Annotated in this window: 45 protein-coding genes and 2 tRNA genes (2 of these 47 running past the window's edge); 12 read left to right on the top strand and 35 right to left on the bottom strand. The window is 70.1% G+C overall.

Annotated features, from left to right (window positions below; translation table 11 throughout):
- From ACIQM4_RS16915 to ACIQM4_RS17005, 19 genes are all read right to left on the bottom strand, one after another.
- On the bottom strand, positions 1–566 hold the start of the coding sequence (locus ACIQM4_RS16915) for a glycosyltransferase family 2 protein (RefSeq protein WP_401591915.1). 1,069 nt of this gene lie to the left of the window's left edge; only the first 566 of its 1,635 coding nucleotides appear in the window; its start codon is at positions 564–566; the stop codon falls past the left edge of the window.
- A gap of 325 nt (positions 567–891) precedes the next feature.
- Complete coding sequence (gene obgE / locus ACIQM4_RS16920; protein WP_401591917.1) at positions 892–2,331, bottom strand: GTPase ObgE; 1,440 nt, start codon at positions 2,329–2,331, stop codon at positions 892–894.
- A 166-nt stretch (positions 2,332–2,497) separates the two neighbouring features.
- Positions 2,498–2,755, bottom strand: a complete 258-nt coding sequence (gene rpmA, locus ACIQM4_RS16925; RefSeq protein ID WP_401591919.1) for a 50S ribosomal protein L27 — start codon at positions 2,753–2,755, stop codon at positions 2,498–2,500.
- Between the two features lie 12 nt (positions 2,756–2,767).
- A complete protein-coding gene (gene rplU / locus ACIQM4_RS16930) occupies positions 2,768–3,088 on the bottom strand; it encodes a 50S ribosomal protein L21 (RefSeq protein WP_185026398.1) in 321 nt (106 codons plus the stop codon).
- Positions 3,089–3,259: 171 nt separating this feature from the next.
- The gene (locus tag ACIQM4_RS16935) at positions 3,260–4,360 is read right to left on the bottom strand and encodes an iron-containing alcohol dehydrogenase family protein (RefSeq protein WP_401591921.1); all 1,101 of its coding nucleotides are present in this window, start codon (positions 4,358–4,360) and stop codon (positions 3,260–3,262) included.
- Positions 4,348–5,085, bottom strand: a complete 738-nt coding sequence (locus ACIQM4_RS16940) for a sugar phosphate nucleotidyltransferase (RefSeq protein WP_401591923.1) — start codon at positions 5,083–5,085, stop codon at positions 4,348–4,350. The genes ACIQM4_RS16935 and ACIQM4_RS16940 overlap by 13 nt, the downstream gene beginning before the upstream one ends.
- Before the next feature lie 135 nt (positions 5,086–5,220).
- The gene (gene galU / locus ACIQM4_RS16945) at positions 5,221–6,129 is read right to left on the bottom strand and encodes a UTP--glucose-1-phosphate uridylyltransferase GalU (RefSeq protein WP_401591925.1); all 909 of its coding nucleotides are present in this window, start codon (positions 6,127–6,129) and stop codon (positions 5,221–5,223) included.
- 363 nt (positions 6,130–6,492) lie between these two features.
- Entirely contained in the window at positions 6,493–11,355 is a 4,863-nt protein-coding gene (locus ACIQM4_RS16950) for an Rne/Rng family ribonuclease (protein WP_401591927.1), read from the bottom strand.
- 229 nt (positions 11,356–11,584) lie between these two features.
- Complete coding sequence (locus ACIQM4_RS16955; protein WP_401591929.1) at positions 11,585–12,397, bottom strand: TIGR03936 family radical SAM-associated protein; 813 nt, start codon at positions 12,395–12,397, stop codon at positions 11,585–11,587.
- 353 nt (positions 12,398–12,750) lie between these two features.
- Complete coding sequence (locus tag ACIQM4_RS16960) at positions 12,751–14,676, bottom strand: TIGR03960 family B12-binding radical SAM protein (protein ID WP_401591931.1); 1,926 nt, start codon at positions 14,674–14,676, stop codon at positions 12,751–12,753.
- A 193-nt stretch (positions 14,677–14,869) separates the two neighbouring features.
- Positions 14,870–16,387, bottom strand: coding sequence for a CHAD domain-containing protein (locus ACIQM4_RS16965; protein ID WP_401591933.1), 1,518 nt, complete (start codon positions 16,385–16,387; stop codon positions 14,870–14,872).
- A gap of 60 nt (positions 16,388–16,447) precedes the next feature.
- Positions 16,448–17,650, bottom strand: a complete 1,203-nt coding sequence (gene rodA / locus ACIQM4_RS16970) for a rod shape-determining protein RodA (protein ID WP_401591935.1) — start codon at positions 17,648–17,650, stop codon at positions 16,448–16,450.
- Positions 17,651–17,652: 2 nt separating this feature from the next.
- Positions 17,653–19,872, bottom strand: coding sequence for a penicillin-binding protein 2 (mrdA, locus tag ACIQM4_RS16975; protein WP_401591937.1), 2,220 nt, complete (start codon positions 19,870–19,872; stop codon positions 17,653–17,655).
- Positions 19,869–20,531: a rod shape-determining protein MreD gene (gene mreD / locus ACIQM4_RS16980; protein ID WP_401591939.1), complete on the bottom strand. Its 663-nt coding sequence runs from the start codon at positions 20,529–20,531 to the stop codon at positions 19,869–19,871. The genes mrdA and mreD overlap by 4 nt, the downstream gene beginning before the upstream one ends.
- 12 nt (positions 20,532–20,543) lie before the next feature.
- Positions 20,544–21,656 (bottom strand): rod shape-determining protein MreC, encoded by a 1,113-nt coding sequence (gene mreC / locus ACIQM4_RS16985; protein ID WP_401591941.1) that lies wholly within the window; start codon positions 21,654–21,656, stop codon positions 20,544–20,546.
- 144 nt (positions 21,657–21,800) lie between these two features.
- Complete coding sequence (locus ACIQM4_RS16990) at positions 21,801–22,820, bottom strand: rod shape-determining protein (protein WP_189824232.1); 1,020 nt, start codon at positions 22,818–22,820, stop codon at positions 21,801–21,803.
- 328 nt (positions 22,821–23,148) lie between these two features.
- Entirely contained in the window at positions 23,149–23,562 is a 414-nt protein-coding gene (gene ndk / locus ACIQM4_RS16995) for a nucleoside-diphosphate kinase (protein WP_401591943.1), read from the bottom strand.
- A 134-nt stretch (positions 23,563–23,696) separates the two neighbouring features.
- Complete coding sequence (locus tag ACIQM4_RS17000; RefSeq protein ID WP_401591945.1) at positions 23,697–24,044, bottom strand: DUF4233 domain-containing protein; 348 nt, start codon at positions 24,042–24,044, stop codon at positions 23,697–23,699.
- 6 nt (positions 24,045–24,050) lie between these two features.
- A complete protein-coding gene (locus tag ACIQM4_RS17005) occupies positions 24,051–25,553 on the bottom strand; it encodes a bifunctional folylpolyglutamate synthase/dihydrofolate synthase (RefSeq protein WP_401591947.1) in 1,503 nt (500 codons plus the stop codon).
- Positions 25,554–25,703: 150 nt separating this feature from the next.
- Here ACIQM4_RS17005 and ACIQM4_RS17010 point away from each other — a divergent pair, with 150 nt between their 5' ends.
- A complete protein-coding gene (locus ACIQM4_RS17010) occupies positions 25,704–26,765 on the top strand; it encodes a rod shape-determining protein (protein WP_401591949.1) in 1,062 nt (353 codons plus the stop codon).
- An 83-nt stretch (positions 26,766–26,848) separates the two neighbouring features.
- Here ACIQM4_RS17010 and ACIQM4_RS17015 read toward each other — a convergent pair whose 3' ends face one another.
- Together ACIQM4_RS17015 and ACIQM4_RS17020 are read right to left on the bottom strand one after the other, a co-directional pair.
- The gene (locus tag ACIQM4_RS17015) at positions 26,849–28,003 is read right to left on the bottom strand and encodes a sensor histidine kinase (RefSeq protein ID WP_401591951.1); all 1,155 of its coding nucleotides are present in this window, start codon (positions 28,001–28,003) and stop codon (positions 26,849–26,851) included.
- Between the two features lie 184 nt (positions 28,004–28,187).
- Positions 28,188–30,809: a valine--tRNA ligase gene (locus ACIQM4_RS17020; RefSeq protein WP_401591953.1), complete on the bottom strand. Its 2,622-nt coding sequence runs from the start codon at positions 30,807–30,809 to the stop codon at positions 28,188–28,190.
- 137 nt (positions 30,810–30,946) lie between these two features.
- Between ACIQM4_RS17020 and ACIQM4_RS17025 the strand changes: the two genes are divergently transcribed.
- Complete coding sequence (locus ACIQM4_RS17025; protein ID WP_401591955.1) at positions 30,947–31,906, top strand: hypothetical protein; 960 nt, start codon at positions 30,947–30,949, stop codon at positions 31,904–31,906.
- Between the two features lie 99 nt (positions 31,907–32,005).
- On the opposite strand, the gene clpX is transcribed toward ACIQM4_RS17025, so the two are convergent.
- The 5 genes from clpX to ACIQM4_RS17050 form a co-directional block, all read right to left on the bottom strand.
- Positions 32,006–33,304 carry an ATP-dependent Clp protease ATP-binding subunit ClpX gene (gene clpX / locus ACIQM4_RS17030; RefSeq protein ID WP_401592349.1) on the bottom strand — a complete coding sequence of 433 codons (1,299 nt, stop codon included), beginning with the start codon at positions 33,302–33,304 and terminating at the stop codon, positions 32,006–32,008.
- A 170-nt stretch (positions 33,305–33,474) separates the two neighbouring features.
- The gene (locus tag ACIQM4_RS17035; protein WP_401592351.1) at positions 33,475–34,155 is read right to left on the bottom strand and encodes an ATP-dependent Clp protease proteolytic subunit; all 681 of its coding nucleotides are present in this window, start codon (positions 34,153–34,155) and stop codon (positions 33,475–33,477) included.
- A gap of 48 nt (positions 34,156–34,203) precedes the next feature.
- Positions 34,204–34,821, bottom strand: a complete 618-nt coding sequence (locus ACIQM4_RS17040) for an ATP-dependent Clp protease proteolytic subunit (protein ID WP_401591957.1) — start codon at positions 34,819–34,821, stop codon at positions 34,204–34,206.
- A gap of 312 nt (positions 34,822–35,133) precedes the next feature.
- Positions 35,134–36,537, bottom strand: a complete 1,404-nt coding sequence (tig, locus tag ACIQM4_RS17045) for a trigger factor (RefSeq protein ID WP_401591959.1) — start codon at positions 36,535–36,537, stop codon at positions 35,134–35,136.
- 192 nt (positions 36,538–36,729) lie between these two features.
- Positions 36,730–36,806 (bottom strand) — tRNA-Pro (locus ACIQM4_RS17050).
- Positions 36,807–36,962: 156 nt separating this feature from the next.
- Between ACIQM4_RS17050 and ACIQM4_RS17055 the strand changes: the two genes are divergently transcribed.
- A tRNA-Gly gene (locus tag ACIQM4_RS17055) sits at positions 36,963–37,033 on the top strand.
- Between the two features lie 234 nt (positions 37,034–37,267).
- On the opposite strand, the gene ACIQM4_RS17060 is transcribed toward ACIQM4_RS17055, so the two are convergent.
- Positions 37,268–37,462, bottom strand: a complete 195-nt coding sequence (locus tag ACIQM4_RS17060; RefSeq protein WP_401591961.1) for a hypothetical protein — start codon at positions 37,460–37,462, stop codon at positions 37,268–37,270.
- A gap of 318 nt (positions 37,463–37,780) precedes the next feature.
- Here ACIQM4_RS17060 and ACIQM4_RS17065 point away from each other — a divergent pair, with 318 nt between their 5' ends.
- Positions 37,781–38,899 carry an acyltransferase family protein gene (locus ACIQM4_RS17065; protein ID WP_401591963.1) on the top strand — a complete coding sequence of 373 codons (1,119 nt, stop codon included), beginning with the start codon at positions 37,781–37,783 and terminating at the stop codon, positions 38,897–38,899.
- Positions 38,900–39,204: 305 nt separating this feature from the next.
- Entirely contained in the window at positions 39,205–40,407 is a 1,203-nt protein-coding gene (locus tag ACIQM4_RS17070; protein ID WP_401591965.1) for a cation:proton antiporter, read from the top strand.
- A 72-nt stretch (positions 40,408–40,479) separates the two neighbouring features.
- Here ACIQM4_RS17070 and ACIQM4_RS17075 read toward each other — a convergent pair whose 3' ends face one another.
- The 3 genes from ACIQM4_RS17075 to ACIQM4_RS17085 form a co-directional block, all read right to left on the bottom strand.
- Complete coding sequence (locus tag ACIQM4_RS17075) at positions 40,480–41,610, bottom strand: PP2C family protein-serine/threonine phosphatase (RefSeq protein WP_401591967.1); 1,131 nt, start codon at positions 41,608–41,610, stop codon at positions 40,480–40,482.
- 124 nt (positions 41,611–41,734) lie between these two features.
- Positions 41,735–42,553 (bottom strand): Fpg/Nei family DNA glycosylase, encoded by an 819-nt coding sequence (locus tag ACIQM4_RS17080; RefSeq protein WP_401591969.1) that lies wholly within the window; start codon positions 42,551–42,553, stop codon positions 41,735–41,737.
- 578 nt (positions 42,554–43,131) lie between these two features.
- The gene (locus tag ACIQM4_RS17085; protein WP_401591971.1) at positions 43,132–43,617 is read right to left on the bottom strand and encodes a ribose-5-phosphate isomerase; all 486 of its coding nucleotides are present in this window, start codon (positions 43,615–43,617) and stop codon (positions 43,132–43,134) included.
- A 255-nt stretch (positions 43,618–43,872) separates the two neighbouring features.
- On the opposite strand from ACIQM4_RS17085, the gene ACIQM4_RS17090 reads away from it, so the two are divergent.
- The gene (locus tag ACIQM4_RS17090) at positions 43,873–45,366 is read left to right on the top strand and encodes an amino acid permease (protein WP_401591973.1); all 1,494 of its coding nucleotides are present in this window, start codon (positions 43,873–43,875) and stop codon (positions 45,364–45,366) included.
- On the opposite strand, the gene ACIQM4_RS17095 is transcribed toward ACIQM4_RS17090, so the two are convergent.
- Both ACIQM4_RS17095 and ACIQM4_RS17100 read right to left on the bottom strand, forming a co-directional pair.
- Positions 45,330–47,381 carry a protein kinase gene (locus ACIQM4_RS17095; RefSeq protein WP_401591975.1) on the bottom strand — a complete coding sequence of 684 codons (2,052 nt, stop codon included), beginning with the start codon at positions 47,379–47,381 and terminating at the stop codon, positions 45,330–45,332. The genes ACIQM4_RS17090 and ACIQM4_RS17095 overlap by 37 nt on opposite strands.
- 44 nt (positions 47,382–47,425) lie before the next feature.
- Positions 47,426–47,791, bottom strand: a complete 366-nt coding sequence (locus ACIQM4_RS17100; protein ID WP_401591977.1) for a hypothetical protein — start codon at positions 47,789–47,791, stop codon at positions 47,426–47,428.
- On the opposite strand from ACIQM4_RS17100, the gene ACIQM4_RS17105 reads away from it, so the two are divergent.
- Entirely contained in the window at positions 47,766–48,302 is a 537-nt protein-coding gene (locus ACIQM4_RS17105) for an LPXTG cell wall anchor domain-containing protein (RefSeq protein WP_401591979.1), read from the top strand. The genes ACIQM4_RS17100 and ACIQM4_RS17105 overlap by 26 nt on opposite strands.
- An 82-nt stretch (positions 48,303–48,384) precedes the next feature.
- On the opposite strand, the gene ACIQM4_RS17110 is transcribed toward ACIQM4_RS17105, so the two are convergent.
- A complete protein-coding gene (locus ACIQM4_RS17110) occupies positions 48,385–48,969 on the bottom strand; it encodes a biotin transporter BioY (RefSeq protein WP_401591981.1) in 585 nt (194 codons plus the stop codon).
- 294 nt (positions 48,970–49,263) lie between these two features.
- On the opposite strand from ACIQM4_RS17110, the gene ACIQM4_RS17115 reads away from it, so the two are divergent.
- The 3 genes from ACIQM4_RS17115 (at position 49,264) to ACIQM4_RS17125 (ending at position 53,004) form a co-directional block, all read left to right on the top strand.
- Positions 49,264–50,658, top strand: coding sequence for an amino acid permease (locus ACIQM4_RS17115; protein ID WP_401591983.1), 1,395 nt, complete (start codon positions 49,264–49,266; stop codon positions 50,656–50,658).
- Positions 50,659–50,786: 128 nt separating this feature from the next.
- Positions 50,787–52,199, top strand: a complete 1,413-nt coding sequence (locus tag ACIQM4_RS17120; RefSeq protein ID WP_401591984.1) for an amino acid permease — start codon at positions 50,787–50,789, stop codon at positions 52,197–52,199.
- Between the two features lie 157 nt (positions 52,200–52,356).
- Positions 52,357–53,004, top strand: coding sequence for a superoxide dismutase (locus ACIQM4_RS17125; RefSeq protein WP_401591986.1), 648 nt, complete (start codon positions 52,357–52,359; stop codon positions 53,002–53,004).
- 147 nt (positions 53,005–53,151) lie between these two features.
- Here ACIQM4_RS17125 and ACIQM4_RS17130 read toward each other — a convergent pair whose 3' ends face one another.
- On the bottom strand, positions 53,152–53,601 hold the full coding sequence (locus ACIQM4_RS17130) for a hypothetical protein (RefSeq protein ID WP_401591988.1): 450 nt from the start codon (positions 53,599–53,601) through the stop codon (positions 53,152–53,154).
- Positions 53,602–53,968: 367 nt separating this feature from the next.
- A complete protein-coding gene (locus tag ACIQM4_RS17135) occupies positions 53,969–54,598 on the bottom strand; it encodes a DsbA family protein (RefSeq protein ID WP_401591990.1) in 630 nt (209 codons plus the stop codon).
- Positions 54,599–54,786: 188 nt separating this feature from the next.
- Between ACIQM4_RS17135 and pepN the strand changes: the two genes are divergently transcribed.
- Positions 54,787–57,354, top strand: a complete 2,568-nt coding sequence (pepN, locus tag ACIQM4_RS17140; RefSeq protein WP_401591992.1) for an aminopeptidase N — start codon at positions 54,787–54,789, stop codon at positions 57,352–57,354.
- Between the two features lie 194 nt (positions 57,355–57,548).
- Positions 57,549–57,671 carry the beginning of a hypothetical protein gene (locus tag ACIQM4_RS17145; RefSeq protein ID WP_401591994.1) on the top strand. The gene runs 984 nt beyond the window's last position, so only the first 123 of its 1,107 coding nucleotides appear in the window; its start codon is at positions 57,549–57,551; the stop codon falls past the right edge of the window.

Consider the following 57,671-nt stretch of genomic DNA (forward strand, 5'->3'; position numbering starts at 1 on the left):
ACCGCTTCGTGTGCGAGCAGGAAGTCGCGGCGGTAGAGCTTGTTGACGGAGAGGGTGTCGAGGAGGAATTCGGGGTGGTCGGCGACGCCGTCCATGACGGTGCCGGGCAGGGTGGCTCCGGCTGTGGGGTCGTAGAGGGCGGGGGCCCACACGGTGTCGCGGTTCTCGGGCAGTTCCCGGCGCACGCACTGTCCGGCGACCACGTCGACGTCCTGGGAGGCGTCCAGCAGGGCGTCCACGGCGCCTGCCGGGTAGATGTCGTCGCTGTCGAGGAACATGACGTAGGGGCGGGTGGCGGCGGCGATGCCGTCGTTGCGGGGGGTGCCGCAGCCGCCGCTGTTCTCTGTGCGGTGCAGGGGTTTCACCAGGGGGTGCCGGGCGGCGAGTGCGTCCACTGTTTCGCGGGTGCGGTCGGTGGAGGCGTCGTTGACGACGATCACCTCGCCGACTGCGCCGCCCTGTGCGAGCACGGACTCGACGGCCGTGGTGATGTGGGCCGCGTCGTTGTAGACGATGACGACGACGCTGACCGCACCGTCCGCGTGGTGCGTTGTGCGGGTTTCCACCGTGCCACTCCCCTGCTTCTCTTCGATGTGCTCCCCATCCTGGACCGTCTGTTGCGGAACCGGAAAAGGGGGCCCCTCAGGGCCCCCTTTTCGTGGAGCTACAACGTGCCCGGGAAGCTTCCATGTTCCGGGAAAGATGCAATGTTTCCGGGAAAATGCCGTGTGCCCGGGAAGATGCGATGTTCCCGAAGATCTGCCGTGCGCCCGGAAAGACGCAATGTTCCCGAGAAGATCCCATGTGCCCGGGAAACCTCCATGGGCCCGGCAAGCCCCGGTGTCCGGGCCACGCCCAGGTGGTCCGGGGCGCTCAGGTGGTCCGGGAGCGTCAGAAGGGCTTGAAGTCTTCGTATTCCTTCTGCGAGTTGTCGCGCTCGGCCTCACGGTCCTTGCGGCGGGTGGCCGCGGGGCGCGGTTCGTCCAGGCGGTGGTCCTCGCCTCGGCGGCCCAGCATCTCGGCGCCGGCCATGACGGTCGGCTCCCAGTCGAAGACGACGGAGTTCTCGTCGGTGCCGATGGCGACGGCGTCGCCCGCGCGGGCGCCGGCCTTCATGAGTTCGGTCTCGACGCCGAGGCGGGAGAGCCGGTCGGCGAGGTATCCGACGGCTTCGTCGTTGTTGAAGTCGGTCTGGTGCACCCAGCGCTCGGGCTTCTCGCCGCGCACCCGGTAGACGTTCTCTTCCTCGTCCTTGACGACCTTGAAGCCGCTGTCGTCGACGGCCTTGGGCCGGATGACGATGCGGGTCGCCTCTTCCTTCGGCTTGCGGGCGCGGGCCTTGGAGATGACCTCGGCGAGCGCGAAGGAGAGTTCCTTCAGGCCGGTGCGGGCCACGGCGGAGGCTTCGTAGACCTGGTAGCCGCGGGCTTCGAGGTCCGGGCGGATCATGTCCGCGAGGTCCTGGCCGTCCGGGATGTCGATCTTGTTGAGGACGACGATGCGGGGCCGGTCCTCCAGCCCGCCGTACAGCCTGAGCTCCTCCTCGATGATGTCGAGGTCGGAGATCGGGTCGCGGTCGGACTCCAGGGTCGCCGTGTCGAGCACGTGGACGAGGACCGAGCAGCGCTCGACGTGGCGCAGGAACTCCAGGCCGAGGCCACGGCCCTGGCTGGCGCCGGGGATGAGGCCGGGGACGTCGGCGATGGTGTAGACGGTGGAGCCCGCGGTGACGACGCCGAGGTTGGGGACCAGGGTCGTGAACGGGTAGTCCGCGATCTTCGGCTTGGCCGCGGAGAGCACCGAGATCAGCGAGGACTTGCCGGCGCTCGGGTAGCCGACCAGGGCCACGTCGGCGACGGTCTTGAGCTCCAGGACGATCTCGGCGGACTTGCCGGGCTCGCCGAGCAGCGCGAAGCCGGGGGCCTTGCGGCGGGCCGAGGACAGGGCCGCGTTGCCGAGGCCGCCGCGGCCGCCCTCACCCGCGATGTAGGTGGTGCCGTGGCCGACGAGGTCGGCGAGGACGTTGCCGTCCCTGTCCAGGACGACGGTGCCGTCGGGAACGGGCAGGACGAGGTCCTGGCCGTCCTTGCCGGAGCGGTTGTCGCCGGCGCCGGGCTGGCCGTTGGTGGCCTTGCGGTGCGGGCTGTGGTGGTAGTCGAGCAGGGTGGTCACGGCTTGGTCGACGACAAGGATGATGTCGCCGCCGCGTCCGCCGTTGCCGCCGTCCGGGCCGCCGAGCGGCTTGAACTTCTCACGGTGTACGGAGGCGCAGCCGTGGCCTCCGTTACCCGCGGCGACATGCAGTTCGACGCGGTCCACGAAGGTGGTCATGGGTGTCCTCCAGTACAGGTAATGCGGAATGTCTACATACGTAACACGCCGAGGGCGGACACGCTTCCCCGTAGCCCGGGAAAGAGCGTCCGCCCTCGGAACGTGCTGTGTATCGCTCGGGACGGCCGTCTCAGGGAGGCGGTGTCCGCAAAGAAAGCTGGCTTGTTCAGCCGGCGATCGGAACGATGTTCACGACCTTGCGGCCACGGTGCGTGCCGAACTCGACCGCACCGGCGGCGAGGGCGAACAGCGTGTCGTCGCCGCCACGGCCGACGCCGTTGCCGGGGTGGAAGTGGGTGCCGCGCTGGCGGACCAGGATCTCACCGGCGTTGACGGCCTGACCGCCGAAGCGCTTCACGCCGAGCCGCTGGGCATTGGAGTCGCGACCGTTCCGAGTGGACGATGCGCCCTTCTTGTGTGCCATGTCTCAGTCCCTTTACTTCGCAGCCGTGGGGATACCGGTGACCTTGATCGCCGTGTACTGCTGGCGGTGACCCTGGCGACGGCGGTAGCCGGTCTTGTTCTTGTAGCGGAGAATGTCGATCTTCTCGCCCTTGTGGTGGTCCACGACCTCGGCCGTGACCTTGATCCCGGCCAGGACCCACGGGTCGCTGGTGACGGAGTCGCCGTCGACAACGAGCAGAGTCGAAAGCTCGACCGTGTCGCCAACCTTGGCAGTGGAAATCTTGTCAACCTCAACGATGTCGTCGACAGCAACCTTGTGCTGGCGACCACCGCTGCGCACGATGGCGTACACGCGGATCTCACTCTCACTCGAAGACGGGACCCCTGATGCCAGCCGCTTCCGGCGCGAACAGGACGAGCGGCCTCTCCCGACGCACCGAGGTGTTCCGGGAGGGGGTTGCTCAGGGGTTTGGCGCACAAAAAGACGCCGACGGTCAAAGTTACGGGACCCTGACCGGTCGGGTCAAACCGGCTGTCGCCCGCCGTCCGGCCTCCCGGACGACTCGCCGACCGCCTTCACCAGGGATGCGTACGCGTCCCTGATGCCGTCCTCCGAGAGGTCCAGGTGTTCCAGGACGGTGAAGCGTCCCGGCCGGGTCTGCGGCGCGTACCGCACGGCCTGCACGAACTCCTCGACGGTGAAGCCGATGTCGCCCGGCAGCACCGGCAACGCGTGTCTGCGCAGGACGTCCGCGAACAGTCCTGCCTCCTCGTGTGCGCCGCGCAGGTACATCGCGAAGACCGCGCCGATGCCGACCTGTTCGCCGTGCAGCGCGGCGCGCTCCGGGAACAGCAGGTCGAAGGCATGGCTGATCTCGTGGCAGGCGCCCGAGGAGGGCCGGGTGTCGCCGCTGATCGACATGGAGATGCCGGACAGGACGAGTGCTTCGGCGAGCACGGTGAGGAACGCGTCCTGGGTGACGTCGCCGGGGTGGCGCAGCACCGCCTCGCCGGCCTGCCGGGCCATGGCGGCGGCCAGACCGTCGACCCGTTCGCCGTTGACCCGGTGGGACAGTTCCCAGTCGGCGACGGCGGAGATGTTGGAGAGCGCATCGCCGATCCCGGAGCGTACGAAACGGGGCGGCGCGTCGCGGATGACATCGAGGTCGATGAGCATCGCGATGGGTGTGGGTACGCCGTAGGAGCCCCGGCCGTTGTCGTTGTCCAGGATGGACACCGGGGAGCACAGGCCGTCGTGCGACAGGTTCGTCGCGACGGCGACCATGGGCAGGCCGATCCGGGCGGCGGCGTACTTGGCGACGTCGATGATTTTCCCGCCGCCGAGTCCGACCACCGCGTCGTACCGTTTGCGGCCCTTCATCTCGTCGGCGAGCCGGACCGCCGCGTCGATGGTGCCGTCGGTGACGGGGTACCAGTCGGCGTCGGGCAGGACGGGCGCCAGCTTCTCCTGGAGCACCCGCCCCGAGCCGCCGCTGATGGCGACGGCGAGCTTGCCCGAGCCGGAGATCCGCTGGTCCGCCAGGAGGCCGGCGAGGTCGTCCAGGGCGCCCCTGGAGATGTCGACGGCGACCGGTGAGGGGATCAGCCGGGTCAGTACAGGCACGCGATCTCCCTGCCCTTGGCGAGGTCGTCGTGGTTGTCGATCTCGACCCACTTGAGGTCGCCGATCGGGGCGACGTCGATGCGCACGCCGCGGTGGACGAGCTCCTGGTAGCCGTCCTCGTAGTAGAGGTCGGGGTCCCGCTCGAAGGTGGCCTTCAGGGCGTCGGCGAGGGCCTCGGCGGCCTCCGGCTCGATGAGGGTGACGCCGATGTACTCGCCGGTGGCGGTCGCCGGGTCCATCAGCTTGGTGATCTTCTGTACGGCGCCGCTGTCGTCCGTGATGACCTTCATCTCCTCGTCGGCCAGGTTCTTGACCGTGTCGAGGGCGAGGATGATCTGCTGTCCCTTGCCGCGGGCGGCGAGGAGGGTCTCCTCGACGGAGACCGGGTGCACGGTGTCGCCGTTGGCGAGGATCACGCCATCCTTGAGGACGTCGCGGGCGCACCACAGGGAGTAGGCGTTGTTCCACTCCTCGGCCTTGTCGTTGTCGATGAGCGTGATCTTCACGCCGTACTTCGACTCCAGTTCGGCCTGGCGCGCGTAGACGGCTTCCTTGCGGTAGCCGACGACGATCGCGACGTCGGTCAGTCCGACCTTCGCGAAGTTCCCCAGGGTCAGGTCCAGGACGGTGGTCTCGCCGTCGACGGGAACGAGCGCCTTGGGCAGCGTGTCGGTGTAGGGACGCAGTCGCCGTCCGGCGCCTGCCGCCAGTACCAGGCCGATCATGGGGTTCTCCTTCGTGCGGGTGAAACAGCGGGTGTACGGGTGGGTGGAACGGGGGCCGTACGGAGTACGACGGAGGGGGCAGGGCGCGTACGGGCCGGGGCCGCGGGTCGGGGCCGCGGGTCGGGGCCGCGAGGCCTACATCTCGTCCGCGACGTACCCCCGCAGCCAGGTCTTGAAGTCCGGGCCGAGGTCCGCGCGCTCGGCGGCGAGGCGGACGATGGCCTTCAGGTAGTCGCCGCGGTCACCGGTGTCGTAACGGCGGCCCTTGAAGACGACGCCGTGCACGGGGCCGCCGACCTTTTCGTCCGCTGCCATCGTCTGGAGGGCGTCGGTGAGCTGGATCTCGTTTCCCCGGCCGGGCTCGGTCTCACGCAGGACACCGAAGACGGCCGGGTCCAGGACGTAACGGCCGATGACGGCGAGGTTGCTGGGGGCGTCCTGGGTGGCGGGCTTCTCGACCAGGGCGCTGATCCTGACGACGTCGCCGTCGGAGGTGGCCTCGACGGCGGCGCAGCCGTACAGGTGGATCTGCTCCGGGTCGACCTCCATCAGGGCCACGACACTGCCGCCGTAGGCCTGCTGGACCTCGATCATGCGGGCGAGCAGCGGGTCGCGGGGGTCGATCAGGTCGTCGCCGAGGAGGACCGCGAAGGCGTCGTCGCCGACGTGGGGTGCGGCGCACAGGACGGCGTGGCCGAGGCCGCGCGGGTCGCCCTGGCGGACGTAGTGCATGGTCGCCAGGTCGCTGGACTCCTGGACGCGGGCGAGGCGGTCGGCGTCACCCTTCTTGGTGAGGGCCGACTCCAGCTCGTAGTTGCGGTCGAAGTGGTCTTCGAGGGCGCGCTTGTTGCGCCCCGTGATCATGAGTACGTCGGAGAGTCCCGCCCCGGCCGCTTCCTCGACCACGTACTGGATCGCGGGCTTGTCGACGACCGGCAGCATTTCCTTGGGCGTCGCCTTGGTGGCGGGCAGGAAGCGGGTGCCGAGGCCCGCGGCCGGGATGACCGCCTTGCGTATGGGGCGGGGGGTGGCGCTGTTGCTCATGGTGTTACGAACTCTCCGTCGTTCAGAAGCGTTGCGTTCAAGGACTGCGTTCGGAAGGCGTTGCGTACAAGGCCTGCATACAGAGACACCGTTCAGCGGCATTCCGTTGCATTCAGGGCGCTGTCCGGTCCGCCGTCGAGGACGGGCCGCGGACCCGGGCCGCCGGCGAACCCGGACCGACTGCGAACCCGGACCGCCCACGCACCTGGACCGCCCGCGGACCCGAAGGTCCCGGATACCAGGGTGGCCAGCACCGATCGGCGCTGGCCACCCCGGTTCCGGCCGGGGCCGGTCCCACTGCGTACTGCTGGTGTCACCGGTGCCGCGAGGGCGCCAGGTCGTACCTGTGCTGCCCTCGCCGCGTCAGTCCTGCGTGGGGGCGGACACGGACGGCGGGGTCTGCTGGTCCGCCGCGGCCGTCTTCTTCGCAGTCTTCCTGGCCGTCGTCGACTTGGCAGCCGTCTTGGTGGCCGCCTTGGTGGCCGTCTTCTTCGCGACGGTCTCCGTCTTCTTCGCGGCGGTCTTCTTGGCGGCCGTCTTCTTGGCCGCGGTCTTCTTGGCGGGCGCGGCCTTCTTGGCGGCGGTCTTGCGTGCCGCCTTCTTGGCCGGCGCCGGAGCCTCGTCACCCTCGGCCGAACCCTCGGCAGACGAGCCCTGGGCAGACGCGGGCTCCGCAGACGTGGGCTCGGCGGACGTGGGCTCGGCCTGTGCGGGCTCCGCCTTGTCCGCCACCGGCTGCGCGGCTTCCACCACGAGTACGGCGGCCTCGGCCGACCCTGCGGGCGAACCCGCGGGGGCGGTGGCCTTGCGGGTCGCCCGGCGGCGGGCCCGCGGCGGGGCCGCGTCGGCGGTGGGCGCCTCGGCCGGAGCCTGGCCCTGGGCCTGGTCCTGCGCTTCCTTGGTGTCCTCGGCGGCCGGAGCCTCCGCGGCCGGAGCCTCGGTCACCGGGGCCTGGAGGGCCTGAGCCGTCTCCACCACGGTCTCCTCCGCGGCGGACGCCTGAGCGCCCCTCGGCGAACCGGCGGGAGCCGACGCCTTACGGGTGGCCCGACGGCGGCCACGAGGCGCCGGAGCGGCCTCCTGGGCCACCTCGGCAGCCGGTTCGGCAGTCACCTCGGCGACCGGTTCGGCTGCCGGTGCGGACGGCGCGGTCCCGGCAGCAGCAGCTGCCTCGGCCACGGCGTCCGGCAGGGCGTCCGTCACGGGCTCGGCGGCAACCGCAGCGGCGCTCTGCGCCACCGGCTCCGGCTTCGTCCTCATCGGCGACGCGTGCTCGATGTAGTCGGCCGGCGTGGTCCGCCCGCGCGGCGCACCGGCCGGGGCCGACGCCTTGCGGGACGCCCGACGGCGGCCACGGCCACGCGTGGCGGACGCCTCGGCCTCCGCGGCGCTGCTGTACAGCTCCTCGTCCGGTACGAAGTCGGGCGAGGGCAGCGCGATCGGCGCGGCCACCTCGGCGGCGACCTCCGCCTCCGTCTCGACCTCGGCGGGCTCGTGGGAGTCGTCGTGGTCGTGGGCGTGGTCGGCGCCACCGTCCTGGCCGTGCTCGTGCTCGTGCTCGTGCTCGTGCCCGGTGTGGTCGGCGTGGTCGGAACCGCTGCCGCCCTTGCCGCGCTTCTTCGAGCGCTTGGAACCCCCGCCGCCCACGGCGGTCGGCTGCTCCATGTGCACGATGACGCCGCGCCCGTTGCAGTGGACGCAGGTCTCGGAGAAGGACTCCAGGAGGCCCTGGCCGACCCGCTTGCGGGTCATCTGTACGAGACCCAGTGAGGTGACCTCGGCCACCTGGTGCTTCGTACGGTCGCGTCCCAGGCATTCCAGGAGGCGTCGCAGCACCAGGTCGCGGTTGGACTCCAGGACCATGTCGATGAAGTCGATGACGACGATGCCGCCCAGGTCGCGCAGCCGCAGCTGGCGCACGATCTCCTCGGCCGCCTCCAGGTTGTTCCTGGTGACGGTCTCCTCCAGGTTGCCGCCCTGGCCGGTGAACTTCCCGGTGTTGACGTCGACGACGATCATCGCCTCGGTCTTGTCGATGACCAGCGAACCGCCGGACGGCAGGTAGACCTTGCGGTCCAGCGCCTTCATCAGCTGTTCGTCGATGCGGTACGTCGCGAAGACGTCGACCTCCGACGTCCACCGGGAGAGCCGGTCGGTGAGGTCGGGCGCGACGTGGGCCACGTAACCGTGGATCGTCTGCCAGGCCTCGTCACCGCTGACGATGACCTTGGAGAAGTCCTCGTTGAAGATGTCGCGGACGACGCGGACGGTCATGTCCGGCTCGCCGTAGAGCAGGGTCGGCGCGTTGGTCGCGCCGTTGCTCTTCGCCTTCTTCTGGATGTCCTCCCACTGGCCCTGCAGACGCTCGACGTCGCGGCGCAGCTCGTCCTCGCTGGCGCCTTCGGCGGCGGTGCGCACGATGACGCCCGCGTCCTCGGGGACGATCTTCTTGAGGATGGTCTTCAGCCGCGCCCGCTCGGTGTCGGGGAGCTTGCGGCTGATGCCGGTCATGGAGCCTTCGGGCACGTACACGAGGTAGCGGCCCGGCAGCGAGACCTGGCTGGTCAGGCGGGCGCCCTTGTGGCCGATCGGGTCCTTGGTCACCTGGACGAGGACCGACTGGCCGGACTTGAGGGCGGTCTCGATGCGGCGCGGCCCGTGGGCCATGCCGAGCGCCTCGAAGTTGACCTCGCCTGCGTACAGGACGGCGTTGCGGCCCTTGCCGATGTCGATGAACGCGGCCTCCATGGAGGGGAGGACGTTCTGCACCTTGCCCAGGTAGACGTTGCCGACGTACGACGTCGACTGCTCCTTGTTGACGTAGTGCTCGACGAGGATGTTGTCCTCAAGGACGCCGATCTGGGTGCGTTCGCCGTTCTGGCGGACGACCATGACGCGCTCGACGGCCTCGCGGCGGGCCAGGAACTCGGCCTCGGTGATGATCGGGACGCGGCGGCGGCCCTGCTCGCGGCCTTCGCGGCGGCGCTGCTTCTTGGCCTCCATGCGGGTCGAGCCCTTGATGGACTGGACCTCGTCGAAGCCGGTGCCGGGCTCGCGTTCGGCGGCGGCCTCCTTCTTGCGGGGCTCGCGGACCTTGACGACGGTGCGCTCCGGGTCGTCGGCGCCGTTCGTCACGGCGTCGTCGTGGCCGGAGTCACCGCTGCGACGGCGGCGGCGACGGCGGCGACGGCTGCTGGAGGAACCGGCGTGGTGCTCGTCGTCGTGGTCGTCGGAGTCGTCCTCGTCGGACGTGCTGTCGGTGTCCTGCTGCGGCTCGGCGGCGTCCTCGTGCCGGTCGCGGTCGCCGCGGCGGCCGTTGTCGGACTCGGTCTCCTCGGCGTCCAGTGCGTCGCCGCGACGGCGGCGGCGGCCACCGCGGCGGCGACGGCGCGCCCTGCGGTCGTCGGCGTCGTCCGTGTCGTCCTGTGCGTCGGCCTCGTGGTCCGAGGTGTCCTCGTCGGCGGTGTCGGCCTCGTCCTGCGGGGCCTCCCGGACCTCGGTACGGGGCTGCGGCTCGGCGGCGGGCTCGCCGCGGCGGCGGCGACGGCGGCGGTTGCCGGACTGCGCGGGCTCGGCCGGCTCCTGCGCGGGTGCCTCGACGACGGCCTCGGCCACGGTCTCCGCGTCCTCGTCGTCCTCCTCCGGCTCCTCGGCCGGGGCGGCGGCAGCGGCGATCATGGCCGCCGTCTCCGGGGTTTGGAACATCGGCTCGGCGAAGACCGGCGCCTGGAACACGGCGACGGCGGGCCGCTGGGCACGGCGGCGCGAACGCGGCGCCGGCTCGTCGGCCTGCTTGTCGTCGGCCTGCCTGCGGTCGGCGTCCCTGCGGTCGGCCTGCTTACGGTCGGCGTCCTTGCGCTCGGCCTGCTTCTGGTCGGCCTGCTTCTGCTCGGCCTGCTTGGGTGCAGCGGGCTCGGCGGCGGCTGCCGCGGGTTCGACGGTGAAGTTCGGGGTGGTGGCCGGCCGGCTGGCCCGGCGGCGTCCCCGCCCACGCGGGGCCTCGTCCTGCTCCGCGCTCTCCGGCGCCTGCTCCGCCACGGGAGCCGCAGCCTCGACAGGAGCGGTTACAGCGGCCTCGACCGGAACGGTCTCCTCCGGAGCAGCGGCAGCAACCGGAGCGCCCTCGGGCGCGCTCGCCCTGCGGGTGGCACGGCGGCGGGCACGCGGCGCGGGAGCTGCTGCCTCTTCGGCGCTCTCCTCCTGCGGTACGGCCGCGGGCTGCGCGCTCTGCGCCGTCTCGGACGGGGCGTCGGCGTCGGCCGGGGTCCCGGCGGGCGAACCCGCCGGAGCGGTGGCCTTGCGGGTGGCACGGCGGCGGGCACGCGGCGCCGGTGCGGACTCGGCCGCCCCGTCGTTCTGCGGCGCCGCGGCCGGGGCCTCGATGGCCTGCGCCGCCGCGGCGGGTTCGGCCGCCGTCGTCGCCGCGGCCGGAGTCTCTTCCCCTGCCGGTGCCTCTTCGGCGGCCGGAGCTGCCTCGGCGGCGGGAGCGGTGGACTTGCGTACGGCACGGCGGCGCGTACGCGGCGCGGGTGCGCTTTCGGCGGCGGGTGCTTCCGCGGGGGCCTCGGCGGGTGCGCTGTCGGCGGCGGACGCGTCCGCGGGCGCCTCGGCGGCAGCAGCGGTGTTTTCGGCTGCGGGGGCGCCGGCGGGGGCGGTGGCCTTGCGGGTCGCCCGGCGGCGGGCCGGAGCGGCTGCGGCGGGGGCCTCGGTGGCGGGCGCCCCGTTGGCCTGCGGCTCCTCGACGGGAGCTGCGGCAGCTTCGGCGGGGGCGGTGGTGGCCTTGCGCACGGCACGGCGACGGGTGCGCGGCGCGGGAGCCTCGTCGGCTGCGCTCTCCACGGGGGCGGCCGGGGCCGGGGCGGTCTCCGCCGGGGCCTGCTCGGCGACCGGTGCGGGCGAGCCGGCGGGGGCGGTGGCCTTGCGCACGGCACGGCGGCGCGGGCGCGCCGGAGCGGCGCTCTCGGCGCTGTCGTTGCCCGCGGGGTCGGTGTTCTGGTGGTCAGTGGTGTCGGTCACGGCACCCTCTCCGGCCGGTATGGCCGGAGCCGCGGCCTCTACGGTCTTGGCGGCATCCGACTGGTCCGGCTGGTCCTGCTTGTTCTGCTGGGTCGCGCCGCCCCCGGGGGGGCCGGCGGGACGCGAGGCCGCGCGGCGCCTGCGGCGCGGCGGCAGTGTGTCGCTGGGCGAAGCGTTCTCGGCCTCAGCGGGTTCGATCGGCTCAAGCATGCGGGGTTCTCCCGTCGCGCTCCCGGGCGCCGCGCCTGGATCCGGTCCGGCCGCGGCCCACGCGCGAGGCGCGGGGCCACCGTCCGGGGCGCGGGCGCCGCACGGGAGCTGATCTCTAGCTCGCCGGTTCCGTATGTACGAAGACGTACGGCCTGGCGAAAGTCCGGTTGGTTACGCGGCCCGACCCAGGTGGCTCCCGAGTGCCAGGGCTGCGCTGCAACGAGCGCCCTTAAGCGGAACCGGAACCTTCCGGCGCCTTCGCGGTGGCGGGTGCGGGGGCTGTGGTAGAGCCTGCCGTCACCGCCTCGCGGTCGGGCGCGAGCGGGTCGGTCACCGTTCCGGACTCCTCGTCGAGAAGCCCCTGCGCCAGCCTGGTCACCGCTGCGGGGACCGGCGGCGCCAGGTCGGCCACAGCGTGGAGACCGGAAAGGACGTCGTCGGGTCGTACGGCGGGTGTCATGTGCCGTACCACCAGCCGCAGTATCGCACAGGGCTCGGCCGTGGGCCTATCGGCCGCCTCGCCCTGGGGGCGGGCGATGCTCTCTTCGAGGGGTACGGCGGCCATCTCGACGACGGCCTCGCGGGCGTCGAAGCTGCGCATGCCGTTCTTCGTACGGCGCTGGACCTCGACGGTCTCGGCGGCGAGGAAGGTTTCGACGGCCTTGGCGGCCTGCTCCTGGGTGACGCCGTTCAGCCGCAGTTCCCAGACGGAGGCGTGCAGCCGCTCGGCGAGTCCTGAGGTGCGGGCCTCGACGGCGTCGATGATGTCGAGGCCGTCGGGCATCGACTCGTCCAGCAGTCCGCGCAGGATCTGCGGGTCGCGGGGTGCGGTGAGCGCGATCTCCAGGTACTCGGCCTCGGAGCCGGTGCCGGTGGGTGCCGCGTTGGCGTAGCTCACCTTGGGGTGCGGGGTGAAGCCCGCCGAGTACGCCATGGGCACCTCGGCGCGGCGCAGGGCCCGCTCGAAGGCGCGCTGGAAGTCACGGTGGCTGGTGAACCGGAGGCGGCCTCGCTTGGTGTAGCGCAGTCGGATGCGCTGCACCGCCGGTGCGGGCGGCGGGCCTTCGGGCTGTCGCTTGCCCAGTGGTTCTTCTCCTCGGTGCGGGGCGGCGCGTCTTACGCGCGCCCACAGGGCCTGTGGGGTGTCCCCGCGCGGCGGTTCCCGTCCGGTCCTCCGCTGCGTGTGCGCTGACGCTTGGCAGGGGGGTCTCGGGGCGGGTGCTGCGCCGGGGGCGGTCTTTGTACTACCCAGAGTACGCGCCGGGGCCGGGGATGGTTCCCGGGGCGGGTGCGCCGGGGCGGGATCACAAGGGGTGCGTCCCCCGCCGGGGGCGGGCCCGAACGTGGGAAGGTCCGGCCGGGGAACTCCCCGGCCGGACCTGTGCACCGCTGGCGTTACTTGACGACCGACAGCGGGAGGAGCTTCTTGCCGGTCGGGCCGATCTGGATGGAGGTGTCCATCTGCGGGCACACGCCACAGTCGAAGCACGGGGTCCAGCGGCAGTCCTCGACCTCGGTCTCGTCGAGCGAGTCCTGCCAGTCCTCCCAGAGCCAGTCCTTGTCGAGACCGGAGTCCAGGTGGTCCCAGGGCAGGACCTCTTCGTAGGTGCGCTCGCGCGTGGTGTACCAGTCGACGTCGACACCGAAGGCGGGGAGCGTCTGGGCGGCGGCCTGCATCCACCTGTCGTACGAGAAGTACTCGCGCCAGCCGTCGAAGCGGCCGCCGCCCTCGTAGACGGCGCGGATGACGGAACCGATGCGGCGGTCGCCGCGCGAGAGGAGTCCTTCGACGATGCCGGGCTTTCCGTCGTGGTAGCGGAAGCCGATCGAGCGGCCGTACTTCTTGTCGCCGCGGATCTTGTCGCGCAGCTTGGTGAGGCGCGCGTCCGTCTCGTCGGCGCTGAGCTGCGGCGCCCACTGGAACGGCGTGTGCGGCTTGGGCACGAAACCGCCGATGGAGACGGTGCAGCGGATGTCGTTCTGTCCGGAGACCTTGCGGCCCTCGGCGATGACGTTGACCGCCATGTCGCCGATCTGCAGGACGTCCTCGTCGGTCTCGGTGGGCAGGCCGCACATGAAGTACAGCTTCACCTGGCGCCAGCCGTTGCCGTACGCGGTGGAGACGGTGCGGATGAGGTCTTCCTCGGACACCATCTTGTTGATGACCTTGCGCATGCGCTCACTGCCGCCCTCGGGGGCGAAGGTGAGGCCCGAGCGGCGGCCGTTGCGGGTCAGCTCGTTGGCGAGGTCCACGTTGAACGCGTCGACACGGGTCGAGGGGAGGGACAGGCCGATCTTGTCCTCCTCGTACCGGTCGGCGAGGCCCTTGGCGACCTCGGCGATCTCGGTGTGGTCCGCGGAGGAGAGCGAGAGCAGGCCGACCTCTTCGAAGCCGGTGGCCTTCAGGCCCTTCTCGACCATTTCGCCGATGCCGGTGATGCTTCGCTCCCGTACGGGGCGCGTGATCATGCCGGCCTGGCAGAAACGGCAGCCGCGGGTGCAGCCGCGGAAGATTTCGACGGACATGCGCTCGTGGACGGTTTCCGCGAGCGGGACGAGGGGCTGCTTGGGGTAGGGCCACTCGTCGAGGTCCATGACGGTGTGCTTGGAGATGCGCCACGGCACGCCGGACCTGTTGGGTACGACGCGGGCGATGCGGCCGTCCGCGAGGTACTCGACGTCGTAGAACGCCGGGACGTAGACGTTGCCGGTCTTCGCGAGGCGCAGCAGGACTTCCTCGCGGCCGCCGGGGCGGCCCTCCGCCTTCCAGGTGCGGATGATCGCCGTCATGTCGAGGACGGCCTGCTCGCCGTCGCCGATGACTGCGCAGTCGATGAACTCGGCGATCGGCTCGGGGTTGAACGCGGCGTGGCCGCCGGCGAGGACGATCGGGTCGTCCAGGGTGCGGTCCGCGGCGTTCAACGGGATGCCGGCGAGGTCGAGCGCCGTGAGCATGTTGGTGTAGCCGAGCTCGGTGGAGAAGGACAGTCCGAAGACATCGAAGTTCTTCACCGGCCGGTGGGCGTCCACGGTGAACTGCGGCACGTCGTGCTTGCGCATCAGTTCTTCGAGGTCGGGCCAGACGCTGTAGGTACGCTCGGCGAGGACGCCCTCCTGCTCGTTGAGCACTTCGTAGAGGATCATGACGCCCTGGTTGGGCAGCCCGACCTCGTACGCGTCCGGGTACATGAGCGCCCAGCGGACGTCGCAGCTCTCCCACGGTTTGACGGTGGAGTTCAGCTCACCGCCGACGTACTGGATGGGCTTCTGCACATGCGGCAGGAGGGCTTCCAGGCGGGGGAAGACCGACTCAACAGGCATCGCGGTGTCTCTCATGAGCGGGCAGGGGGACCCTCAAGCCTAACTTGGGTCGGGGGCGGGTTTGCACGGCCGGCCCCGAGGAACGTCACCGGACGCGTCCGCACGGCCGGCCCACGGGACGGCCCGAACCCTCGCCGGGCGGGTCCCCGCAACCGTGAGCCCTGCCCGGTGCTTCCCTCTCCCCCGTCCGCCGTCACACCCCGGGCACCCTCTTCCACACCCCTTCGAGTTCGCGTTCGCGGGCCGCTCCCGCCGCTTCCTCCTGGCCGTACAGCAGGCCCCACACGAAGGCTGTCTCGCCTGCCGCGTGGGCCTGGACCGCGAGGGTGCGGAGTTCCCCGCGGGCGACCACGCTGTCCTGGTGGTCGCCGAGTACCGACTGCACGGCCTTGACGCGCTTGCGGAGTTTCCCGGCGGGTTTGCCGAGTGCGGGGCGTGCTGACTCCGCCGCGTAGCGAAGGCGTTTCGCCGCCTTGCGGGCCTCGTGCAGGGCGATGTCGCGTTCGCGACCGGGGGCGAGGGAGAGCGCGTGTTCCGTGCGGTCGGCCAGGCGTGCCTGGTCCTTGGCGAGCGCCTTGCGCAGGACCTTCTCCGCGTCCTTCGAGGCGGCTGCGAGCAGCGGCGGCCGGTCGAGGAGTGAGTCCAGGGCGTGCAGCAGTGCCAGGTAGCGGGGTGACTCCAGGGTGTCGACGGTGCGCCGGCGGGAGTCGCTCCTGCGTGCCGCCGCCCAGATCTGCAGCCGTGCCTCCACCGGTCCCAGGAGCAGGGTGCGGGGCAGTTCGGCGAGCCGGCCGGTGAGGCGGGCGGTCAGCACCTCCTGGTCGCGGTCGACGCCCAGTTCGCCCGCGAGCCATTTCAGTTCGTCGCCGAGCGGGTCGGTGACCGTGCGGTCCAGGACCTTGCTGTACGTCTTGAAGGCGCTGCGCAGCCGCCGGGTCGCCACCCGCATGCGGTGCACGGAGTCCGGCAGGTCGCGTCGTACCGCCGGGTCGTACGCCGCGAGGGCCTGTGCCTGTTCGCGTACGTAGGCGAGCACCTGTTCCCCGGCAGTGCCGTCGGCCGCCGTCACCGGGGGCGTGGCCGGGCCGCCGCCCGTCTCGGTGAGGGCCCGCGCCAGTTTGGAGGGTGATGAGGAGCGCCGTACCCCGGCCTTGCGCAGTTTCTTCTCGACGGTGTCCAGGAACGCCGGGTCGCCGTCGTCGGCGAGTTCCACCTCGATCTCCGTCCAGGTGGCGACCGTCAGTTCGCCGCCGCCGAGCCGCTCGGCGGTCACCGCGTCGGCGCTCACCTCGGCGAGCAGGTGTCCCGCGCCGTCCAGGAGGTGGCGGGTCCGGCGTGCGGATTTCAGCCGTACGGTCGGCAGCAGGGGGGCGCCGCGGGTCCGTGCCCGTACGAGTCCGGCGAGTGCCGGCGGGACGTCGCCGGCCAGGCCCAGCGGGGCGTGGATCTCGTCCCGTACGTCCGGGGAGACGGGGAGTTTCAGGTGCCAGCCGGCGTCGGCGCCGCCGGTGCGGCGGCGCAGGGTGATCGCGTGTGCGGCGAGGGCGAGTCCCTCGGTGTCGTAGTAGACGGCGTCCAGGTCGGTGACGCCCTTGTCCTCCACGGTCGTGACCCCGGCCACCTTGAGGAAATCGGGCAGCCGGGGTTCGCCGTCAGCGCTGTTCGCCGTTGCTTCGTACTTTCGTTCGATCTCCCGCTTCGTGTCCGCCATGACATGAATCTAGACGCGATAGGCACCTTCAAACAGGGGACGCCCGGCGTCGGCCCGCTCTCACGCAGTTATCGGCCGCTGCATCCTGATCGACTGCAGCAGCCCGATCGCCACCCACACGGCGAACATCGACGAACCGCCGTACGAGACGAACGGCAGCGGCAGTCCCGCGACGGGCATGATGCCGAGCGTCATCCCGATGTTCTCGAAGGACTGGAACGCGAACCAGGCGATGATGCCGGCCGCGACGATCGTGCCGTACAGCTCGGTGGTCTCCCGCGCGATGCGGCAGGCCCGCCACAGCACCACGCCCAGCAGGACGAGGATGAGCCCCGCGCCCAGGAAGCCGAGTTCCTCGCCTGCGACGGTGAACACGAAGTCGGTCTGCTGCTCGGGGACGAACTGTCCGGTGGTCTGCGAGCCCTTGAAGAGGCCGGTGCCCGTCAGGCCGCCCGAGCCGATCGCGATGCGCGCCTGGTTGGTGTTGTAGCCGACGCCCGCCGGGTCGAGGTCCGGGTTGGCGAAGGCGGCGAAGCGGTTGATCTGGTACTCGTCCAGCAGGCCGAGGGCCGTCACCAGGACGGCCCCCAGGATTCCCGCGCCGACCAGCCCGAACACCCAGCGGTTGGTCGCCCCGGAGGCCAGCAGCACACCCAGGATGATCATGGCGATGACCATGACGGATCCCAGGTCGGGCATCAGCATGATGATCAGGATCGGTACGACCGCGACGCCCAGTGACTTCAGCACCGTGCGGTGGTCGGGGTGGGCCTGGTCGCCCGCGTCGACCCGGGCGGCCAGCAGCATCGCCATGCCCAGGATGATCGTGATCTTGGTGAATTCCGACGGCTGGAGCGAGAAGCCGCCGGGGACCGCGATCCACGCGTGCGCGCCGTTGACCGTGGTGCCGAGCGGGGTGAGCACCGCGAGCACCAGGAGGACGGAGATGCCGTACAGGATCGGCACCGCGCCGCGCAGGGTGCGGTGGCCGAGCCAGATCGTGCCGACCATCAGGGCGAAACCGATGCCGGTGTTCAGCAGGTGCCGCAGCAGGAAGTAGTACGGGTCGCCGTGCGTGAGCGAGTCACGGCCGCGGGTCGCCGACCACACCAGCAGGGCGCCGAGGCCGGAGAGCGCGATCGCCGACAGCAGCAGCGGCCAGTCGAGCCTGCGCACGAGGGAGTCGCGTGCGGTGAGCCTGGCGAAGGCGCCGCGCTCGGGGGTGTAGCGGCGTACGGAGAAGCCGTGGGTGCTGCTCGCCATCCTCAGTCACCCACCCTCTGTACGACACGGCCCGTCGTGCCGCCCGCCCCCGGCCGCCCCTGGCCGGTGGCCGGGGGCCCCGCGACACCCACCGGTTCGACGGGCTGCTTGGGGGTGGGAACGTACGGCTTGATCTCGGGTGCGTCGATGGAACCGTCCGCCTGGATCTTGGGGAGGCTCTGCTGCGGCTGCGGCAGGAGTGCCTTCTTCGCGTCGTACTTGCCTTCGTCGTCGAGCCCGTACAGCGCGTTGTAGATCTTTCGCACGGCGGGGCCCGATGCGCCGGAGCCGGTGCCGCCCTGGGCGATCGTCATGACGATCGAGTAGTCCTTGGTGTAGGTGGCGAACCACGAGGTCGTCTGCTTGCCGTAGACCTCGGCGGTACCCGTCTTGGCGTGCATCGGGATCTTGTCCTGGGGCCAGCCCTGGAACCTCCAGGCCGCGGTGCCCCGGGTGGCGACTCCCGCGAGGGCTTCGTCTATCAGTTTGTGCGTGCTCGCGTTCATCGGCAGCCGCCCCTGCGTCCGGGGCGCGATCTCCTTGACGCTCTTGCCGTCGGCGCTGATGACCGCCTTGCCGACGGAGGGGGTGTGGACGGTGCCGCCGTTGGCGATGCTCGCGTAGATCGACGCCATCTGTATGGGCGTGACGAGTGTGTCGCCCTGTCCGATGGAGTAGTTGACGGAGTCACCGGCGCGCATCTGGTTGCCGTCGATGCAGTTCTCGAAGGCGATCTTCTCGACGAAGCTGCCGTCCTTCTTGCCCTGCTTGCACCAGGCGTCCTTGTTGGCCGCCCAGAAGCGCTGCTTCCACTGGCGGTCGGGGACCCGGCCCGGGACCTCGTTGGGGAGGTCGATGCCGGTCTCCTTGCCGAGGCCGAACTGGTGGGCCGTCTTGTAGAACCAGTCCTTGGCGTCCTTCTTCGGCTTGGTGCCGCCGTCGCGCTGCCACTGCTGATGGGCGAGCGCGTAGAAGACGGTGTCGCAGGAGACCTCGAGCGCGCCGCCGAGGCTGATGCTGCCGTGGCCCTTGGACTCGTAGTTCTGGAAGGTCTGGCCGCCGATGGAGTACGAGCTGGGGCAGGGGTAGCTGCCGTTGAAGTCGTAGCCCGCGTTGACCGCGGCGGTCGTCGGGATCACCTTGAAGATCGAGCCGGGGGCGGCCTGCGCCTGGATGGCCCGGTTGAGCAGCGGGAAGTTGGAGTTCTTGCCGGTGAGAGCCGCGTAGTCCTTGCCGGAGATGCCGCCGACCCAGGAGTTGGGGTCGTACGTCGGGTTGGACGCCATCGCGACCACCCGGCCGGTCTTCGCCTCCATGACGACGACGGCGCCCGCGTCCGCCTTGTAGTTGGTGTTGGTGTTCTTGTCGAACGCCTTGCGGGCTTCCTTCATCGCGTCGAGCAGTTCGTACTCGGCGACTGCCTGTACCCGGGCGTCGATGCTGGTGACGACGTTGGCCCCGGGCTCCGCCTCGTCGGCCTTGGCGAGGCCGATCACCCGGCCGAGGTTGTCGACCTCGTACCGGGTGACGCCCGCCTTGCCGCGCAGATCCTTGTCGTACGTGCGTTCAAGGCCGGAGCGGCCCACCTGGTCGGAGCGCAGGTACGGGGACTCGGAGTCCTTGGCCTTCTCGATCTCGGCGTCGGTGACGGGCGAGAGGTAGCCGAGCACCTGGGCGGTGTTGGCCTTGCCGGGGGCTGCGTAGCGGCGCACGGCGGTGGGCTCGGCGGTGATGCCGGGGAAGTCCTCGGCACGCTCGCGGATCTGGAGGGCCTGCTGGGTGGTGGCCTTGTTGGTGACCGGGATCGGCTGGTAGGGCGAGCCGTTCCAGCAGGGCTGGGGGGTCTTGGAGTCGCAGAGACGCACCTTGTCGGCGACGTCCTTGGGGGTGAGGTCGAGGACTTCGGCGAGCCGGGCGAGGACGGCCTTGCCGTCGTCCTTCATCTTCATCAGCTCGGTACGGGACGCGGAGACGACGAGCTTGGTCTCGTTGTCGGCGAGCGGGACGCCGCGGGCGTCGAGGATGGAACCGCGGACGGCGGGCTGGACGACCTGCTGGACGTGGTTGTTCTTCGCCTCGTCGGTGTACTCCTCGCCGTTGCGGATCTGGAGGTACCACAGCCGCCCGCCGAGGGTGAGCAGCAGGGAGAAGACGAGAACCTGCAGGACGACGAGCCGGATGGTGATCCGGGGTGTCCTGCCGGTCTCGGGAATGTTGCTCACAGGCGCTTGACCCCCTTGATGCGTCCGGCCTTCGAGGCCCTGGAGCGGGCGGCGCGCAGGCGCAGGCCGCCCTTCTGTTCGCCGATGCGCAGCCCCGTGCCGGAGGAGAGCCAGCCCGCGGAGACGTCGGCGCCGCCGGAGGTCTCGGTGAGCGGGTCGTTCTCGCCGCGCCGGGCGAGCGCCATGATGACGGGGACGACGAACGGGGCGAGCATCAGGTCGTAGAGCGCCGCGGTGAACAGCAGGCCGCCGAGGCCGACGTGGCGGGCGGCGGTGTCACCGACGAGGGCGCCCACGCCCGCGTACAGCAGGGTGGAGCCGAGTGCGGCGGCCACGACGACGAGCATCGGCGCGGTGGCGGAGCGCAGCCGCCCGTTCTCCGGTTTGACGAGTCCGGCGAGGTAGCCGATGACGCAGAGCACGAGGGCGTAGCGGCCGGCGGCGTGGTCGGCGGGCGGTGCGAGGTCGGCGAGGAGTCCTGCGCCGAAGCCGATGAGGGCGCCGCTGACGTGTCCGTAGACGAAGGCCAGGCCGAGGACGACGAGGAGGGTGAGGTCGGGGACGGCGCCGGGGAGCTGGAGTCTGGCGAGGACGGTGACCTGGATGACCAGGGCGACGACCACCAGGGTGACGGAGAGCAGAATCCGGTTGAAGCGCATCAGGTTCAGCTCCTACTGGTCGGCGGCGTTGCCGTTGTCGGCACCGTCACCGTTGTTGTTGCCGTTGCCGTTGCCGTTGTTCAGGCCGTTGTTGTTGCCGTTGTTCACGCCGTTGTCGCCTTCGACATTGCCGTTGTTGTCGGCGTTGTTGTTGGCATTGTTATTGGCGTTGTTGTTGCCGTTGCCTGCCACGTCGCCGGCGTCGTTGTTCTCGCCGGCCGGGGGCTTGGGCGTCACGGTGACGGTGACGGTGGGGACGGGCCTGGGCTTGTTCGGCAGGACGGTGTCGCGGGGGTCGGTGCGCGGGGCCGCCACGACGACGCCCACGATGTCGAGCTTGGTGAAGCCGACGTAGGGGCGGACGTAGACGGTCCGGGTGAGGTCGCCGCCCGAGGGGTCGACGCGCACCACCTCGCCGACCGGGACGCCGGGCACGAACGGCTTGGCCGCCCGCGAGCCGAAGGTGACGAGCCGGTCGCCCGGCTTGACCTTGGCCTTGCCGTTGAGGAACTGGACGCTGAGCGAGCGGTCGCCCTGCCCGGTCGCGAAGCCCAGTTCGTTGGTCTTCTCCATCCGGGTGCCGACGGTGAAGTCGGGGTCGTTGGCCAGCAGTACGGTCGCGGTACTGGGGCCGACCGTGGTGATGCGGCCGACCAGGCCGTCCGCGTTGAGCACGGTCATGTCGCGCTTGATGCCGTCGTTGCTGCCGACGTCCAGGGTGACGGTCCAGGAGAAGCCCTGGGAGGCCCCTATGGCGATGACTTCGGCGCCCTTGATGCCGTACTGCCCGGCGCCGGCCTTCTTCAGCATGCCGTCCAGCTCACGTACCCGGCTCTGATTGCGGTCGTCACTGCCGAGCTTCAGCTTGAGTTCCTGGTTGTCCCGCTCCAGCGCCTTGAGCTGATCGTGCGTGTTCCCGGATTCGCGTACCGCGCCGATCGCGTTGCCGATCGGGTCGACGGCGGTGGCGACGCCCTTCTCCACCGGTCCGAAGACGGTGGCGGCGGCCTGCCGTGCTCCGTCGACGGGCGACTGTTCGCCGCCGCGGATGTCGACCGTGATCAGCGCGAACGCTACGGCGATCAGCAGCACCAGGAGCAGCCGGCTCTCTCGTGTGTCCCTCACGTGCGGCGGCCGTGCCTTCCTCGTCGGAAAAATGCGTATGCGTATATCAACGATCCGCCGCACGGGACGACAGGGGCCCGTACGGCGGATTTCTTCGTGGTGTCCCGGGCCGGCAGGTGGCCCGGGACACCGGCGGCTGTGTTGCTACCTGCGCGGCTGGGCGTCCAGCACCTGCTGGAGCGCCTCGAACTCCTCGACGCACTTGCCGGAGCCGAGCGCGACGGAGTCGAGCGGGTCCTCGGCGATGTGGATCGGCATGCCGGTCTCGCGGCGCAGCCGTTCGTCGAGGCCGCGGAGCAGGGCGCCGCCGCCGGTGAGCACGATGCCCCGGTCCATGACGTCGCCGGAGAGCTCCGGCGGGCACTTGTCGAGGGTCGTCTTCACCGCGTCGACGATCGCGTTGACCGGCTCCTCGATGGCCTTGCGGACCTCGGCGGCCGAGATCACGACGGTCTTCGGGAGGCCGGACACGAGGTCGCGGCCGCGGATCTCGGTGTGCTCGTCCTTGTCGAGGTCGTACGCGGAACCGATGGTGATCTTGATCTGTTCGGCGGTGCGCTCACCGAGGAGGAGGCTGTACTCCTTCTTGATGTGCTGGATGATCGCGTTGTCCAGCTCGTCGCCGGCGACGCGGATCGACTGTGCCGTGACGATTCCGCCGAGCGAGATGACGGCGACCTCGGTGGTGCCGCCGCCGATGTCCACCACCATGTTGCCGGTGGCCTCGTGGACGGGCAGGCCGGAGCCGATGGCCGCGGCCATGGGCTCCTCGATGATGTGCACCTGACGGGCACCGGCCTGCGTGGACGCCTCGATGACGGCGCGGCGCTCGACCCCTGTGATGCCGGACGGCACGCAGACGACGACGCGCGGGCGGGCCAGGTAGCGCCGCTTGTGGATCTTCAGGATGAAGTAGCGGAGCATCCGCTCCGTGATCTCGAAGTCGGCGATCACGCCGTCCTTCAGGGGCCGTACGGCAACGATGTTGCCTGGCGTACGGCCGATCATCTTCTTGGCCTCGGCGCCAACGGCCAGGATGCCACCGGTGTTGGTGTTGATGGCGACGACGGAGGGCTCGTTGAGCACGATGCCCTTACCCCTGACGTACACCAGCGTGTTGGCGGTCCCTAGGTCGACAGCCATATCACGGCCGATGAACGACATTGGTTCCCTCTTCTTCCCCATGAGGATGCGTCGGGCCTTCCCGAGTGGAGCGTGCGATGGCTGGTTTCGGTAGGCGAAGTGGGTGGTGCGCTGATGCTGCGGGCGCGGTGACTTCCATCGTAGTGCCGCATGTGCGGTCGCCGCGCGAGGGTCCTTCGCCATTGTGGGCGGAACACATACCCGTCTCACCCATGGTGACGCTGTGTCGGGGAAATGCGTTCCCTTCATCGGGATGCATATGCCGAAGGGCGACCGAATTACTTCGGTCGCCCCAGTGGACGGCGCTGTTTGGCTGACATTGCGTCAGAAAGCGCTTCGGCCGCTCGGGTCAGACGAGGCCCGGGAAGAACAGCTTCAGCTCACGTTCGGCGGACTCCTCGGAGTCCGAGGCGTGGATCAGGTTCTCCCGGACGATGGTGCCGAAGTCGCCCCGAATGGACCCGGGAGCCGCGGCAATCGGGTCGGTCGGACCCGCCAGCTGGCGTACCCCGTCGATGACGCGCTCGCCCTCGACGACGAGGGCGACGACCGGGCCGGAGGACATGAACTCCACGAGCGGCTCATAGAAGGGGCGTCCCACGTGCTCGCCGTAGTGCTGCTCAAGGACGGCCCGGTCGAGACTGCGCATCTCCAGCGCGGCGATCGTCCAGTCGGCCTTGCGCTCGATACGGCCCACCACCTCGCCGATCAGGCCGCGCCGGACCGTGTCGGGCTTGAGCAGGACGAGGGTGCGCTGGGTCATGTGCGGCTCCTTGCAGGCATGCGTGTGCGTGTGGCCAGAGATTACAGGGGGAGCCCGTTCGGGTGGCACCCGGACCTGATTGCTCCGGATGGCCGCACTCGCACTCGCACTCACCCCGGGCCGGGGCGCGCCCCTCAGCCCGTCTCCGCCTCCGCCTGTACCGCCCACCTGGCCTTCGCCTCGTCGATCTTGCGGCCGTAGTGGATCGAGGCCCACCACAAGCCGCCGAAGACCGCGCCGAGGAAGAACATCAGCGGGACCCAGAAGCCGCTGACGATCAGGCCCACCTGGAGTGCCCAGCCGAGCTGGAGCCCGCCGGGCCGCGTGATCATTCCGCACAGCAGCACGGACAGCAGCATCGCGATGCCGCAGACGGTCCAGACCGTGGCCATCGACAGGCCGTCGGACTTCATCGCGACCAGGCCGGCGAAGCCGATCACGAAGAACTCGCCGATCAGTGTCGAAGCACAGAGCGTACGCATCGGAACTCAGCCCCTCCCCAGCAGCAGCCGGGCCTCTCCGACCGTGATGACGGATCCGGTGACGAGGACCCCGCCGCCGGAGAACTCGCCGTCCTCCTCGGCCAGCGTGATGGCCTCCTCGATGGCGTCGTCGAGCCGCGGCTCGACCTGGACGCGGTCGTCGCCGAACACCTCGACGGCGAGCGCGGCGAGTTCGTCCACGTCCATGGAGCGCGGAGTGGAGTTCCGTGTCACCACGATCTCCGCGAAGATCGGCTCGAACGCCTCCAGGACGCCGCGAACGTCCTTGTCGGCGCTGGTCGCGACGACACCGATCAGCCGGCTGAAGCCGAACGCCTCACCGACCGCCTCCGCCGCGGCCCGCGCCCCCGCCGGGTTGTGCGCGGCGTCCAGGACGACGGTCGGGCTGCGCCGTACGACCTCCATCCGTCCCGGCGACGTCACCGACGCGAACGCCTTGCGGATGGTCTCGATGTCCAGGGTGCGGGCCTGGTCCGCGCCGATGCCGAAGAAGGCCTCGACCGCGGCGAGCGCGACGGCCGCGTTGTGCGCCTGGTGGGCGCCGTGCAGCGGGAGGAAGACCTCCTCGTACTCCCCGCCGAGTCCGCGCAGCGTGACCAGCTGGCCGCCGACGGCGACCTCGCGGGCGACGACGCCGAACTCCATGCCCTCACGGGCCACCGTCGCGTCCGCGCCGACGGCCGTCTTCAGCATGACCTGCGCCGCGTCGACCGGCTGCTGCGCCAGGACGACCGTCGCGCCCTGCTTGATGATTCCGGCCTTCTCCCCCGCGATCTCGCCGGGTGTGGTGCCGAGCCTGTCGGTGTGGTCGAGGGAGATCGGGGTGACGACGGCGACGGCCGCGTCGATGACGTTGGTGGCGTCCCAGGTGCCGCCCATGCCGACCTCGACGACCGCCACGTCGACGGGGGCGTCGGCGAAGGCCGCGTAGGCCATGGCGGTCAGGACCTCGAAGAAGGAGAGCCGGTACTCCTGGGAGGCGTCGACCATCTCCACGTACGGCTTGATGTCCTCGTACGTCTCCACGAAGCGCTCGGCGGCGATCGCCGCGCCGTCCAGGCTGATGCGCTCGGTGATCGACTGCACGTGCGGGCTGGTGTAGCGGCCGGTGCGCAGCTCGAAGGCGCCGAAGAGGGCCTCGATCATGCGGGCCGTGCTGGTCTTGCCGTTGGTGCCGGTGATGTGGACGGAGGGGTACGCCTTCTGGGGCTCGCCCAGCACGTCCATCAGGGCGGCGATCCTGGTCACCGAGGGTTCGAGCTTGGTCTCGCCCCAGCGGCCCGCGAGCTCGGTCTCGACCGCGCGCAGTGCCTTGTCCACCTCCGGGTCGGCGGGGCGGGCGGGCACGGCGTCCTCGGCCGGGGCGCCGCCCTGGGTGCGCAGGGTGCGGCTGCCGGCCTCGATGACGGCGAGGTCGGGATCGCGGCCGGTCTCGGCCTCCACGATCTCTTCGAAGGCATGGTCGTCGTTCGGGGGGAGGTCGCTCACCCAGCCAGTCTACGGAGCGCCACCGACAGAACCCGACGGGCCCCGGCGAGCCCGCCAAGGACCTCGGTCCCGCCACCACCAGGACCTTTGGGCAGATCCACCCCAATCGAGTGTGTGACCCTGGTAGATCACGATTCGGGAGGTTATCGAGTGAGCGACGAGACGACGAAGGCTGCCCCGCGCAGCCGGAGCGGCCGTGACAGCCGGGACATAGGCATCGACCTGGGTACGGCGAACACCCTGGTGTACATGCGGGGGCACGGCATCGTCCTCAACGAGCCGTCCGTGGTGGCGGTGAAGGCAGGTTCGATGACGGCGCTCGCCGTCGGTACCGAGGCCAAGGAGACGATCGGCCGCACCCCCGGTTCCATCACCGCGATCCGCCCGCTCAGGGACGGTGTGATCAGCGACTACGAGGCGGCCGAGGAGATGATCCGGCACTTCGTCCGCAAGGCGGTCCCCGGCCGCCGGCCGCGTACCCGCATGGTGGTGTGCGTGCCCAGCGGGGTGACGCCGGTGGAGCGGCGGGCCATCGTGCACGCCGCTCAGCGGGCCGGCGCCCGTGCCGTGCACCTCATCGAGGAGCCGATGGCGGCGGCGATCGGCGCCGGTCTTCCGGTGTCCTCGGCGCGTGGCTCGATGGTGGTGGACATCGGCGGCGGCACGACGGAGGTGGCGGTGATCTCGCTGGGCGGCATCGTGACCGCGCAGTCGCTGCGGGTCGGCGGTGACCGGATGGACACGGCGATCACGGACTACGTGCGCAAGGAGCACAAGCTGCTCATCGGTGAGCGCACCGCCGAGGACATCAAGGTCGCGATCGGTTCGGCATGGCCGGTGCCCGCGCGGCCCGAGTTCGAGGAGCGGACGTTCACGATCCGTGGCCGGCAGAAGGTCGGCGGGCTGCCGATGACGCTCGATCTCACGGTGGCCGAGGTGCGGGCGGCGCTGGACGAGCCCGTGGAGGCGATCATCGCGGCGGTGCGCGCCACGCTGGAGGAGTGTCCGCCCGAACTGTCCGGTGACGTGATGGAGCACGGCATCGTGCTGACCGGGGGCGGTGCGCTGCTGCCAGGCCTGGAGCTGCGGATCTCGGCGGCCACCGGCATCCCGGTGTTCGTTGCGGACGATCCGCTCGACTGTGTGGCGCTGGGTTCCGGAAAGTGTGTGGAGGACTTCGACAACCTCCACAAGCTCCTCACGACGGACTGAGGCACGAGGGACCGGGCACGAGGGACTGAAGCACGCCGGACCGGGGCACGACGGACCGGGGCACGACGGACCGGGGCGGGGCCTCAGACCCCTGCGGGCAGCACCGCGACGACCCGGTAGGTCCCGTCGTGGTGGCCCGCCCGCAGCGTGCCGCCCATGGACTGCACCCGTTCCTCCATCGAGAAGGTGCCGGTGCCGGCCGACACGGGCTGCCTGGCGGGCAGTGCGCTGGGCACCTCGTTGCACACCTCGATGCGCAGGTGAACGCCGTCGAGCGCGATCCGCACCCGTACCGCCTGGCCGGGTGCGTGCTTGACGGCGTTGGTCAGGCACTCCTGGACGACCCGGTGGACGGCTGCCTGGCGCAGCGGGGAGAGCTCGCCGGCCCGTGCGTCGATGTCGAGCACCACGGGGCTGCCGGCCCGCTGCCCCTCGTCGGCGAGCACGGCCAGGGCGTCGATGCCGGGGGTGGCGTCGCGTTCCTGGGCGCGCTGCACGATGATCTCGTTGAGGATGCGGTGTGCCTTGCGGGCCGTCTCGGACAGCTCGTCGAAGTCCTTCTGGTGGGCCTCGCCGCGTGCCCGTACGGCCAGTACCTCGGCGCGTACGGCGAGCAGGGTGAGTTCGCGCCCCACGAAGTCGTGCACGTCGCGTGCCACCGACAGGCGTTCCTGCTGGACGGCCTGGAGGGCGTCGGTGCGCCCTTTCTGCACCTCCAGTTCCCGTACGAGGTCCTGCCGGTTCGCGGCGACACCGACGCCGGCCGCGAGGACTCCGATGGGCACGATGATGCTCAGGAACTCCATGAGGGTGTCGGCCTGCTTCTCGGGCCACCGCTGGAGCAGGAAGAGGACGTACGAGAAGGCCACGTACCCCACCGTCGCGAGGGCTGCCGCGGTGCGCCCCCGGTAGCGGCCGACCTTGTAGAGCGCGAACTGCATCAGGGTCAGTTCGTGCAGCCAGCCGAGCAGGCCGAGCGCGACGAGGTAGGGGATCCAGGGGAAGCGGCGGCGCAGCAGCAGGGAGCTCGCGCCGAGTGCGAGGACGAGGGTCGCGGAGACGCTGTTGAGGGAGTTGTCGGCCTCGGCGAGGCCGGGCACGTCCAGCAGCATCAGGGCGAAGCACATCAGGGGGACCAGCAGGTCCAGGGTGCGCCGGTGGACGGTGCGGCCGTCCGCCCAGCGCCGGCCCGCCGCCCAGGCCCGGGATACCGGCGAGGCGGTGGGCTTGTCGTGCATACGTTCCATGATGCCGGGACTTTCGCCCTGATTCGCTGGGCTTCTGTCCCGTTAATAGTGATTTGCGGCACTCGTTCAACCGGGTTTGAGCCGGGCGGATCTGGGCCGGGCCCCATGACAGGAGTGCGCGAGGGCCCCGCACCGGTCGGTCGGTGCGGGGCCCTCGGTGACGTACCTGTCGCGCCTACTGGGCGGGCAGGGCCTCCAGCTGCGCGGTGATGCGCGTGATGTCGGCCTCGGCCTTGCTCAGCCGGCCGCGGATCTTGTCCACGACGTTGTCGGGTGCCTTGGCGAGGAAGGCCTCGTTGCCGAGCTTGGCGTGCGCCTGGGTGACCTCCTTCTTGGCGGCCTCCAGGTCCTTGGTGAGGCGCTTGCGCTCGGCGGCGACGTCGATGGTGCCGGAGAGGTCGAGCGCGACCGTGGCTCCCGCGACGGGCAGCGACGCGGTGGCGTGGAAGCCCTCACCGGCCGGCTGGAGGCGCAGCAGCTGGCGGATGGCGGCCTCGTGCGGGGCCAGGGCCGTGCCGGTCAGGGTGAGCTCGGCGGGGACCTTCTGGCCGGGCTGCAGGCCCTGGTCGGAGCGGAACCTGCGGACCTCGGTGACGACCTGCTGGACGAGCTCGATCTCCCGCTCGGCGCCCTGGTCGCGGAAGCCCGAGTCCTTCGGCCAGTCGGCGACGACGAGGGACTCGCCGCCGGTGAGGGTCGTCCACAGGGTCTCGGTGACGAAGGGGACGACCGGGTGCAGCAGCCGCAGGGTGACGTCGAGGACCTCGCCGAGGACACGGGCGGAGACCTTCGCCTGCTCGCCCTCCGCGAAGAACGTCGTCTTGGACAGCTCGACGTACCAGTCGAAGACCTCGTCCCACGCGAAGTGGAAGAGGGCGTCGGACAGCTTGGCGAACTGGTAGTCGTCGTAGAGCGCGTCGACCTGGGCGACGACCGTGTTGAGCCGGGAGAGGATCCAGCGGTCGGTGGCGGTCATCTGCTCGGCGGGGGGCAGCGCGCCCTCGACCGTCGCGCCGTTCATCAGCGCGAAGCGCGTGGCGTTCCAGATCTTGTTGGCGAAGTTGCGCGAGCCCTGGACCCAGTCCTCGCCGATCGGGACGTCGACGCCGGGGTTGGCGCCGCGGGCCAGGGTGAAGCGGACGGCGTCGGAGCCGTACTTGTCCATCCAGTCCAGCGGGTTGACGACGTTGCCCTTGGACTTCGACATCTTCTTGCCGGTCTCGTCGCGGACCATGCCGTGGAAGGCGATGGTGCGGAACGGGACGTCGTCCATGGCGTACAGGCCGAACATCATCATCCGGGCGACCCAGAAGAACATCAGGTCGTAGCCGGTGACCAGGACGGAGTTCGGATAGAACTTCTCCAGCGACTCGGTCTGCTCCGGCCAGCCCATGGTCGAGAACGGCCACAGCCCGGAGGAGAACCAGGTGTCGAGGACGTCGGTGTCCTGGTGCCAGCCCTCACCGGTCGGTGCCTCGTCGTTCGGGCCGACGCAGACCATCTCGCCGTTCGGGCCGTGCCAGACGGGAATGCGGTGGCCCCACCAGAGCTGGCGCGAGATGCACCAGTCGTTGAGGTTGTCGACCCAGTCGAAGTAGCGCGGAGTCAGGTCGGCGGGGTGGATGTTGACGCGGCCGTCGCGGACGGCGTCGCCGGCCGCCTTGGCGAGCGTCTCGACCTTGACCCACCACTGCATCGACAGGCGCGGCTCCAGCGTGGTCTTGCAGCGGGAGCAGTGGCCGACGGAGTGGACGTACGGGCGCTTCTCGGCGACGATCCGGCCGTCCTCGCGCAGGGCGGCGACGATCGCGGAGCGGGCCTCGAAGCGGTCCAGGCCCTGGAAGGGGCCGGGGGTGATGATGATGCCGCGCTCGTCGAGGACCTGGATGGTCTCCAGGTCGTGGCGCTGGCCGATGGCGAAGTCGTTCGGGTCGTGCGCCGGGGTCACCTTGACGGCGCCGGTGCCGAAGACCGGGTCGACGTGGGTGTCCGCGACGACGGGGACGCTGCGGTTGGTGAGCGGCAGCCTGATCTGCTTGCCGATGAGGCGGGCGTAGCGCTCGTCGTCGGGGTGGACGGCGACGGCGGTGTCACCGAGCATCGTCTCGGCGCGGGTGGTGGCAACGACGATGGTGTCGTCTCCGTCGCCGTACATCATGGAGACGAGCTCGCCGTCGTCGTCCTGGTAGTCGACCTCGATGTCGGAGATGGCCGTCAGACAGCGCGGGCACCAGTTGATGATGCGCTCGGCACGGTAGATCAGGCCGTCGTCGTACATCTTCTTGAAGATGGTCTGCACGGCGACGGACAGGCCCTCGTCCATGGTGAAGCGCTCGCGGTCCCAGGCGACGCCGTCGCCGAGGCGGCGCATCTGGCCGGAGATCTGGCCGCCGGACTCTTCCTTCCACTGCCAGACACGCTCGACGAACGCCTCACGGCCCAGGTCGTGGCGGGACTTGCCGTCCTTGGCGAGCTCACGCTCGACGACGTTCTGGGTGGCGATGCCCGCGTGGTCCATGCCGGGCTGCCACAGCGTCTCGTAGCCCTGCATGCGCTTGCGGCGGGTGAGGGCGTCGATCAGCGTGTGCTCGAAGGCGTGGCCCAGGTGCAGGCTGCCGGTGACGTTCGGCGGGGGGATGACGACGGTGTACGCGGGCTTGTCGCTCTTCGCGTCGGCGGTGAAGTAACCGCGTTCTACCCAGCGCTCGTACAGCGGCCCCTCTACGGCGGCCGGCGCGTACGTCGTCGGCAGTTCGGAGGTGGCTGCGGGCTGCGGAGTCTGAGAGTTCTCGGTCACGCGGCCAGTTTAAGGGCCCGCGACCACCGCTTCGAAACGCGTTTCCCACGTAACGGTCCGGCACCCGCGGACCCTCCCGGCGCAGCCGTCCGACAGGATGTTCGGGACGCATAAGTATCCGGAGGGGAACCCCGTACATGAGCTACAACCAGCCCGGTCCGTACGGCGGCGGGCAGCCGAACCCCTACGGGGGACAGCCGGGCCCTTACGGCCAACCGCAGCAGCCGCAGCAGCCGCAGAGCCAGCCCGGATACGGCTACCCGCAGCAGGCCCCGCCGCCGCAGGGCTACGGCTACCCGCAGCAGCCCCAGCAGCCGAACCCGTACGGACAGCAGCAGCAGCCGAACCCGTACGGACAGCAGCACTACGGACAGCAGGAGTACGGCCAGCAGCAGTTCCCCGGGGGGCCGGAGCCGAAAAAGAAGAAGACCGGTCTGATCATCGGCCTCGCGGTGGTCGTGGTCGCCGCAGCCGGTGCCGGGGCGTACTTCTTCCTGGGCGCCGGCGGCGGTCTTGAGGACGACGGCCCGCACAAGCTGGTGATGCCGGAGGCGGTGGGTGAGTACAAGAAGCAGCCCGCCCAGGGAGAGCAGGACTCGGCCACCCCCGACAAGGAGGGCACGCAGGAGCTGGCCAAGTCGGGTGTCACCGACCCGCAGAACGCGAGCGCCGGTTACACCACGGGGAAGGACCCGAAGACCTCCAAGAACGTCTCGGTCATCGGGATCTACGGCGACATCCAGGACCCCCGGGCCACCCTCGACAAGATGTTCGCGGAGCAGGACAAGAGCAGCCAGCAGCCGAAGGACAAGGACAACCCGTACAAGGTCGAGTTCGGCCCCGCGCAGGACATGGAGCCCGACGGGCTTCAGAACGCGCTGATGCGCTGCCGTCCCATGACGACCACGATCTCCGGGCTGCCCGGCGCGGAGGGCAAGGTCCTCAAGTCCAGCATGTGCATCTGGGTGGACCACAGCACCCTCGGTTACGTCTCGCCGGTCGACCCGGCGCTGGCGGTGGCCGGAGGCGCACCCTCCCTGGAGGACACCGCCGCACTGGCGGCGAAGTTCCGCACGGCCGCCCGCGTACCGAAGTAGGCAGGGCGCGCACGTGACGGCGCCCAGCGGGTCCTCCTGGACCTGCCGGGCGCCGTCACACTTCTCCGTGCGTGCCGCTGTCTTCTGCGGGCGTGCCGCTTACGCGGACTTCTCGTGCCGCCCGCCCTCGTTCTTCCCGATGATGCGCGGCTCGCGCGGCACCAGGGTCGGGTTGACGTTGGAGTGGACGACCTCTTCGGTGATGACGACCCGGGCGACGTCCTTGCGGGAGGGCACCTCGTACATCACCGACTGGAGGACCTCCTCCATGATGGCGCGCAGACCGCGCGCCCCGGTGCCGCGCAGGATCGCCTGGTCGGCGATGGCCTCCAGCGCCGGAAGGTCGAAGTCCAGCTCCACGCCGTCGAGTTCGAAGAGGCGCTGGTACTGCTTCACCAGTGCGTTGCGCGGCTCGACGAGGATCTTGAGCAGGGCCTCGCGGTCCAGGTTGTGCACGGAGGTGATGACCGGGAGGCGGCCGATGAACTCGGGGATCATCCCGAACTTCACCAGGTCCTCCGGCATGATCTCCGAGAACTGGTCGCTCGCCTGGATCTCCCGCTTGGAGCGGATCGTCGCGCCGAAGCCGATGCCCTTGGCGCCGGCCCGCGACTCGATGATCTTCTCCAGGCCGGAGAACGCACCGCCCACGATGAACAGCACGTTCGTCGTGTCGATCTGGATGAACTCCTGGTGCGGGTGCTTGCGTCCGCCCTGCGGAGGCACGGAGGCCGTGGTGCCTTCGAGGATCTTCAGGAGCGCCTGCTGCACGCCCTCGCCGCTGACGTCGCGGGTGATCGACGGGTTCTCGCTCTTGCGGGCGACCTTGTCGATCTCGTCGATGTAGATGATCCCGGTCTCGGCCTTCTTGACGTCGTAGTCCGCCGCCTGGATCAGCTTCAGCAGGATGTTCTCGACGTCCTCGCCGACGTACCCGGCCTCGGTGAGTGCCGTGGCGTCCGCGATCGCGAACGGCACGTTCAGCATCCGGGCGAGTGTCTGCGCGAGCAGCGTCTTGCCGGAGCCGGTCGGGCCGAGCAGCAGGATGTTGGACTTGGCGAGCTCGATCGCGTCCTCGCGGCTGGCCCCGCCGCCGTTCTCACCGGCCTGGACGCGCTTGTAGTGGTTGTAGACCGCCACCGAGAGGGCCTTCTTCGCGGGCTCCTGCCCGACGACGTACCCCTCCAGGAACTCGTAGATCTCACGAGGCTTGGGGAGTTCCTCCCAGCGCACCTCGCTCGTCTCGGCGAGCTCCTCCTCGATGATCTCGTTGCAGAGATCGATGCACTCGTCGCAGATGTACACACCGGGACCTGCGATGAGCTTCTTCACCTGCTTCTGGCTCTTTCCGCAGAACGAGCACTTCAGCAGGTCTCCGCCGTCACCGATGCGTGCCACGAGGTGAATCCCCTTCGCCTGGGAAGCCGCCTGGTGCAGCGACTCCTGGTGCCTCAAACTTCGACGGTACCTTGCCTGACCCCCCGTTCGGGCCCCCCTTGGCACGGTTCACGATGACGTGCACCGTGCCAAGGGGTGGGCAGGACCCGTTACTTCACTCGGCCGGGGCTTCAGGCCGCGGCCGAGGCCGTGGTCTTGCGGGTCGAGACGATCTGGTCGACCAGGCCGTACGCCAGGGCGTCCTCGGCCGTGAGGATCTTGTCGCGCTCGATGTCGTCGCGGATCTTCTCGATCGGCGTGGTGGAGTGCTTCGCGAGCAGCTCCTCCAGCTGGGTACGCATCCGCAGGATCTCGTTGGCCGCGATCTCCAGGTCGGAGAGCTGCTCGCGGCCGGTCTGCGAGGACGGCTGGTGGATCAGCACACGGGCGTTGGGGAGCGCCATGCGCTTGCCCGGCGTGCCCGCGGCGAGCAGGACGGCGGCGGCGGAGGCGGCCTGGCCCATGCAGACCGTCTGGATGTCGGGCTTCACGAACTGCATCGTGTCGTAGATCGCGGTGAGCGCCGTGAATGAGCCGCCGGGCGAGTTGATGTAGATCGAGATGTCGCGGTCGGGGTCCATCGACTCCAGGCACAGCAGCTGCGCCATGACGTCGTTGGCGGACGCGTCGTCGATCTGCACGCCGAGGAAGATCACGCGCTCCTCGAAGAGCTTCGCGTAGGGGTCGTACTCACGGACACCCTGCGAGGTGCGCTCGACGAAGCGCGGCACGATGTAGCGGTTGTCCACCTGCGGACCCGTGTACAGGCCGTTGGCAGGTGCGGAGAAGTTGCTCATGTGGGTGTTCACCATCCTGGTGGCGTTCATGGGGCGAGGGTACGGAGCAGTGGCAGGCGGGGTTCAGGCCCCGGTGCCGCCGCCGCCCGGAACACCCGAAGCAGCGGAGATGATCTCGTCGATGAGGCCGTAGTCCTTGGCCTCCTCGGCGGTGTACCAGCGGTCGCGGTCGCCGTCGCGGATGATCGTCTCGACGGTCTGGCCGGAGTGCCGGGCGGTGATCTCCGCCATGCGCGTCTTGGTACGGAGGAGGTACTGGGCCTGGATCTTGATGTCCGAGGCCGTACCGCCGATGCCGGCCGAGCCCTGGTGCATCAGGATGTCGGTGTTCGGCAGCGCGAAGCGCTTGCCGGCCGCGCCGCCGGTCAGCAGGAACTGCCCCATCGAGGCCGCCATGCCCATGCCGATCGTCACGACGTCGTTCGGGATGTACTGCATGGTGTCGTAGACCGCCATGCCGGCCGTGACCGACCCGCCGGGGCTGTTGATGTAGAGGTAGATGTCCTTCTCCGGCTCGGCGGCCAGGAGGAGGAGCTGCGCCGTGATCTTGTTGGCGATGTCGTCGTCGACCTGCTGGCCGAGGAAGATGATGCGCTCGCCAAGCAGTCGGCTGTAAACCTGGTCGCCGAGGCCTCCACCGAGGAACTGCTCGCCGGCGGCGTAGGGCATCAGATTCGTCACGTATTCCACCTGCTCGTCTCTGACGGCTCCGGCCGTCTCAGCGTCTTTGTACGGGGAGTCGGGTGTCCCACCCAACCCGCCTACTCATGGACCCTAACGCGCAGGTAGGACAACGCCATCCCGCTTCCGGAACTGTTCGCTGGGAGCGCAAGGTCGGGGGATCAGGTGTACGGGCCCGCCGCGGGCCACGGGCGGGCCGCGGTGCCCGGCGGCGGGGGGATCCGCCGGGCGGTGCGACGAAGGGCCCGGACGCGAGTGGTGCGTCCGGGCCCTTCGTCGTTGCTCAGGGTCTGAGCGGGTGCTGCCGGGGCTCTACTTGGCCTCGGCGGCGTCCTTCACCTCGGCCTCGCCGTCGGCGGACCCGGCGTCGGCGGAGGCGTCGGCCGTCTCGGTGGCCTCGTCCTCGTCGTCGTCGAGCTCGACGAGCTCACCGTTGGTGTCCTTGACCGTGGCGGCCTCGACGACCACCGCGAGCGCCTTGCCGCGGGCGACCTCGCCGACCAGCATCGGGACCTGGCCGCCTTCGACGACGGCCTGGGCGAACTGGTCGGGGGACATGCCGGAGGACTGCGCGCGCCGCATGAGGTGCTCGGTGAGCTCCTCCTGGTTGACGTTCAGCTTCTCCTTGTTGACCAGCTCGTCGAGGATGAACTGGGTCTTGATGCCCTTGATCGCCTGCTCGGAGGTCTCGGCGTCGAACTCTTCCTCGGTCTTGCCCTGGATCTCCAGGTACTTCGGAAGGTCGATGCCCATCTGGCCGAGCTGGTGGTGCTCCAGGTTGTGCTTGCGGGTCTTGACCTCGTCCGCGAGGAGGTTCTCGGGGATCGGGACCTCGACGAGCTCGATGAGCTTGTCGAGCACGCGCTCCTGGGCCTGGGTGGCCTGGTCGTACTGCTTCATGTTCTCAAGGCGCTTGCGGCTGTCGGCCGTCAGCTCCTCCAGCGTGTCGAACTCGCTCGCCATCTGGGCGAACTCGTCGTCCAGCTCGGGGAGTTCGCGGGCGGCGACGGCGGACACCTTCACGGTGACCTCCGCCTCCTTGCCCTCGGCGGAGCCGCCCTTGAGCTGGGAGGTGAAGGTGGCCTCGCCACCGGCCTCCAGGCCCTTGACGGCCTCGTCGATGCCTTCGAGGAGCTCGCCGGAGCCGATGGTGTACGAGACACCCTCGGCCACGCCGTCCTCCAGGACCTCGCCGTCGACCTTGGCCTCAAGGTCGATCGTGACGACGTCGCCGTCTTCGGCGGCGCGCTCCACCGGGTTGGTGGAGGCGAAGCGACCACGCAGGTCCTCGACGGCCTTCTCGACGTCCTCGTCGGAGACGGTGACGGCGTCAACCTCGACCTCGATGCCGGAGTAGTCCGGGATCTCGATCGACGGGCGGATGTCGACCTCGGCGGTGAAGGCCAGCAGTTCGCCGTCCTTCAGCTCCGTGATGTCCACCTCGGGCTGACCCAGCGGGTTCAGCTCTCCCTCGTTGACGGCCTCGGTGTAGAACTTCGGGAGGGCGTCGTTGACGGCCTCCTCCAGAACAGCGCCACGGCCGAACCGCTGGTCGATGATTCGGTTCGGGATCTTCCCCTTGCGGAAGCCCTTCACCGTGACCTGCTGGTTGATCTTCTTGTACGCCGCGTCGAGGCTGTCCTTGAGCTCCTCGAAGGGCACCTCAATGCTGAGCCGAACCCGGGTCGGGTTCAGGGTCTCCACGGCGCTCTTCACGGTTCGGTCTCCTTGGTGGCTGACTTCTTGGGTTCTGCCGAACCGCTCAGTGGGCGGTCCTGCTGATCGAGCCCGGTATCAGACACACGGGCACGCAACCTGCATAGTAACGGCAAGCTGACGTGCTCCCACAATGCGATCTTGTGGGCGGACCTCGGACCGTCCCGGCAGGGACCGGGACAAGGATCGTGCTGGTCGGGGTGGCCGGATTCGAACCGACGACCTTCCGCTCCCAAAGCGGACGCGCTACCAAGCTGCGCCACACCCCGTCGGTGCGACACGTAGGGTACATGCCCGCGGGCCGTGCGCAGGCCGCCGTGCGGTGCCGGTCGGCCGGCCGGCGGCAACGGGTGTGCATCCACGCTCCCGGACCCGCTACGATGCTGTCCGTACCTCGGTCGCTCCGGCGTCCGTACGGTGCGTGTGCGGGCGTAGCTCAATGGTAGAGCCCTAGTCTTCCAAACTAGCTACGCGGGTTCGATTCCCGTCGCCCGCTCTGCACGGCCTCCGGCCCGGCGAGTTCACTCGCCGGGCCGGAGGTCTTTTTCCGGTCTTCTCGCGCCACTTCGCACAGTTCGTAGAGTTCGCACGGTTCGTAGAGCTCGCGCAGTTCGTAGAGTCCGCGCAGTTCGTAGAGTTCGCACACATTTCGCGAACTTCGCGCGCGCTTCTGCCTCTTCGCGTCTTCTGCCGCACGCGCCGGTTTTCTTCCTCAACCCGGTGCCGGCCCTCAGAACCTGATGTTGTTGAGGGTGCTGGCAAGGGAGTTGAGGAACCTCTGTATGTCGTCCGCCATGCCGGTCGAGGCGAGGAAGAACCCGAAGAGCACCGCGACGAGAGCGGGTCCCGCCTTGAGCGACTTGCCCCGTATCAACACCACGAGGACGACCGCCAACAGCAGTACCACTGACAGTGAAATGGCCACAACTGATCACACACCCTTGGTCGGTCCGCCTTGCCGGCCCGGGGACACACGGCCCAGTGCTTCCCCCGCCAGGCCATCGTGCCACCAACACCCCATCACTGACTGCCCGGTGACGCACTGTTGATGGGCCACGATGGCCGGATTTTGACGTGATCTTGGCTGTGGTTAGTCATCTCGTCCGCCGTGGCGCACCTGCTCGTACGCTGCGGGATTGCCGCCGCGCGGTCGCGGGGGCGTCGTGGGGCCGCTCGGGTGGCTCCCGAACGAAGGAGGCGGGACACGTGACGGATCGTCGTTGACACCACTAGGGTGCCTCAAATGCTCCAGCCTCCCCAGACGCAACAGAGGGCCCCGCTGCCTCCGCTGACGGAACCGGTGCCCGCCCTGCGGCCCGCCCCTACTCCGGGTAGGTCCACTGCGCCCGCACCGGGCAAGGGCGGCCGGGACGCCTACTTCGACAACGCGAAGTACCTGGCGATCGTGCTGGTCGCGGTGGGGCACTCGTGGCCCCTCGTCCTCGCGGGGAGCCGGGCCACCGAGGCGCTCTACATGCTCGTGTACGTCTTCCACATGCCGGCCTTCATTCTGATCTCCGGCTATTTCTCACGGTCGTTCGACATGCGTCCGCACAAACTGATGCGGCTTGTTTCGAGCGTTGTCGTGCCTTACCTGGTCTTCCAGACGGCGTACGCGGTCTTCTTCGCGGTCATGGAGGACTCGACGGTGACGCCGCGGCTGTTGTCGCCGTGGTTCCTGATGTGGTTCCTGATGTCGCTGTTTGTCTGGCGGTTGCTGACCCCGCTGTTCATGGCGATCCGGTGGCCGGTGCAGATCTCGCTGCTGATCGCGGTGGCGGCGTCGGTGACGCCGGGCATTCACGAACAGTTGTCGGTGCAGCGGGTGCTTCAGTTCCTGCCGTTCTTCGTGCTGGGCCTGCGGCTGCGTCCCGAACACTTCCGGCTGGTGCAGCGGTGGTCGGTGCGGTGGGCGGCGATTCCGGTGTTCGGGGTGTCCGCGGTGTTCCTGTACTGGGCGGCGCCGCGCACCCAGCTGGACTGGGTGTACCGCAACCGCGCCGCGCAGGAGATGGTCCAGCCCTGGTGGGTGGGGGTGCTGATGACGCTCGCGATGTTCGGTGCGGCGCTGTTGCTGACCGCCTGCTTCCTTGCCTGGGTGCCAAGGCGGCGGATGTGGTTCACGGTGCTGGGCGCGGGCACGATCGGCGGTTATCTGCTGCACGGCTTCGTGATCAAGTACGCGAGCTACGCGGGCTGGGTGGACACCTTCCACCTGGACACCCCGCTGGGGCGGATCGCGACCACGGTGGGCGCGGTGTCGCTGGTGACGGTGCTGTGCACGCCACCGGTGCGGCGGGCGCTGCGGGTGGTGGCGGAGCCGGATCTGTCATGGGCGTTCCGCAAGAGCAAGAGCTCGTAGCCGTCGGGCATACGGAAGGGGCCGGGGTGCAGTGCACCCCGGCCCCTTCGCGTTGCGTGCACGGGTTCCGCGGGAGGTCTCTCGGTGAACGGGCTCCCAGCGAACGAGCTCTCAGCGACGGGGCTCTCAGTGAACGGGCCCAGTGACACGCGGCACTACTTGCTACGTAAAACGTTCGGTAAACTAATTACTGATGGTTTCTTGACGCGCTCTTGACCCTCACCTCTTTGACGATCCCGACGCTCTGACGACCCCGACGCCACAGGAGGAACGGCCCCATCGGACACGCAGACACCCTCATAGCCATGGGCGGCGCCTTTCTCGCCGCCGCCGTACTCGCCCGGCTCGGCGGCCGGATCGGCCTGCCGACCATTCCGTTGTTCATCCTGGCCGGGATCCTGCTCGGCCCGCACACCCCGGGGTGGGTGCTCCTCAAGGACCCGCACGACCTGGAGATGCTCTCCGCGCTCGGCCTGGTCCTGCTGCTCTTCTACCTCGGCCTGGAATTTCATCTCGACGACCTCAAGGAGGGCGGGCGCAAGATGGCGCTCGCCGGGGGTACGTATCTCGCCCTGAACGTCGGCGCGGGACTCGGCTTCGGCTTCGCGCTCGGCTGGGGCACCTCCGAGGCGCTGGTGCTGGCCGGCGTGCTCGGCATCTCCTCGTCCGCGATCGTCACCAAGGTCCTGGTGGACCTGGGGCGGATCGGGAACGGCGAGACCAAGCCGATCCTCGGCATCATCGTCGTCGAGGACATCTTCCTGGCCCTGTACCTGGCCGCGCTCCAGCCCATCCTGTCCGGCGCGGACAGCCTCGCCGCCGCGTCCGTGGACGCGGGCAAGGCGTTCGGGTTCCTGCTGCTCCTGGCGCTGGCGGCCCGTTTCGGCACGAAGGTCACCGGCAGGCTCATCGCCACCAAGGACAACGAGCTGCTCGTCATCTCCTTCCTCGGTGCGGCCGTCTTCGTGGCGGGCGTCTCCGAGTGGTTCGGGGTGGCGGACGCGATCGGCGCGTTCATGGTCGGTCTGATGCTCGGCAGCACGTCGTCCGGGCCGCGGATCATGAAGCTGGTGCATCCGCTGCGGGACGCGTTCGGCGCGATCTTCTTCTTCGCGTTCGGGCTGTCCATCGACCCCGGCGACCTGCCGACGGTGCTGTGGCCCGTACTGGCCGCCGTCGCGGTGACGCTGGTGATGAACGTGATCGCGGGGGTGAGTGCCGCGAAGATCTACGGGTTCGGGGCGGGGCCCGCCGCGAACATCTCCACCACGCTGCTCGCCCGCGGCGAGTTCGCGCTGATCCTCGCGACGATGGCGGCGGGGGCCGGGCTCGACGAGCGGCTGTCGCCCTTCATCGCCGGATACGTGCTGCTGCTGGCCGTCCTGGGGCCACTGGCCGCCGGGCAGTCGCACTGGCTGGCGCGGATCCTGCCCGGCCGGGACAGGGACCTGCCGCCGGGTGACGCACCGCGCGTCCCGCTGGAGAAGGAACCGTCGGCCGCGCGCTGAGCGACCGCACCTGGTGCCCGTCGTCGCCTCCGGCTGGAGGCGACGGCGGGCCCGTCGCGTTCCGGGCGGGCGTCAGTTGCGGCAGAGCAGCAGCAGGGCGCGATCGTCGTTGACGTCCTTGGCGACGGCCTCGATGAGATGCCAGGCGGCTCCCTCGAAGCCCGCCGCCACGTAGCGGTCGGCCTCGCCGGTCAGCCGGTCGACGCCCTCGCTGATGTCCCGCCCGGGGGCCTCCACCAGGCCGTCCGTGAAGAGCATCAGGACGTCTCCGGGGGCCAGCACGCCCTTGCCGGGGTCGAACTCGGCGCCGTCGTAGACACCGAGGAGGGGGCCCTCGCCCGACTTCTCCTCCCAGCGTCCGCTGCCCGCGTGCAGTTGGAGGGCGGGCAGATGGCCGGCGGAGAGCAGTTCGTACTCCCCCGTCTCCAGGTCGAGGACCAGGTGGATGGAGGTGGCGAAGCCCTCGTCCCAGTCCTGGCGCAGGAGGTAGCCGTTGGCGGCGGGCAGGAAGTCGTGCGGCGGCAGCGAGCCGAGCAGGCCGCCGAAGGCGCCGGACAGCAGCAGCGCGCGGGAGCCCGCGTCCATGCCCTTGCCCGAGACGTCGGTGAGGACCACTTCGAGGGTGCGCCCGCCGTTGGTGCGGGCGGCGACGACGAAGTCGCCGGAGAAGGACTGGCCGCCGGCCGGGCGCAGCGCCATCTCACGGTGCCAGCCCTTGGGGAGCTGCGGCAGCGCGCTCTGTACCCGGATGCGTTCGCGCAGGTCGAAGAGCATGGTGCCGCCGCGTCTCCACGGCACTCCGACCCGGGCCCTGAACTGGGCGATGACCAGCCCGAAGAAGCCGCAGGCCGCCACGGTCAGGACGGTGCCCGGGGTGACCGTGGCCGGCCCCCGGGTGTACGGGCCGAGCACCACGGACTCGCCGATCAGGGCCGTCGCGGCGGCCGCGTACAGCCCGAGCAGGCTGACGGGACGCAGCAGCAGGCCGCCCGCGACGATGGGCAGCACCAGCATCGCGGGGGCTATCCACACCGGTGTCACGACCGTGCCGAAGGCGATGGCGGGGACGGTCAGGAGCAGCGCCGCGAGGGCGATCCAGTCGGAGCCGTCGCCGCGGAAGTAGTCGACCCCGGAGCGGCGCAGCCCGATGCGGACCCGGTGCGCGGATTTGCGCAGCCGGGCCGTGTACGAATCGACTCTCACGGGTCCGCTCATTGCCGTGGACCCTATCCACCCGGGAGGTTCCTCCGCAGGGGGACCCCCATGACAGCACGTTCGAAATGACTGGCTTGTCATGCTCGGCCGTACGCAGTGCGGGTGAGAAGATCTACGCGTGCTGGCAGGTCGGGCACCAGAAGAGGTTGCGGGCGGCGAGGCCCGCGGTGCGGATCTCGGTGCCGCAGAGGAGGCAGGGCAGGCCGGCGCGGCGGTAGACGTACACCTCGCCGCCGTGGTCGTCCTTGCGGGGCGGGCGGCCCATGGCCTCGGGGGTGTGCTCGGGGCGGACGGTGTCGATCCGGTTCAGCCGGACGCCTTCGTGCATGAGCGCGACGAGGTCCCGCCAGATCGCCGTCCACCGCTCCTCGGTGAGGTCGCGTCCCGGGGTGTACGGGTCGATGCCGTGCCGGAAGAGGACTTCGGCGCGGTAGACGTTGCCGACGCCCGCGACGACCTTCTGGTCCATCAGGAGAGCGGCGATCGGGGCCCGGGAGGCACGGATGCGGCGCAGGGCACGGTCGGGGTCGGCGTCCGCCCGCAGGGGGTCGGGACCCAGCCGGTCCTCGACGGCCAGCTTCTCGGCGTCGGTGATCAGTGCGCAGGTGGTGGGGCCGCGGAGGGCGGCGGAAGCGGTGGGGGTCGCGAGGTTGAGCCGGATCGTGTCGGCCTTGGCAGGTGCGGCGCGCACCGTGTTCTCGAAGGAGACCTTGCCGAAGAGGCCGAGGTGGATGTGCACCCAGCCGAGCGGGCCGAAGCCGAGGAAGAGGTGCTTGCCGTGGGCCTCGGTGGAGGTGAGCGGGTGACCGTCCAGAAGCGCGGCGGAATCGGCGAACTTTCCTTGGGGGCTGGTGACTTGGACCGCGGGGGCGGGGGTGAAGCGGGTGGCGTACTCGTGCGCGAGGCGATGAATGGTGTGACCTTCGGGCACGGGGGCTCCCGGGGGGGGTGAGGTGAGTAGATGCACGTGCATGCCCTGCGGGCAGTGGGGCGGCCCCTTCAGGGGCGCGGGGAACTGCGCGACCAGCCACGACGCGCCCGCACGGTCCGCCCTCGCTCAGGGGCGCCCCATAGGGGCGCGGGGAACTGCGCGCCCAGCCCCCACCCACCCGCACGAAGTGAGACGGCCCCTTCAGGGGCGCGGGGAACTGCGCGATCAGCCACGACGCGCCCGCACGAAGGAACGTCGCGAGAGGGGGCACGCGAAGGGGTGCGCTCCGCGCGAGGGGCCGCCCCCTTGCCCACCCGTCCCGCCCCCGGGGGGCGGCCCCGCTGCCCAAGAGGGCTGAGATGAGGGGTGGGGTAAGGGGGCGGCCCCGCTGCCCAAGGAGGCTGAGGGTGGGGGGTGGGGAAAGGGGGCGGCCCCGCTGCCCAAGAGGGCTGAGGTGGGGGGTGGGGTAAGGGGGCGGCCCCGCTGCCCAAGCGGGCTGGGGCGGGGAGGAGAGGGGGGGTGGCCCCGCTGCCCGTAGGGGCGGGCGGGGTACCGAGGGGCGGCCCCAAGGGGTGGGGTCAGGGCTGAGGGTGGTGAGGGGGGATTTCCGGGAGGATGCCCGTCGTCTCGTACGCCGCCAGCATTTCGATGCGACGCGTGTGGCGCGCCTCGTTGGAGTACGGCGTGCTGAGGAAGATCTCGACGAACTTCGTCGCCTCCGCCTCGGTGTGCATGCGCCCGCCCACGGACAGCACGTTGGCGTTGTTGTGCTCGCGGCCCAGCGCCGCCGTCTGCTCGCTCCAGGCGAGGGCCGCCCGTACGCCCTTGACCTTGTTCGCGGCGATCTGCTCCCCGTTCCCGGAACCGCCGATCACGATGCCGAGGGAGTCGGGGTCCGCGGCCGTCTGCTCGGCGGCGCGGAGACAGAACGGCGGGTAGTCGTCCTGGGCGTCGTAGATGTGGGGACCACAGTCGACGGGCTCGTGGCCGTGGGCCGTGAGCCATTCCACGAGGTGGTTCTTGAGTTCGTATCCGGCATGGTCGGAACCGAGGTACACGCGCATGGGACGAGTGTGGCACGGGCCGCGCTGGGTAGGGCGCATCGGGGTAAGGACCTTGGTCCCCCGCGATCCGGGACGTACGGCCCGGCATCCGGGACGTACGCCCAGGGCTTTCGTCCGTACAACAATCCGGAATCAGACCTTCCGGATCGCTTCGGGCTCAGCTTGAATGCGGGGGCTCGCAGACCGATCGTCTGCACCGAGCGTCATGACCCCGCGGCCCGATGGCGTGCCCGAAGTAACGAATGAGGTTTGTGCATGAGTGCGCACCCCACCCAGACGGAGAAGCCGGACAGAGGCTCCGACGGAAACCCCGCGGACAACGGCGGCCTCCAGGCAGGGCTGAAGAACCGGCACCTCTCCATGATCGCGATCGGCGGCGTCATCGGCGCCGGTCTGTTCGTCGGCTCCGGCGCCGGCATCGCCGCCGCCGGCCCCGCGATCCTGCTGTCGTACGCCCTCGTCGGCGTGATGGTGGTCTTCGTGATGCGGATGCTCGGCGAGATGGCCGCCGCGCGGCCGTCGTCGGGTTCCTTCTCCGCCTACGCCGACCAGGCGCTCGGCCGCTGGGCCGGCTTCTCGATCGGCTGGCTCTACTGGTTCTTCTGGGTGGTGGTGCTCGCCGTCGAGGCGACCGCCGGCGCGAAGATCCTGGAGGGCTGGATACCGGCGATACCGCAGTGGGGCTGGGCCCTGATCGTCATGCTCGTGCTGACGGCCACCAACCTCGCCTCGGTGTCGTCGTACGGCGAGTTCGAGTTCTGGTTCGCGGGCATCAAGGTCGTCGCGATCGGCGCGTTCGTGATCATCGGCCTGCTGGCCGTCTTCGGCGTCCTGCCCGGCTCGGACAACCCGGGGGCGGGTTTCGCTCATCTCAGCGACACCGGAGGATTCTTCCCCAACGGGTACGGGGCGGTACTGACCGGAATCCTCATGGTCGTCTTCTCGTTCATGGGCTCGGAGATCGTCACGCTCGCCGCCGGTGAGTCCGAGGACCCGCAGCGCGCCGTCACCAAGGCCACCAACAGCGTCATCTGGCGCATCGGCATCTTCTACCTCGGCTCGATCTTCGTCGTCCTGACGCTGCTGCCGTGGAACGACAAGTCGATCGTCGCCGACGGCGGTTCGTACGTCGCCGCCCTGAACTCCATCGGCATCCCGCACGCCGGCCAGATCATGAACGTGATCGTGCTGACCGCCGTGCTGTCCTGCCTGAACTCCGGCCTGTACACCGCCTCCCGCATGGCCTTCTCGCTCGGCGGGCGCGGTGACGCGCCGAAGTCCTTCACCAGGGTCAACAAGCGCGGCGTGCCGCAGGTCGCGATCCTGTCGTCGGTCGTCTTCGGCTTCGTCGCCGTCTTCTTCAACTACATGTGGCCGGACACGGTCTTCCAGTTCCTGCTGAACTCCTCGGGGGCGGTCGCCCTCTTCGTGTGGCTCGTCATCTGCTTCACGCAGCTGCGGATGCGCGGGATGATCCTGCGCGAGGACCCGTCCAAGCTGGTCGTGAAGATGTGGCTCTTCCCGTACCTGACCTGGGCGACGATCGCGATGATCTCGTTCGTGCTCGTCTACATGCTGACCGACGACGCAGGCCGCACCCAGGTCATCCTGTCGCTGCTGGTCGCGGCGCTGGTGGTGGGCTTCGCCCTGATCCGCGAGGTTGTGCAGAAGCGCAACGGCACCCTGCCCCCCAAGGCCGGCGCCGTGGCTGCTCAGAGCGGCACGAAGGACTCGGTGACCCGCCCGTAGTGCGCCAAGGCCTCGGCGCGGGCGGGAATCTCGTACCAGACGTTGATCTGGTACGACTTCCCGCCCGCGTTGAAGCCGGTCTGCCGGCCCTGGCGGGGCTTGCCCTCCTGGGTGAAGGTGTACTCCCAGACGACGGCGGGCCGCCCCTGGAACGTCGTCCGCTCCAGCCGGATCTTCCGGTAGTCCTGCACGTCGTGGGACTCCCTCTCGAACTCCTCCCACTGTGTGAGCAGATCACCGCCCCGTACCAGCGTGTACGCGGCGGCGATTTCCTGTGTGCCGTCGGGCGAGTGGTAGTGGACGTTCGAGGGGCTGCGGGCGCTGCGGGTCCAGCCGGTGGGCGGCGCCCAGGAGAACCCGATCTCGTTGCGGCTGCCCGGCCCGACCCCGGAGGCGGGCGGCCTGGCCGTTCCGGCGACGGTGGGTCCGACCGAGGGGGCCACGGACGGCCCGGCGCTGCTCGCCCCGCTGCCGCTGCCACGGCCGGGGTCCTCCCCACCTCCCAGCAGCACTCCCGCCACCACCGCCCCGGCGACGAGGACCCCGACCCCGGACAGGACGAACACGCGGGTCCGGCGGGCGGGGGTGGGGGTGGAGGTACGGGTGGGGGCGGGCGCGGGTGCCGGCTCCCGATCCGGCTGTTGTACGGGCGCGGGCTCGGGCTCCGGTTCTCGTACGGGCTCGGGCCCCGGCCCCCGTACAGGCTCCGACGCGGGAGCGGTCGCGGGGGCCAGGGGCACGGGTGCCAGGGTCGACGCGTCCGGCGAGGGTGCGGGGCTCTCCTCGGCCGCCTCGGTGGCAGGGCGGGAGACGACGGTGGGCGGGTACGGCTGCGCGGTGGGCGGACAGGGCTGCACGGTGGGCGGATACGGCTGCGCCTCTGGCGGGTACGGCTGCGCGGCGGCGTCGAGGGCCGTGCCGTGGCCGGCCCCCGCACCGGCCCCGGCCCCGGCCCCGGCCCCGGCCCCGGTGGTGACCACCGTCGTGCCCCTCGCCGGTTCCGCCGGACCGTCGTCCACGCCTGCCGGCGGGCCCGGCCTGCGCCGGAACCGCACGCCTCGGCCACGGGGCCGACCGGGAGCCTCCGGGCCCGATCCCGGCGCTCCAGCCGCTCCAGCCGCTCCTGCTGCCCCCGCCGCCCCCGATCCGCCCTCTTCTCCCCCGTCGGCCCCCGGCGGCGTCGGCGCCATCAGCGCCGTCAGTGCCGCGTGCAGTTCGTCCACGGTCGGGCGGGACTGCGGTTCCTTGGCCAGGAGGGCCGTCAGGACGGGGGTCAGCTCCCCTGCGGCCGGGGGGAGTTCCGGTTCCTCGTAGAGGACGGCGTGCAGTGTGGCCATCGTCGTGGGCCGGGTGAAGGGTGACGTGCCTCCCACCGCCGCGCACAGGGTGGCGCCCAGGGACCACAGGTCGGAGGGTGCCCCCTGTGGCCGGCCGCCGATGCGTTCCGGTGCCATGTAGTCCGGCGAGCCGACCAGCATCCCGGCGACCGTCAGCGCCGCCGTGTCCTGGATCGCGGCGATGCCGAAGTCCGTGAGGACGACGCGCCCGTCCCCCCGGCCCAGCAGCACGTTGCCCGGTTTGATGTCGCGGTGCAGGACGCCCCGCGCGTGCACCGCGCGGAGCGCCGCCGCCACGCCGAGGCCGATCCGCGCCGCCTCCTGCGGCGGCACGGGGCCGTCCGCCACGAGGAGTTGCTCAAGGGAGCGGGAATCCACCAGTTCCATCACGATCCACAGACGTTCGCCCTCGTCGGCGACGTCGTAGACCCGCACCACATTCGGGTGGTCAATTCGCGCCGTGGCCCGAGCCTCGCGCAAAGTCCTTTCCCGCCGAATTCGGCTGTCCTCTGCATCCAGTCCGTCCATGCGCATTTCCTTCACGGCGACGGCCCGGTCCAGGATCTCGTCATAGGCCCGCCACACCCGCCCCATGCCGCCCTGGCCTATCGACTCCCCCAGCCGGTAACGACCGGCGATCAATAACCCCCGCACCCCGCCACTCGTAAATCCCCGCATCCCCGTCCTCCTCCTCAGCACCTGCTGCGACCAGGACAGAAGCATCAACTTCCCACCATTGCAGCACAGTTGAACGCAATCTTGTGGTACTCCTGCAAGTACAGCCGACGCTGTACAGAATAAGGGGGCTGGGAAATGCTCGAAAAGATCGGGAAAGAGATCGGGAACGAGATCGTCAGGAAACGCGCCGGATCATGTCTGGCGGTGGCGGCGGCGTCCGTTCTCCTCCTGCCGTACGGTGCGTTCGCCGCCGAACCGACACCCGGCAGCACCCAGGGGGGATCTCCCGGCCCCGGTGCACCGGCTGACCTGAAGGTCTCAACCGCGCTTTCCGAAAAGATTTCGGTCAACAACAGAACCGGAAAGACAGAAATCACTGCGACGGTGGCCAACAAGGGCAGCAAGGCCACGGGACAGATCACCATGGCGGTCGTCGGATTCGACGGACTGAAGGTCGACGGGGTGAAGGGCTGCGTGCCGGTCCCCGCCGCCAAGCTCCCGCCGGGCTCCAACAGCGGCTTCGCGTGCGTCGTGGCCGACCTGGCCGCGGGCGCGTCCAAGTCGTACGAGGTCGACGCGACGTTCGACCTCAAGAAGAAGGGGAAGATCTGTCTGCCGGTCACCGAGGGCACCAGCGAGAAGCTGCTCTGGCAGCAGGGTCCGGTCGACTTCGGCACCACGACCCCGACGCCGAACGCGCCGGACACGCCACTGCTGCTGGGGACGTCCAACGTGCCGTTCGGGCCCGAGTCGCCCGCACCGGCCTCCCCTGCGCCGGGCAGCAGCAAGCCCGCGGGTCTGCCGCGCACCGGTGCGACCGAGGGCGCACTGCCGCTCGGCGTCGCCGGGGCGCTGCTGCTGGCCGCGGGCGGGGCGGGGTTCTGGTGGTCCCGGCGGGGCGGGGAGGCCCGCCGGCACTGAGTACGGGAAAGAGGGGGCTTCCGGCCGTTGCCGGAAGCCCCCTCTGATGCGCCGCGTTCGGCGCTCGTTCCCGTGGCGGGGATCAGCCCTTGCGGCCCGCGAGCTTCCAGGTGGCCGGGAGGGCGCCCATGGCCAGCGCCGCCTTCAGGGCGTCACCGATCAGGAAGGGAACGACGCCCGCCGCGAGCGCCGCACCGAGGTCCATGCCGGTCGAGGCCATCAGGTACGGAACACCGACGGAGTAGATGATCGCCGAGCCGAGCACCATGGTGCCCGCGGTCCGCAGCACCGAGCGGTCGCCGCCGCGCCGGGCCAGCGCGCCGACGGCGGTCGCGGCCAGCAGCATCCCGATGACGTAGCCGAAGGACGCGCCGCCGGGGCCCGAGGTGCCGGCCTGGAACCACGGCACGCCCGCCATGCCCACCAGCGCGTACAGCGCCAGCGACAGGAAGCCGCGGCGGGCCCCGAAGGCCGTGCCGACGAGCAGCGCGGCGAAGGTCTGCCCGGTGACCGGAACCGGCGAGCCCGGCACCGGTACGGCTATCTGGGCCGCGATGCCGGTGAGCGCCGCACCGCCGACGACGAGCGCGATGTCGCGTACGCGGGTGGCCGGCAGCAGGTCGGCAAGGACCGCGCCGGGGCGGACGGATACGGCAGCAGTGCTCATCGGGACTCCGCAGGAGAGAGGGAAAGGGGAGGACAGGGCGACGTTACCCAGGGCCGGTCGCCCGGTCACCCTAGAGCGCCGACAAAGCGGAGAACAGGGAGTTGGTGGGGTTCGCACAAAGGGAGCGGGGCCCGGGACACCCGACGTGACACGCATCACTGGCAACGAAGAGAGTTAGGTCCCTTTTGCGCGGCGGCGGCAATCGAGGGGAGACTGTGGGGTCCCGCCAAATCCCCGCGACCGGCAGTGCGGCCCCCGAGTCCCGCTGCACGGTCCTTCGAGAGTACGAGCGTCATGCCCGACCAGGCGATACCAGAGCAGCTTGACCCGCCGGACCAGCAGGAGCCCCTCGCCGCGGGGCTCAAGCAGCGCCATCTGACGATGCTCGGGCTGGGCGGGGTGATCGGCGCCGGTCTGTTCGTGGGTTCGGGCGCGGGCATCGCCGTCGCGGGGCCCGGCATCGTCCTCTCGTACCTGATCGCGGGCGCCATCGCGATGCTGGTGATGCGGATGCTGGGCGAGATGTCGGCGGCGATCCCGGCGTCGGGGTCGTTCTCGGTGCACGCGGAGCGGGCGCTCGGGCGGTGGGCGGGCTTCAGTGTGGGCTGGCTCTACTGGTTCCTGCTGGTGGTGGTGCTGGCCGTCGAGGCGACCGGCGCGGCGAAGATCGCGAACGGCTGGGCGCCCGGGGTCCCGCAGTGGGCCTGGGTACTGATCTTCATGGTGGTCTTCACGGTCGCCAACCTGGCCGCGGTGAGCAACTTCGGCGAGTTCGAGTTCTGGTTCGCGGCGCTCAAGGTCGGCGCGATCGTGCTCTTCCTGGCGCTGGGCCTGCTGGCGATCTTCGGGGTACTGCCCGACACCGACCCGGTCGGCACGGCCAACCTGACGGGCCAGGGCGGTTTCCTGCCGCACGGGTGGTCCGGGGTGGTCTCCGGCGTCCTCGCGGTGGTCTTCGCGTTCGGCGGCCTGGAGGTCGTCACGATCGCCGCCGCCGAGACGGACGACCCGGCGCGCGCGGTGGGTCGTGCGGTGCGCAGCGCGGTGTTCCGGATCCTGTTCTTCTACGTCGGTTCGATGCTGGTGATCGTGACGCTGCTGCCGTGGAACTCGATGACCCCGGGGCTGAGTCCCTACGTCGCCGTGCTCGACCGCATCGGGGTGCCGTCGGCCGGCAGCATCATGAACATCGTCGTCTTCGTGGCGCTGCTCTCGGCGCTCAACGCGAACCTGTACGGCTCCTCGCGGATGATCTTCTCGCTCGCCGAGCGCGGGGAGGCTCCGCGCGGGCTGCTGAGGATCGCGGGGAGCGGTGTGCCGCGCCGCGCGGTACTGGCCTCCGTCGCGTTCGGCTTCGTCTCCGTGGTGCTGAACCTGCTCTGGCCCGACACGGTCTTCCTCTACATGCTCAACGCGGTGGGCGCGGTGCTGCTCTTCGTCTGGGGGCTGATCGCCGTCTCGCAGCTGCGGCTGCGCCGGCGCATCGAGCGTGAGATGCCGGAGCGTCTGACGCTGCGGATGTGGGCGTTCCCGTATCTGACCTGGGCGGCGCTGGCCGCGATGGGCGCGGTGCTGGTGCTGATGCTCCTCGACGACACGGCCAGGCCGCAGTTGCTGTGGTCGGCGGGTGCGACCGGGCTCGTGCTGCTGGTGGCGGGGGTGCGGGAGTTGCGCGCGAGGCGTGCCTAGCCGTTCACGATGTGTGAGCGTGGTGTCCGTATAGCGGTCGAGTGTTCCCTCTGAGCGGCACCCGCGCCGAGACTGATGGCCGTCCCCACTCCCCTCTCCCCGTCTCAGCTAGTGAACAGGGCACGCCCATGTCTCGGACCTCCGCGCCCCCGCCGCCCCCTCGGGCCGACGAGGCGCCGGCCGACGCCACGCTCGGCCACGGCCTCAAGCAGCGTCATCTCTCCATGATCGCCCTCGGCGGGGTGATCGGTGCCGGGCTCTTCGTCGGGTCGGGTGCCGGCATCGCCGCCGCGGGTCCTTCCATCGTCATCGCGTACGCGATATCCGGCCTGCTCGTGATGCTGGTGATGCGGATGCTGGGCGAGATGTCGGCGGCGAACCCGAACTCAGGGTCGTTCTCCGCACACGCCGAGCGGGCGATCGGGCCGTGGGCGGGCTTCACGGCCGGCTGGGCGTTCTGGTTCCTGCTGTGCGTGGCCGTCGGCCTGGAGGGCATCGGCGCGGCGAAGATCATGCAGGGCTGGCTGCCGGGGACCCCGCAGTGGGCCTGGGTGGCCCTGTTCATGGTGATCTTCCTGGGCACCAACCTGGCGGCCGTGAGGAACTTCGGCGAGTTCGAGTTCTGGTTCGCCGCGCTCAAGGTCGGCGCGATCTCGCTCTTCCTGATCATCGGTCTGCTCGCCATCTTCGGCGTGCTGCCGGGCAGCGACACCGCCGCCCCCGGTCTCACCAACCTCACCGGTGACGGCGGTTTCTTCCCGAACGGCAGCGAGGGACTGATCATCGGTCTGCTCGCGTCGGTCTTCGCGTACGGCGGCCTGGAGACGGTCACGATCGCCGCGGCGGAGTCCGAGAAGCCGGTGCAGGGCGTCGCCAGCGCGGTGCGTACCGCGATGTGGCGCATCGCGGTCTTCTACATCGGCTCGATGGCCGTCGTGGTCACCCTGGTCCCGTGGGACGACCCGAAGGTCGCCGAGATCGGTCCCTACGTCGCCACCCTCGACCACCTGGGCATCCCGGCCGCCGGCCAGATCATGAACGTGATCGTGCTGGCCGCCCTGCTCTCCGCGATGAACGCCAACATCTACGGCTCGTCCCGGATGGCGTACTCGCTGGTCTCCCGCGGTCAGGGCCCGGCCGCCCTGGGCAGGCTGTCCGGCGGGGTCCCCCGCGTCGCGGTCCTCTGCTCCTCGGTGTTCGGCTTCGTGTGCGTGGCGCTCAGCTGGATCAGCCCGGACAAGGTCTTCCCGTGGCTGCTGAACATGATCGGCGCGCTGATCCTGGTCGTCTGGATCTTCATCGCCGTCTCGCAGCTGATCCTGCGCCGCCGCACCGAGCGTGAGTCGCCGGAGAAGCTGGTCGTGCGGATGTGGCTCTTCCCGGTCCTCACCTGGGTGGCGCTGGCCGGCATGGCGGTCATCTTCTTCCTGATGCTGCGCCAGGACGACACGCGCCAGCAGCTCGCCGGCACCGGCGCCCTGACGCTGGTCCTGATCGTCATCGGTGTCGTACGGCAGAAGGCGGCGAAAGCCCGCAACTGACCCCTGCTCACCCCCTCTTCAGCCCTAGGTCCGCAAGCCCCCGGCTTGCGGACCTAGGGCTTTTTACTGAGGCAGACCTAAGCTGCTCCGCCGAATAACTGCTGGTAGCGTGCAGATGCATAAGACTTGCAATAAGCAATCGGAGGGGTCGGACGACATGGCCATCTACACGCTTCCTGAACTTCCGTACGACTACGCGGCTCTTGAGCCCGTGATCAACCCGCAGATCATCGAGCTGCACCACGACAAGCACCACGCGGCTTACGTCAAGGGCGCCAACGACACCCTTGAGCAGCTCGAAGAGGCGCGCGACAAGGAGTCCTGGGGCTCCATCAACGGCCTGGAGAAGAACCTCGCCTTCCACCTCTCCGGCCACATCCTGCACAGCATCTACTGGCACAACATGGCCAGCCCGAAGGACGGCAACGGCGGCGGCGAGCCGACGGCTGCCGACGGCGTGGGCGACCTCGCGGACGCGATCACCGAGTCCTTCGGCAGCTTCGCGAAGTTCAAGACGCAGCTGACCAAGGCCGCCGCGACCACGCAGGGCTCCGGCTGGGGCGTCCTCGCGTACGAGCCGGTATCGGGCCGCCTCATCGTCGAGCAGGTCTACGACCACCAGGGCAACGTCGGCCAGGGTTCCGTCCCGGTCCTGGTCTTCGACGCCTGGGAGCACGCCTTTTACCTGCAGTACAAGAACCAGAAGGTCGACTTCATCGAGGCCATGTGGGCCGTCGTCAACTGGCAGGACGTCGCCAAGCGCTACGCCGAGGCGAAGGACCGTACGCCGCTGATCACTCCGTGACCCGGAGCCCGTGGTGACTCCCGCCCACCGGCGGGACCCTGAACACCCTGCTCGTGATCGTCTTCTCAACCTTCACCGGGCGGGTGGATGAACGAAGAGCCCCTGCGAGGACATGACTCGCGGGGGCTCTTCCATGTGCGCCGCGGGTCAGCGCGGCAGGTAGCCGGTGCGGCCGACGGCGGTGAACTCCCTTGCCAGGCCCCGCTCGTGCAGCCGCGCGAAGGGGGCGAGGGGGACGCCGGCCGCACACTCGCCGCGGTCGAAGTTCCAGGTCTTGCGGAACTCGACGCGGTAGTAGCGCGGGTTGGGGCGCTCCACCCGGAACTGGATGCCGCGCACGGCCAGCCACCAGTCGGGGCTGGTGGCGGGGCCGATGTGGACGCCGTGCCAGCTGTCGGTGCCCGACCAGTGGCCGGCCTCCGCCTCCGTGAGCCGCGCGTTCACCGCGGCCCGTACGGGCGGCAGGGCGACCAGGGTGCTGGCGTCCAGGGCGTAGGGGGCGCCGGTGCCCGCCAGGTAGTGGCGCAGGGCCCCGGCGGCGCGCCGCAGGCCGGTCAGCCACCAGAGGCCGGCGAGGGCGTAACACCCTGCCCGCACCACTCGGTCGGTCGGGCGTACGGGCAGGGTGGCATGGGGGGCGTTGCCGTCCGGGGCCGTCGGGCCGTCCGCGACGGGGGGCCCGGTCGTGGCTCGGGGGCCGGTCGTGGCAGGGGGCCCGGTCGTGGCTCGGGGGCCGGTCGTGGCTGTGGGTCCTTCCGCGGTCGGGCGGGCGTCCGGTCCCCCGCGTCTGCCTCTGCCCCTGCCCCTGCCCCTGCGCGGGCCTCCGCTCAGCTCCGGGCCGGCTATGTGACTGTCGCCGCGTATCGCTCCTGTCTCCATAGAGGGACGCTAAGCGTGTTCGGCGGCCGGTGCCCGCTGGGAGGGGCCGGTCGGGCGGGCGTCCGGCCCGCCCCTCCCTGGGGGGTCAGCTGAAGTCCGGGCCCTGGGTCCGGGTCCGCTTCAGTTCGAAGAAGCCGGGCGTCGACGCGACCAGCAGTGTGCCGTCCCAGAGCCGCGCCGCCGCCTCGCCCCTGGGCGTCGGGGTGACGACCGGGCCGAAGAAGGCGACCTGGTCGCCGTCCGCGCCCGGGACCGCGACGACCGGCGTGCCGACCTCCTCGCCGACGAGGGAGATGCCGGCCAGGTGCGAGGCCCGCAGCTCCTTGTCGTAGGTGTCGGAGGTGGCGTACGAGGCCAGCGAGGCGGGCAGCCCGACCTCGGCCAGTGCCTCGGCGATGACCTCGTCGGTGATGCCGCGGCCCTCGTTGTGGATGCGAGTGCCGAGCGCCGTGTACAGCGCGCCGGTGATCTCCTCGCCGTGCAGCTGCTGGGCGGCGATGACCACGCGGACCGGGCCCCAGGCGGACTTCATGGCCTCGCGGTACTCCTCGGGCAGTTCGCGGCCCTCGTTGAGCACGGCCAGGCTCATCACGTGCCAGCGGACCTCCACCGGACGCTCCTTCTCCACCTCCAGCATCCAGCGCGACGTCATCCACGCCCAGGGGCACATCGGGTCGAACCAGAAGTCGGCGGGGGTCTTCGCGGTCTCGGACATGTCTCTCCTCGTGGATGTTTCACGGGTCGCGCTGCGTGCCTGACAACCACCGTGCGTCCCTCGCCATTCCCGTGCACACCGCGTCAGGTGCACATGGCAGGATCGGTGCTGTTTCGCGAGGCTTCGAAAAGCTTTGAGAACCAGCCAAATGCATCGAATTGCGTCGAGCGTGTCACGAAGGAGTGCCCGTGCCCGGTGAGAACCTGTCCCGCGACGAAGCCCGGTCCCGGGCCGAGCTGCTGTCGGTCGACGGTTACGAGGTCGCACTCGACCTGCGTTCCGCGGTCGGCGACCACGAGGGGGACGGCCCGCGCACGTTCCGTTCGGTGACCACGATCCGCTTCCGGGCCGCCACGCCGGGCGCCTCCACCTTCGCCGACCTCGTCGCACCGTCCGTGACCGCGGTGACGCTCAACGGCGCGCCGCTCGACCCCGCCGCCGTCTTCGACGGCGCCCGGGTCCGCCTCGACGGCCTCGCCGCCGAGAACGTCCTCGTGGTGGACGCCCGGTGCGCGTACAGCCGCACCGGCGAGGGGATGCACCGCTTCGTCGACCCGGAGGACGGCGAGGTCTACCTCTACACGCAGTACGAGCCGGCCGACGCCCGCCGCGTCTTCGCCAACTTCGAGCAGCCCGACCTGAAGGCCCCTTACCGCTTCTCCGTGCGGGCCCCCGAGGGGTGGACCGCGTGGAGCAACGGCGCGGGCACCCTGGAGGGTGACACCTGGACGTTCGCCGAGACCCGGCCGATCTCCACGTACATCACCGCTGTGCTGGCCGGCCCGTACCACTACGTCTGCGACACCTACCGCCGCACCCTCGCCGACGGCAGCACCCTTGAGATCCCGCTGGGCGCCATGTGCCGCAAGGGCCTCGCCAAGCACTTCGACGCCGACGACGTCTTCCTGATCACCAAGCAGGGCCTGGACTTCTTCCACGAGAACTTCGACTACCCGTACCCCTTCGGGAAGTACGACCAGGCGTTCGTCCCCGAGTACAACCTCGGCGCGATGGAGAACCCGGGGCTGGTCACCTTCCGGGAGGAGTACATCTTCCGCGGCAGGACCACAACTGCGGCCTACGAGGGCCGGGCCAACGTCATCCTGCACGAGATGGCGCACATGTGGTTCGGCGACCTGGTCACCATGCAGTGGTGGGACGACCTGTGGCTGAAGGAGTCCTTCGCGGACTTCATGGGGTCCTTCTCGATGGTCGAGGCGACCCGCTTCAGCGACGGCTGGATCACCTTCACCAACCGCCGCAAGGCGTGGGCCTACCGCGCCGACCAGCTGCCGTCCACGCACCCGATCACGGCCGACATCCGTGACCTCCAGGACGCGAAGCTCAACTTCGACGGGATCACGTACGCCAAGGGCGCGTCCGTACTGAAGCAGCTCGTCGCGTACGTCGGGCGGGACGCCTTTTTGGAGGGCGCCCGCAGGTACTTCAAGGCGCACGCGTACGGCAACACTCAACTGGGCGACCTGCTCTCCGTGCTGGAGGAGACCAGCGGCCGCGACCTCGCGGAGTGGTCCCGCGCCTGGCTGCAGACGGCCGGCGTCAACTCCCTGACCCCCGCCCTCACTTACGACGCCGAGGGCCGCGTCACCGAACTGGCCGTCCTGCAGGAGGCTGCGGCGTCGCACCCAGAGCTGCGCCCGCACCGGGTCGCGGTCGGCCTGTACCGCGTCCAGGACGGCGAGCTGGTCCGTTACGCCCGCGCCGAGACGGACGTGGCCGGTCCGCGCACGGTCGTCGCGGAGCTGGCCGGCGTCGAGCGGCCCGCGCTGGTCCTGGTCAACGACGACGACCTCACCTACTGCAAGATCCGCTTCGACCCTGGTTCGCTGGACACGCTCAGGGACCACCTCGGGGACCTCACCGACCCGCTGGCACGGGCCCTGTGCTGGTCGGCGCTGTGGAACCTGACCCGTGACGCGCTGATGCCGGCCCGTGACTTCGTCGGGCTCGTACTGCGCTTCGCGGGCCGCGAGTCCGACATCGGCGTGCTCCAGATGCTGCACGCGTGGACGCGTACGGCGCTCACGCACTACGCGGCGCCGGCCTGGCGCGAGGAGGGCGGCCGGCTGCTGGCCGAGGGCGCCCTGCGTGAACTGCGGGTGGCCGAGCCGGGCAGCGAACACCAGCTGACCTGGGCGCGCTTCTTCGCGGCCGTCGCCTCGTCGCAGGCGGACCACCAGCTGCTTGAGGGCCTGCTCGCCGGTACGGCGCGCATCGACGGACTCGACGTCGACCAGGAGCTGCGCTGGGCGTTCCTGGCGCCGCTCGTCGCCCACGGCCGCGCAGACGAGAAGGCGATCGACGCGGAACTCGCCCGCGACGACACTGCTTCGGGCAAGCGGCACCAGGTGCGCTGCCTGGCCGCGCGGCCCTCCGCGGCGGTCAAGGCGCAGGCGTGGGCGGCGGTCGTGGAGTCCGACGCGCTCTCCAACGCACTGGTCGAGGCCACCAACGCGGGCTTCGCGCGCGGCAGTCAGCGTGAGCTGCTCGCCCCGTACGCGGAGAAGTACTTCGAGGCGATCGAGCGGGTGTGGGAGCAGCGGTCGATCCAGATCGGTGTCCTGATCGTCCGCGATCTGTACCCCTCGCTCCAGGACCCGGACGCCACGCTGGCCGCCACCGACGCATGGCTCACCTCCCACGCGGACGCGGCTCCGGCACTGCGGCGCCTGGTGCTTGAAGCCCGGGACGACCTCGCGCGGGCCCGGCGGGCACAGGAGTGCGACGGGGCGTGATCCCGTTCGAGGCCGTCCGTGCGGGGCCACGGGAGACCGCGGGCCCCGTACGGCGGTACGGCGGGTTTCCGGGGCCGCGTTCCGGGCATTGCTCGGCAGTCGAACAGCCGTACTTTAGGGCGAGGTTGTCCTGGAATGTCGACGGAACGGTAACAGCGGTTAGAGGCGGGGGTCGAAGTGGGCAGATCCCCGGCATGAACAACAACACGCACCCCGAGGCGCAGGGTTCCACCCCGGCGCACGGCAACCCGCAGCCCCAGACCGCCACTCAGGGGAAGCGGGGTCCGCAGGTGCACATCGCCCAGCAGCCGCGCGGG

Source organism: Streptomyces sp. NPDC091272 (assembly GCF_044757485.1).
Classification (GTDB): domain Bacteria; phylum Actinomycetota; class Actinomycetes; order Streptomycetales; family Streptomycetaceae; genus Streptomyces.

What these genes read in the sequence shown, in the direction of transcription:
- ACIQM4_RS17015 (WP_401591951.1), bottom strand. Translation starts at nt 28,003, where the DNA reads ATGCACGACAAGCCCACCGCCTCGCCGGTATCCCGGGCCTGGGCGGCG.
- ACIQM4_RS17025 (WP_401591955.1), top strand. Translation starts at nt 30,947, where the DNA reads ATGAGCTACAACCAGCCCGGTCCGTACGGCGGCGGGCAGCCGAACCCC.
- ACIQM4_RS17095 (WP_401591975.1), bottom strand. Translation starts at nt 47,381, where the DNA reads ATGCGGGGATTTACGAGTGGCGGGGTGCGGGGGTTATTGATCGCCGGT.
- ndk (WP_401591943.1), bottom strand. Translation starts at nt 23,562, where the DNA reads ATGACCCAGCGCACCCTCGTCCTGCTCAAGCCCGACACGGTCCGGCGC.
- ACIQM4_RS17085 (WP_401591971.1), bottom strand. Translation starts at nt 43,617, where the DNA reads ATGCGCGTGTACCTCGGTTCCGACCATGCCGGATACGAACTCAAGAAC.
- ACIQM4_RS16990 (WP_189824232.1), bottom strand. Translation starts at nt 22,820, where the DNA reads ATGTCGTTCATCGGCCGTGATATGGCTGTCGACCTAGGGACCGCCAAC.
- ACIQM4_RS16950 (WP_401591927.1), bottom strand. Translation starts at nt 11,355, where the DNA reads ATGCTTGAGCCGATCGAACCCGCTGAGGCCGAGAACGCTTCGCCCAGC.
- ACIQM4_RS17110 (WP_401591981.1), bottom strand. Translation starts at nt 48,969, where the DNA reads ATGAGCACTGCTGCCGTATCCGTCCGCCCCGGCGCGGTCCTTGCCGAC.
- ACIQM4_RS17090 (WP_401591973.1), top strand. Translation starts at nt 43,873, where the DNA reads ATGAGTGCGCACCCCACCCAGACGGAGAAGCCGGACAGAGGCTCCGAC.
- rodA (WP_401591935.1), bottom strand. Translation starts at nt 17,650, where the DNA reads ATGGCGAGCAGCACCCACGGCTTCTCCGTACGCCGCTACACCCCCGAG.
- ACIQM4_RS17115 (WP_401591983.1), top strand. Translation starts at nt 49,264, where the DNA reads ATGCCCGACCAGGCGATACCAGAGCAGCTTGACCCGCCGGACCAGCAG.
- rpmA (WP_401591919.1), bottom strand. Translation starts at nt 2,755, where the DNA reads ATGGCACACAAGAAGGGCGCATCGTCCACTCGGAACGGTCGCGACTCC.
- ACIQM4_RS17065 (WP_401591963.1), top strand. Translation starts at nt 37,781, where the DNA reads ATGCTCCAGCCTCCCCAGACGCAACAGAGGGCCCCGCTGCCTCCGCTG.
- ACIQM4_RS17135 (WP_401591990.1), bottom strand. Translation starts at nt 54,598, where the DNA reads ATGTCCGAGACCGCGAAGACCCCCGCCGACTTCTGGTTCGACCCGATG.
- ACIQM4_RS16940 (WP_401591923.1), bottom strand. Translation starts at nt 5,085, where the DNA reads ATGATCGGCCTGGTACTGGCGGCAGGCGCCGGACGGCGACTGCGTCCC.
- ACIQM4_RS17070 (WP_401591965.1), top strand. Translation starts at nt 39,205, where the DNA reads ATGGGCGGCGCCTTTCTCGCCGCCGCCGTACTCGCCCGGCTCGGCGGC.
- ACIQM4_RS17125 (WP_401591986.1), top strand. Translation starts at nt 52,357, where the DNA reads ATGGCCATCTACACGCTTCCTGAACTTCCGTACGACTACGCGGCTCTT.
- galU (WP_401591925.1), bottom strand. Translation starts at nt 6,129, where the DNA reads ATGAGCAACAGCGCCACCCCCCGCCCCATACGCAAGGCGGTCATCCCG.
- ACIQM4_RS17035 (WP_401592351.1), bottom strand. Translation starts at nt 34,155, where the DNA reads ATGGTGAACACCCACATGAGCAACTTCTCCGCACCTGCCAACGGCCTG.
- obgE (WP_401591917.1), bottom strand. Translation starts at nt 2,331, where the DNA reads ATGACCACCTTCGTGGACCGCGTCGAACTGCATGTCGCCGCGGGTAAC.
- mreD (WP_401591939.1), bottom strand. Translation starts at nt 20,531, where the DNA reads ATGCGCTTCAACCGGATTCTGCTCTCCGTCACCCTGGTGGTCGTCGCC.
- ACIQM4_RS16965 (WP_401591933.1), bottom strand. Translation starts at nt 16,387, where the DNA reads ATGGCGGACACGAAGCGGGAGATCGAACGAAAGTACGAAGCAACGGCG.
- ACIQM4_RS17000 (WP_401591945.1), bottom strand. Translation starts at nt 24,044, where the DNA reads ATGCGTACGCTCTGTGCTTCGACACTGATCGGCGAGTTCTTCGTGATC.
- ACIQM4_RS17120 (WP_401591984.1), top strand. Translation starts at nt 50,787, where the DNA reads ATGTCTCGGACCTCCGCGCCCCCGCCGCCCCCTCGGGCCGACGAGGCG.
- ACIQM4_RS16960 (WP_401591931.1), bottom strand. Translation starts at nt 14,676, where the DNA reads ATGCCTGTTGAGTCGGTCTTCCCCCGCCTGGAAGCCCTCCTGCCGCAT.